Source organism: Trabulsiella odontotermitis, from assembly GCF_030053895.1.
Taxonomy (GTDB): domain Bacteria; phylum Pseudomonadota; class Gammaproteobacteria; order Enterobacterales; family Enterobacteriaceae; genus Trabulsiella; species Trabulsiella odontotermitis_C.
On sequence record NZ_CP125781.1, the window covers coordinates 2694073 to 2751743 of the forward strand.

The following is a 57671-nucleotide window of genomic DNA, read 5'->3' on the forward strand; positions in this document are numbered from 1 at the left end:
GGCACCCATTTCTTCCCATGCGGTGTAGACGTCAATAGCGCCGTCATCAAAGGTGATAACATCTTCTGCACCCGCTTCCAGTGCCGCTTCCATGATGGTGTCTTCGTCGCCGGCTTCGAAAGAGATCACGCCTTTTTTGCTGAACAGGTAAGCCACTGAACCATCCGTGCCGAGGTTGCCGCCACACTTACTGAACGCATGACGCACTTCCGCCACAGTACGATTACGGTTATCAGACAGGCATTCCACCATCACGGCGGTGCCGCCAGGGCCGTAACCTTCATAAATGATGGTTTCCATGTTCGCGTCTTCATCACCGCCGACGCCACGCGCGATGGCGCGGTTCAGAGTGTCGCGCGTCATGTTGTTCGCCAGCGCTTTATCGATTGCCGCGCGCAGACGCGGGTTAGAGCCAGCGTCACCGCCGCCCAAACGCGCTGCTGTTACCAGCTCGCGAATGATTTTGGTAAAGATCTTACCGCGCTTGGCATCCTGTGCCGCTTTGCGGTGTTTGGTGTTGGCCCATTTGCTATGACCTGCCATAAGTTTTCCTCAAAGAGCGTGCCTTCTCAGGCAGCGTTAATTACAAATTCTTCAATCGCCTGCCGGTTGCTCCACGACTTGGTCATGGCGGCGGCGTCTACCGCGTCGACCCAGCGGTAAGCCAGATGCTCGCTAAACACGATTGACCGTTCGTGAGGCAGCGCAAGACAGAACCACGATTCCGTATTGCGCTCAATGCCCGGCGCGTAGCGATGACGTAAATGTGAAAAAATCTCGAACTCCACCGTGCGCTGACAGTCAATTAAGGCCAGTGGCTCGGACGTCACGTCAATGGCGACCTCTTCCTTTACTTCACGCGCGGCGGCCTGCAACGCGGTTTCCCCCTCTTCCAGACTGCCGGTGACCGACTGCCAGAATTCAGGATCGTCGCGCCGCTGTAGCATCAGCACCCGTTTCGTGTCCTGCGCATAGATAACAACCAGAACCGAAACGGGACGCTTGTATGCCATATCAGTTATTCTCTGCCTTTTTAATCACTTCAATGCCCAGTTCGGCCAGCGCCGTCGGGTTGGCAAAGCTCGGTGCTTCGGTCATCAGACAGGCCGCTGCCGTCGTTTTCGGGAAAGCGATAACGTCGCGGATGTTGTCTGTGCCGGTCAGCAGCATAGTCAGACGGTCAAGACCGAATGCCAGACCCGCGTGCGGCGGCGTACCAAACTTGAGCGCGTCCAGCAGGAAGCCAAACTTCTCACGCTGTTCCTGCTCATTGATACCAAGAATACCAAACACGGTCTGCTGCATCTCACCGTTATAAATACGTACGGAACCGCCGCCCACTTCGTAGCCGTTGATGACCATATCGTAAGCGTTCGCCACCGCATCTTCCGGCGCGGCTTTCAACTCGGCGGCGGTCATGTCTTTCGGTGAAGTGAACGGGTGATGCATCGCGGTCAGGCCACCTTCGCCGTCGTCTTCGAACATCGGGAAGTCGATGACCCACAGCGGCGCCCATTTGCTTTCGTCGGTCAGGCCCAGGTCTTTACCCAGTTTCAGACGCAGCGCGCCCAGCGCATCGGCAACCACTTTTTTGTTGTCCGCGCCGAAGAAAATCATATCGCCGTCCTGCGCGCCAGTACGCGCGAGAATGGTTTCCACAATCTCAGCGTTGAGGAATTTCGCCACCGGGCTGTTGATCCCTTCCAGACCTTTCGCGCGCTCGTTGACTTTAATATAAGCCAGACCTTTCGCGCCGTAGATCTTGATGAAATTGCCGTAGTCGTCAATCTGCTTACGGCTTAAGCTGGCCCCGCCCGGTACGCGCAGCGCAGCGACACGGCCTTTGGCATCGTTCGCCGGACCGGCAAACACGGAAAATTCGACATTTTTCAGCAGATCGGCAACATCCACCAGTTCCATCGGGTTACGCAGATCCGGTTTATCAGAACCGTAACGACGCTCAGCTTCAGCAAAGGTCATTACCGGGAAGGCACCCAGATCCACCCCTTTGATTTCCAGCCACAACTGGTGAATCAGCGCTTCCATCACTTCACGCACTTGCGGCGCAGTCATGAAGGAGGTTTCCACATCGATCTGGGTAAATTCTGGCTGACGGTCAGCGCGCAAGTCTTCGTCACGGAAGCATTTTACAATCTGATAGTAGCGGTCAAAACCCGACATCATCAGCAGCTGTTTGAACAACTGAGGCGACTGCGGCAGCGCGTAGAATTTGCCTTTATGGACGCGTGAAGGCACCAGATAGTCGCGGGCGCCTTCCGGCGTCGCTTTGGTCAGCATCGGAGTTTCGATATCAAGGAAACCGTGGTCGTCCATAAAGCGACGTACGAAACTGGTGATTCTGGCGCGGGTTTTCAGGCGTTGCGCCATCTCCGGGCGACGCAGATCCAGATAGCGGTATTTCAGACGCGCTTCTTCGGTGTTGATCTGGTTTGAATCCAGCGGCAGCGGCTCGGAACGGTTGATGATGGTGAGTTCAGTCGCAAACACTTCGACTTCACCGGTCGCCATATCGCGGTTGATGTTTTTCCCGTCACGGGCACGGACGGTACCGGTGATCTGGATGCAGAACTCGTTACGCAGTTCGGACGCTCGCTTAAACACATCTTCGCGATCCGGATCGAAGAACACCTGAACGATACCTTCGCGGTCACGCATGTCGATAAAAACAAGGCTTCCGAGATCACGACGGCGGTTGACCCAACCACATAGCGTCACCTGCTGCCCGACGTGGGACTGACGCAGCTGTCCGCAATATTCTGTACGCATGAGAGTTCCCTTAACTTAGCCGCAGGCCGATTGTCGCCTGCCTCGCAGGCACTACTGTCGCAGCTTTAGCTGAATGTCACAACTGGATGAAAAAAGGGGGCTATTATACTGGAAATTCTGCCGTACGATAAGTGCATCACGCACCAGACGCGCGTTTGCTGTACGCTTGTTGCGCGTTCTCACAAAAATTAACAAAATTTGTTGCGTTGACCGCCCGCCTCTCAGCGTAAGGTGAAGCCTCAAAATTCTGATGCTATGGAGATAACGATGTTGAAACTGAACGCAAAAACCACGGCACTGGTGGTCATTGATCTCCAGGAAGGGATTCTGTCGCACGCGGGTGGGCCACATTCCGCCAGCGAGGTGGTGACGAACGCGGCAATACTCGCGGCGAAATGCCGCCGTCAGGGCTCGCCGGTGGTGCTGGTCCGCGTCGGCTGGTCTGCGGATTACGGCGACGCACTGAAACAACCGGTCGATGCCGCTATGCCTGCAAACGCCTTGCCCGACAACTGGTGGGTTTACCCGCCGGCGCTGGGAAAACAGGACAGTGATATTGAAATCACCAAACACCAGTGGGGCGCGTTTTACGGCACTGATCTGGAACTGCAACTGCGCCGACGCAGCATTGATACGATTATTCTTTGTGGCATCTCAACCAGCGTGGGTGTGGAATCCACCGCGCGCAACGCCTGGGAGCACGGCTTCGCACTGGTCATCGCCGAAGATGCCTGCAGCGCAGCATTGGCGGAACAGCATCAGCATACAATGACCCACATCTTCCCGCGCATTTCCCGCGTGCGCAGTACAGAGGAGATCCTCGCGGCGCTATGATTTACATTGGCCTGCCGCAATGGTCGCACCCGAAATGGGTGCGGCTCGGCATCACCAGTCTGGAAGAGTACGCCCGCCACTTTAACTGCGTGGAGGGCAATACGACCCTGTACGCGCTACCAAAGGCGGAAATCGTTGCGCGCTGGCATGAACAAACCACGGATGATTTTCGCTTCTGCTTTAAATTTCCGGCCACCATCTCCCACCAGGCCTCGCTGCGCCATTGCGACGATCTCACCGCGGAGTTTTTCGAGCGCCTGTCACCACTGGCGGCGCGCGTCGGCCAGTACTGGCTGCAGTTACCCGCAACCTTTGGCCCGACCGATCTCCCTGCCCTGTGGCATTTTCTCGACACGCTGCCAACAATGTTCACTTACGGCGTGGAAGTCCGTCATCCGCTCTTTTTTGCCAAAGGCGAAGCGGAGAAAGAACTGAACCGCGGCCTGATGCAGCGAGGCGTGAACCGGGTGATTTTAGACAGCCGCCCGGTGCACAGTGCCATTCCGCACAGTGAAGCCATTATTGCGGCACAGCGTAAAAAACCGAAAGTGCCCGTGCATGCTATCGTGACGGCGCAAAATCCGCTGGTGCGCTTTATCGGCAGTGATGACATGACGCAAAATCGCGAACTGTTTGCCGTGTGGCTGAAAACCCTGCCGCAGTGGGCGAGCACCACCACACCTTATCTGTTTCTGCATACGCCGGACATCGCCCAGGCGCCAGAACTGGTCGATACGCTGTGGCACGATCTCCGTACAGCGTTGCCCGACGTTGGCGCCGCTCCCGCGATCCCGCAGCAATCTTCGCTATTCTGATATATGATAGTGACAGCCATCTGTGGGTATTAAAAGGAAGTTTGTATGGTAAGCGCGCTGTATGCCGTGTTGGGTGCGTTGCTGTTAATTAAGTTTTCATTTGATGTGGTTCGCCTGCGTTTTCAGTACCGGGTTTCCTATGGTGACGGCGGCTTTAGTGAGCTGCAAAGCGCCATTCGCATTCACGGCAATGCGGTGGAATATATCCCTGTCGGCCTTATTCTGCTGCTGTTTATGGAGATGAACGGTGCTGAAACCTGGATGGTGCACATCTGCGGGCTGTTACTGATCGCCGGACGCCTGATGCATTATTATGGCTATCATCACCGGCTGATCCGCTGGCGTCGCTCCGGTATGAGCGCCACCTGGTGCTCGCTGTTGCTGATGGTGCTGGCAAACCTCTGGTATATGCCGTGGGAGTTGGTTTTCTCCTTACGTTAGCGCACAATACGCCGTTTTTGATTTTTCGGATCACATGTTATGTCCAACCGCGATACGCTTTTTTCTGCGCCGATTGCCAGTCTGGGTGACTGGACCTTCGACGAACGGGTCGCTGAAGTCTTCCCTGATATGATCCAGCGCTCCGTGCCGGGTTATTCCAATATTATCTCGATGATCGGCATGCTGGCCGAGCGCTTCGTGCAGCCGGACACGCAAGTGTATGATCTGGGCTGCTCGCTCGGCGCCGCCACACTGTCGGTGCGCCGTAACATTGCCCATCCTGGCTGCAAAATTATCGCGGTAGATAACTCTCCGGCGATGGTGGAACGCTGCCGTCGCCATATTGACGCATACAAAGCGCCGACCCCAGTGGAGGTGATTGAAGGCGATATTCGCAATATCACCATCGAAAACGCTTCCATGGTGGTACTGAACTTTACGCTGCAGTTTCTGGAGCCTGCTGAACGTCAGGCGCTGCTGAATAATATCTGGCGTGGGCTGAATCCGGGCGGCGCGCTGGTGCTGTCGGAAAAATTCAGTTTTGAAGACCGTACCGTCGGCGAGTTGCTGTTCAACATGCATCATGATTTCAAGCGTGCCAATGGTTACAGCGAGCTGGAAATCAGCCAGAAGCGTAGCATGCTGGAAAACGTCATGTTGACCGACTCCGTGGAAACGCACAAAGCACGGCTGCATAGCGCCGGGTTTGAGCACAGCGAGCTGTGGTTCCAGTGTTTTAACTTTGGCTCACTGGTGGCGCTGAAAGCCGGGGACGCGACATGATCGAGTTTGGCAACTTTTATCAGCGTATCGCCAAAAGCCCGCTGTCCCACTGGCTGGAAACCCTGCCCGCGCAGATTGGCGAGTGGCAGCGCGCATCACTGCACGGTCAATTTAAACAGTGGACTAATGCGGTTGAATTTCTGCCGGAGATGAAACCCTATAAGCTCGATCTGCTGCACAGCGTGACGGCAGAGAGTGAAACGCCGCTCAGCGAAGGTCAGCAGTTGCGCATCGAAAAACTGTTGCAAAACCTGATGCCGTGGCGAAAAGGGCCATTTTCATTATATGGCGTGAATATCGATACCGAATGGCGTTCCGACTGGAAATGGCAGCGCGTCCTGCCGCACCTTTCTGACCTCAGCGGCCGCACTATCCTCGATGTCGGCTGCGGCAGCGGTTATCACCTGTGGCGAATGATTGGCGCGGGCGCGCATCTGGCGGTGGGTATCGACCCCACGCAGTTATTTTTGTGTCAGTTCGAAGCGGTGCGAAAACTGCTCGGTAACGATCAGCGCGCGCACCTGCTGCCGCTGGGTATTGAGCAGCTTCCGGCGCTGAATGCCTTTGATACCGTCTTTTCGATGGGCGTGCTCTACCATCGCCGTTCTCCCCTCGAACACCTCTGGCAGTTGAAAGATCAGTTAGTGAACGAAGGCGAGCTGGTACTGGAAACACTGGTCATCGACGGTGATGAAAACACGGTACTGGTGCCGGGCGAGCGCTATGCCCAGATGCGCAACGTGTATTTTATTCCGTCCGCCCCGGCGCTGAAAAAGTGGCTGGAGAAATGCGGGTTTGTTGATGTTCGTATTGTGGATATGTGCGTGACCACCACCGAAGAACAGCGCAAAACCCCATGGATGACCACCGAATCTCTGGCCGATTTCCTCGACCCGAACGACAGTTCAAAAACCGTCGAAGGTTACCCCGCTCCACTCCGCGCCTTATTGATTGCCAAAAAACCATAAGCGCAGATCCCAACCGTCGGCGGCGATGTCAGTTTGTTCACGGCAAGCGCGCAGGCCCCGGAGCGTACATGAAGTACGTGAGGACGCCGAGCACATCCCGGGGACAAAATGACGAGTGAGCCAGGTTGGATGACGGAGAAAAAAAGGCCCCTGTGTAATTGGCAGGGGCCTGGTACAAGCAAGCATCATATTGGGCGACATGATGCGCGGTAAAAATCGTTTATTCAGTGTCGTAGCGGGCCACAATCGCCTTCATTTCCGCCACGGTTTCGCCATTGACGGCAAAGCGAGAGTATTCATCGGCATTGGGGTCAGTGGACATCGAGAGGCCTGGATTGCGGTAACGCATTACCGATGAAACCCAGTGTCCTGCGGAGCTGTGCACCTCTTTCACGCCTGCGTCCAGAAATAACGCAAGGTTACTCGCCCGCACGCCAGCACCCGCCATAATGATTGGAGCATCATCATGGGCAATTAGTTCCCGAATTAATTTGAGTCCTTTCTCAGCGGACGATTGCTGACCAGAAGTCAGTATGCGCGCCACGCCTAATTCTTTTAGATTTTCAAACGTTTGCTTTGGGTTCGAGCACATATCAAAGGCCCGATGAAAAGTGACTGCCAGTGTTCCCGCTGCCGCCATTATTTGCCGCATACGTGTCATATCGACATTACCGTGTGCATCAAGCACCCCCGTCACCAGACCGGGATAACCCAGTTCGCGTACCGTACGGATATCCGCCAGCATCGCCGCAAATTCGCCGTCGGTATAGCAGAAATCGCCACCACGTGGACGAATAATCGGATGTACCGGGATCGTCACCTTCTGCCGGACCGTTTTCAGTACGCCATAAGAAGGAGTTAACCCACCCTCCTGCGGGGCCGCGCAAAGCTCAACGCGATCAGCTCCCTTTTGTTGCGCCGTGACCGCACATTCCATGCTGTAGCAACAAATCTCCAGCAGCGCCATGGTCGTCTCCTTTTTGCTCATGCTGTGCTCAGAAAGCTCATCATCTTGCCACGCTTGTGGCGGAGGGACATCGTGTTACTTCACATTGTCATTACAACTGCTGTTCACTGGCGATAATCTGTTCAATTGACCACGGATGAAACTTAATGGTGACGTTGCCATCGGTTACAGCAAGCGTCGGGTTAGGCAGACGCTCATGCTCCCCTTTCGGCGAGCTGGTTTTCACCACAATCCCTGGCTGGCTGAGGCCTTCATCGGCAAGCAGCGCCAGCGCGCGGGCATTCAGCGTTGCCGGGTCGCCTGGCAGGACGATTTCGATATGCTCCCATCCTTCGTGCGGATAGCGTTTCTCACCTGGCCACGGCAGTTCCACTACCTCAAAGCGCCAGTGCGCGACACACACCGGCGTCGCCAGTTTAAACAGGCAAATCGGGCGGCCATTAATGATATTTTCCGAAAGCAGCGTCCCGCACTGCTCAAGCCCTGCACGCCAGCGTTCCGCCGTAGCGTTCTGGTGGCAACGCAGAGAAATGTGATCAGCTTCAAGCGGTGCGATATCCAGCCCAAGCCGGGTGGAAAGATCTGTTAACGCCTGAGTGAAACGGGGTAAATCTGCGGAAATATCATGCAGTTCCACAATGCTCTGCCATGCGGTCATTTTCGTCTCTGTCATTGGTCGGGAAAGCGCTAATTTACCAGGTTACGACGGGTGAACCAACCGTTGAATGTCGTGACTGGCAGATGAATGGTTATTCGTTAAACGTGCGGTGAATTTCCGGGCGTGCGGGACCCTGCTCAGTGCTGACGGCACAGGTCAAATGCAGTATACTCCCGCCTTAATTTATCCACACCCCGGCGCAGCCCGTCTCAGGGTTTAGCGCGACAAACGTAAGGTATTCCGGTGAATATTCAGGCTCTTCTCTCAGAAAAAGTTAGTCAGGCCCTGATTGCGGCAGGTGCGCCTGCCGATTGCGAACCGCAGGTTCGTCAGTCAGCAAAAGTACAGTTTGGCGACTACCAGGCCAATGGCGTGATGGCAGTTGCGAAAAAACTGGGCATGGCGCCGCGACAACTGGCAGAGCAGGTACTCACCCATCTCGCCCTCGACGGTATCGCCAGCAAAGTGGAAATTGCAGGCCCGGGTTTCATCAATATTTTTCTTGATCCAGCGTTTCTGGCGACGCACGTCAATGAGGCGCTGAAATCCGATCGTCTCGGCGTGACAAAACCTGAGCCGCAGACCATTGTCATTGACTACTCTGCGCCAAATGTGGCGAAAGAGATGCACGTTGGCCACCTGCGCTCCACCATTATCGGCGATGCGTCCGTGCGTACGCAGGAGTTTCTCGGTCACAAGGTGATTCGTGCGAACCACGTTGGTGACTGGGGTACCCAGTTCGGCATGCTGATCGCGTTCCTCGAAAAACAACAGCAGGAAAACGCCGGTGAGATGGCGCTGTCAGATCTCGAAGAGTTTTACCGTGCCGCAAAAAAACACTATGACGAAGACGAAGCCTTTGCCGAACGCGCGCGCGGTTATGTCGTGAAGCTGCAGGGCGGTGACGAATACTGTCGCGAGATGTGGCGTAAGCTGGTCGACATCACCATGTCACAAAACCAGATCACCTATCAGCGACTGAATGTGACGCTGACCCGTGACGACGTGATGGGTGAAAGCCTGTATAACCCGATGCTGCCGGGCATCGTGGCGGATCTGAAAGCCAAAGGTCTGGCGGTGGAAAGCGAAGGCGCAACCGTGGTCTTCCTTGATGAGTACAAGAACAAGGAAGGTGAACCGATGGGCGTCATCATCCAGAAAAAGGATGGCGGCTACCTCTATACCACCACTGACATCGCCTGCGCCAAATACCGCTATGAAACGCTACATGCCGATCGCGTGCTCTATTACATCGACTCCCGTCAGCACCAGCACCTGATGCAGGCGTGGACCATCGTGCGCAAAGCGGGCTATGTTCCGGAGTCTGTGCCGCTGGAACACCACATGTTCGGTATGATGCTCGGCAAAGACGGCAAGCCGTTCAAAACCCGCGCGGGCGGTACCGTGAAGCTCGCCGATCTGCTGGATGAGGCGCTGGAGCGCGCCCGTCGTCTGGTGGCGGAGAAGAACCCGGACATGCCTGCCGATGAGCTGGAAAAACTGGCCAACGCGGTCGGTATCGGTGCGGTCAAATATGCCGACCTGTCAAAAAACCGTACCACCGATTACATTTTTGACTGGGATAACATGCTGGCGTTTGAAGGTAACACCGCGCCGTATATGCAGTATGCCTACACCCGCGTGCTGTCGGTTTTCCGTAAAGCAGAAATTGAAGAGCGTGCGCTCGTTAACGCCCCGGTGGTGATTAACGAAGATCGTGAAGCGCAACTGGCTGCGCGTCTGTTGCAGTTTGAAGAGACGCTGAATGTGGTAGCGCGCGAAGGCACGCCGCATGTGATGTGTTCTTATCTGTACGATCTGGCGGGTCTGTTCTCAGGTTTCTACGAGCACTGCCCGATCCTCAGCGCCGAAAGTGAAGAGATCCGTAACAGTCGCCTGAAACTGGCGCTGCTGACGGCGAAAACCCTGAAGCTTGGACTGGATACGCTCGGTATCGAAACCGTCGAACGGATGTAAAACATGGGTAGCCCCGGTAAGCGTAGCGCCACCGGGGAAAATGCCTGATGGCGCTTCGCTTATCAGGCCTACAAAACCACAACGATCACATCCGTCAGAAATACTTCCGCAAATACTCCGTCAGACACAAAATCGCCATCGCCTGACCGTACGGCATCGAGGTCAGCGGGATCTGGCGATAAAACTCAAGATCGCTGCCCATCCCGGTGCCAAACGACGTCTGCATCAACTCTCCTTCCGGCGAAATATTACGCACAATGCCGCGTATCGCTTTCTCCGCTACTTCAGCGTATTCCGCCGGGATATAACGCTTGCGCACCGCCTTGAGAATGCCGTAGGCAAATCCAGCGGTGGCGGAGGCTTCGAGGTACGAATCCGGATCGTCAAGCAGCGTATGCCATAACCCGCTGTCGTGCTGGCAGGTTGCCAGCGCCGCAATCTGCGCGTTCAGCACCTGTACCAGATAGCGGCGCACGGCGTTATGCCCCGGCAAATCCACCAGTTCGAGGAAATCCGGGATGACGATGGTCAGCCAGCTGTTGCCCCGCGCCCAGCGTGCACGGGCAAAGTTATGTCTGCCGTCGTAATTCCAGCCGTGAAACCAGAGTCCGCTCTCCCTGTCCATCAGGTTCTGCACATGCAGCAGGAACTGATACACCGCTTCTTCGACGTACGCCGGGCGGTTCAGTAATTTGCCGATCTTCGCCAGCGGCAGGACCGTCATCATCAGCGTGTCATCCCACATCTGCTGATGATTTTCTTCAGCCAGCGTAATGTGCTGCATGCCGCCAGCGTCGGTGCGCGGCATGTCATGCAGTGCCCACTCCGCCCAGCTTTCCAGCCACGGCAGAAATGCCGGATTTCGCGTCTCTTCGTAGCGATAAGCGAGCGTCAGAAACGGCGCCATCGTATTGACGTTTTTAGTGGTCGCGCCTTCGGCAAAGCGGTCAGCAAACCAGTTATCAATAATGTCACGCATCGTGGCATCGCCGGTCTGCTGGTAATACTGCCAGATCCCGTACAGCCCGACACCGTGCGTCCATTCCCAGCCCGCCCAGCCTTTGGTATCAATCACGCGCCCGTCATCCAGCCGCAGTAAAAACGCCCCGGTCTCATCTTTAATGTTGACCAGATTGTGCGTCACCTTCCGGATCAGCGCTTTTAACTCATCGCGGGCGATGAAATGCGTCGGCTGACGCAACAATGGGCTCTGTTTGACAGGCCAGACCTTCATAGTATTTACCTCAGTTATAGGACGTATTCAGTTGGCTTCACCTGCCCGAGCGGCGGTGCAGCAGGTTTTTTGCGGTTCAGATAGCCGATGTTGTTGTTACCCCACAGGCACTCATAAGGCATACCCGCCAGCATTTCGACCGTGGCGCGCGCCTGCGGCGTGGCGCTTTCCGGCATCGCCCGCCCGGACTGGCGCATCTTCGCCGTCTCGTCGCGCAGCACGCTGTGAGTCTGCAGATTGAGTCGGAAACGCAGTGAAACCAGGAAACCGCAGAGCAGCACAACGATAGTGCCGACGCTCAGGATCAGCAGGATGGTGTGGCTCACTTCCGCGGGCTGTGTTTTCTGCCCGCTGACGAAACCAGAAAGTTGCATGATGATCCCCACCAGCATCACGGCGCCTGCCTGCGAGGCTTTGCGGGTCAGCGTCATGATGCCGGCAAAAATCCCTTCACGGCGCTGACCAGTGATCACTTCATCAACATCAGCAATGTAGGTGTAGGTATTCCACGGCACATAGTTGATACCGCCGCGACCCAGCCCGGCTACCGCCGACACCAGCAGCAACAGCGAGTAGATATCGCTCATTCCGGCATACCAGAGCGCCGCGTAGGAGAACGAGCTCAGCCCGAACAGCACCACCACCATCCGGTAAGATGGCGCTGGCCCAAAACGAATACAGAGCGGGATCATGGCGATCACAGCGAGAAACTGGAAGATAGCCATCGTGCCCAGCAGATTCGAGGCGACGGACGCTTCCTGCATCAGAACAAACACCACGTAGTAGGTAAATACCGCGTTGAACACATCCTGCGCGATGTAGCCGCCCAGATACATGCCGAGATGCTGGCGGAAAATACGGATGCGCAGCGTCGAGGAAAGCTCGATGATCAGCCGGTTGAGGCTTTGCGCCAGCGTCAGGTTTTTCTTCTCTTCATCCGCCCGTATCGCGGCTTCGGTCCATTCCTCACGCGGGCGTTCCCAGGTAAAGAACCAGACAAACGTCAGCATCAGCGCGCACAACACGGAAAAGACCAGACTGGCGTAAAAGAACGAGATGGCGTTGTCTTTGCCGAGCAGCGTCAACAGCACACCTGGCAGGAAAGAGGCCAGGATCGCCGACATCTGCGCCATTGAGATCCGCGCGCCAGAGAATTTGGTTTTCTGCTTAAAGTCATCGGTCATTTCCGGCACCAGTGTTTCGTAAGGCACCAGAATCATGGTGTAAACGATGTCAAACAGCAGGTAGGTCAGTAAGTAGTACCAGAACCCCATGTCGCCGACCCACATCAGCGAGTAGCTGAAGACGCAGGGAATACCGAGCAGGATAAAAAACTTACGCCGACCGAAGCGTTTACCGAGCCAGGTTGAACCAAAGTTATCCGTCAGAAAGCCCATCAGCGGGCTGACGACCGCATCCAGCACACGAGCGGTGGCAAAAATGAACGTCGCCTCGATGGGCGAAAGACCGCAAAAGGTGGTGTAAAAATAGAGCAGCCATGCGGCGGTAAGCGCGGTGGTCCCCGCGCCAAGGAAGTCGCCCGAGCCGTAGGCGAGATAATTCGCTAAACCGATTTTTCGTGTTTTCATTGCCGTAACCCTGTCTCTTAGTGGCGATCCTCCGGCCATCCGGCGGTCCTTAGGGGCACTTACACGGCTACAGTAAAAGCATGAGCAGCGGGAAACCTTTCCGATTTTGCCACGGCGCGCGACGAGGTGGCAGAAATGCAAAGAGTGGGATTACGCGCTTCACTGATTTATAAAACAGCGTTTCTTTTGTATCAAAAGAAAGGACCAGAAATGAGATCGCGTCGGCAGATGACTCGGCCGAACGGTGAGAAAAGCGGCGATTAGCGGTAGTTGACGATGACCTGATTGCTGCGCACTTTCAGCGCCGGGATGAGTCGCCCGCCGCCGGGCACTTCCCAGATAAAACGCAACGACTCGCCAGCAAAGATATTGTTAAAACCACGGGTGGTGCCGCTCTGCCCGTCAAGCTCAACACAGCGGGTTTGCGTGCATAGCCGCACCCGCAGTCCGGCCGGCGTAGGGCCGATGAGTTCATAGCGCCAGGCCACGACCGTCATTAACCCTTCCACTGGTGACGATGGCACAAGTACCTTTGACGACGCCGACTGCCCGCGCCAGGTAAGCGTGATACCCGAACTACTGGCCTGCCACGCCCCTTCCCCCGCCGCCTGTACGCACAGCGGGAGCAACAGCAAGGTGAAGAGTTTACGCATTATTTTCCTCCGATGGTGGCGGTCATGCGGATGTTACGGTTGTCGGACAGTTCGAGATTCGACAACACCACCAGTTGCGGCAGGCTGCGGCGCAGGAAGCGTGCCAGCAGAGGACGCAGTGCATGGTTCACCAGCAGTACCGGCGGCGCGCCCAGCATCTCCTGTCGTGTTAAAGCTTCGGACGTCTGTGCCAACAGGCGATCCGCCAGCCCCGGCTCCAGCCCACCGCCACCCTGCAACGCCTGCAGCAGCAGACGTTCCAGCGCGGTATCCAGACCGATGACCTGCACTTCGTCGTTGCCCGGGAACCATTGCTGGGTGATCGCACGGCCCAGCGCGACGCGTACCACGGAGGTCAGCTCATGCGGATCGGTCTGAATGGGTGCATGTTCCGCCAGCGTTTCCAGAATCGAGCGCATATCGCGAATCGGCACTTTTTCATCCAGCAGGTTTTGCAGCACCTTATGCAGCGTGGTCAGTGTGATGACACCCGGCACCAGATCTTCGGTCAGCTTCGGCATCTCCTGCGCCACGCGATCCAGCAACTGTTGCGCCTCCTGACGACCAAACAGTTCGGCAGAGTGCTGGCTTATCAGGTGGTTAAGATGTGTCGCCACCACGGTACTGGATTCCACCACCGTGTAGCCCTGGATTTGCGCCTGTTCTTTCAGCGCGCTTTCAATCCAGATCGCCGCCAGCCCGAACGCCGGATCGACCGTAGGTTCACCCGGTAACGTACCTGCCGCGGTGCCCGGATTAATGGCCAGCCAGCGGCCCGGGTAAGCGTCTCCGCTACCAATCTCCACCCCTTTCATCAGGATGCGATAACGTGCCGGCGGCAGATCCATGTTGTCACGAATGTGCACGACCGGCGGCAGGAACCCCATCTCCTGAGCAAATTTCTTCCTGATGCTGCGAATACGCCCCAACAGTTCTCCGTCCTGCTGAAAATCGACCATCGGGATCAGGCGGTAACCCACTTCCATACCGAGCGTATCTTCCAGCTGGACGTCTTTCCACGACGCTTCAACCGCCTGACCGTTTTCCGGCAGTACGACCGGTTGCGGCTGCGACGGTGCGACCTGTTCGCGGCCACGAAGCCACCAGGCAAGGCCCAGCAGTGCGGCAGTGAACAGCAGGAAGACAAAGTTTGGCATTCCCGGCACCAGGCCGAGCAGACCGAGAACGGCGGCGCTGAGCAGCATGACGCGCGGGTTGTTGAACAACTGTCCCACCATTTGCTCGCCGACATCCTGCTCGGTGCTGACGCGGGTAACGATAACGCCCGCGGCAGTAGAGATGACCAGCGCCGGGATCTGTGCCACGAGACCGTCACCGATGGTCAACAGCGTGTAGGATTCCGCTGCCTTCGCCAGCGGTAGATCATGCTGCAGAACGCCGACCAGCAAGCCACCGAGAACGTTGATCACCATAATCAGGATCCCGGCAATCGCATCGCCGCGCACAAACTTACTCGCACCGTCCATGGAGCCGTAAAAGTCCGCTTCCTGGGTGACGTCTGAACGGCGTTTTTTCGCCTCATCTTCCCCAATCAGACCAGCGTTAAGGTCGGCATCGATCGCCATCTGTTTACCCGGCATCCCGTCAAGGACAAAGCGCGCCCCCACTTCCGCGATACGCCCGGCACCTTTGGTGATAACCATAAAGTTGATGATGACGAGAATAATAAAGACCACGATACCGATGGCGAAGTTACCGCCTACGAGGAAGTGGCCGAAGGCTTCCACCACCCTGCCCGCTGCTGCTGCCCCGGTATGACCGTCCATCAGAATGATACGGGTCGAGGCAACGTTCAGCGACAGGCGCAACAGAGTAGTAAACAGCAGGATGGTCGGGAACGCCGCAAAGTCCAGCGTCCGCTGGGTAAACATCGCCACCAGCAGCACCATGATGGACAGCGCAATGTTGAAGGTAAACAGCAGGTCAAGGACGAACGCTGGCAGCGGCAGCACCATCATTGACAGGATCAGCAGAATCAGCACCGGTCCGGCAAGAACCTGCCATTGCGTCGATTTCAGATTTGCGGGCAGACGCAGCATTGCGACCAGATTAGCCATCAGTTTCCTTCTCATTCAAAAAATCCAGTGCGGCGGGCACCGGCAGGTTTTCAGGTTTTTTCGGCGCGGTTCCGCCAGCCAGACGCCAGCGTTTCAGTTGCCATACCCAGGCCAGTACTTCCGCCACAGCGGCGTACAATTGCCCCGGAATTTGTTGTCCGATTTCCGCATGACGAAACAGCGCACGCGCCAGCGGCGGCGCTTCCAGTACCGGAATACGGTTTTCGCCGCCGATCTCACGGATGCGCAGCGCCACCAGTCCGGCGCCTTTCGCCAGCACTTTCGGCGCACTCATTTTGTTTTCGTCATACTGTAACGCGACCGCGTAATGGGTCGGGTTCGTTACGATGACATCCGCTTTCGGCACATCCGCCATCATTCGGCGTCGTGCTGCGGCGCGCTGCATCTGACGAATGCGACTCTTCACATGCGGGTCGCCTTCGTTCTGTTTAAATTCGTCGCGGATATCCTGGCGGGACATGCGCAACTTTTTCATATGGCTGTAGATCTGCCAGAACACGTCAAATCCCACCATCGGCACTATTCCCAGCGCCACCAGCAGCGTGCACAATCCGACCAGATTCAGCGCATGCCCCATCGCGTTCATAGGGGATTCGCTAACCAGACGCATCATGTCCGGCCAGTTGGTCCAGAGATACAAAGCCGTTACGCTACCAACTAACAACGATTTCAGGATCGCTTTCAGTAGCTCAGCGAACGTCTGCGCAGAAAACATGCGCTTGATGCCCGGCAGCGGGTTTAATTTATCCAGTTTCAGCGAAAGGGATTTAGGGCTGAACACGATGCCGCCAAGCAGCATCGGCGCGATAATAGCCACCACCACTACTCCGACAATCAGCGGCAGCAGCGCAATCATGGCTTGTTTAACCAGCAGAATGATTTGCCCGAGGATGAGATTGGGGTCGTTGACGATACTGTGATCGAAATGCAAACCCGACGACAGCAGCCCCGCCAGACGACGCGCCAGCGACTCGCCACCGATCCAGATGACGCAAACCCCCACCAGCAGAATCAACATCGAGGTCAGTTCGCGGGATCGGGGGATCTGCCCCTCCTCACGGGCCTTGTCCAGCCGTTGGGGTGTGGGGGCCTCTGTTTTGTCCTCGTTATCTTCTGCCACGCCAGCGTTCCGCGCTACTATCCATGTTGCCCATGATGCCAGAGCGAACCCGGGCCAATGGCCGGAAAAGAGGACAGAAACGGGGTTTATGCGTGGTATTGCGATGACAGACACCCTGCCAGGGTGTCTTGATCGTTAATGACCAGAAAACTGATCATTTCTTTTTATATATTCATATTAATTAATAATCCTCAATAATATATTTGGTGCAAATTAAAAACAACTGTCACGCATTATTCATTTTTATCCTCATGTGTACTTTTATTTAGACTTCATTTGTGTATACTCGCCAAAAGTTAACAAACCAAGATTAATTAATAGCTCTTAAATGCAGGAGCGTATTTTATTCCGGAGCACCCAAATGACATTTCTAAAGTACATACCCGCGGCATTAACTATTGCGTTATCAATACCTGTATTTGCCGATGAAATGAATGCTGGCACTGTTCATTTTACAGGTGAAATTATTGAACCAAGTTGTGTCATTGAGGGGAATGATGGAACGGACAATAATGTTCCCCTCGGCACCTATCCAACGACCCTGTTTGCTAATCCGGGCGATGAATCCTCTTATGTCCCTTTTACCATTGAGCTGAAAGACTGCCCGCTGCAAACGACCGGATTGACCAGCATCCAACTCACTTTTGAAGGGCCGACTGTTCCGTCCAGTAATGCTGATTTGCTTACCGTCGGCACCGATGTTGGGATCACGGCGGCGACCAATATTGGTGTTGCTGTCAGCAAGATCAACCAAACCGATACACTCCTGAAGATGGATGGTTCAGAAGGTCAGGTTGCCATTGATCTGCCCACCGTCGCAGGTAACAGCATTCGTCAGCAATTCGTTGCGCGTTACCGTGCTTTTGCCATACCGGTTGATGCCGGCCCGGCTGATGCTGATATGGCGGTGAATATTCTTTATCGCTGACACATATTAATTATTGCTACACAAATTATTTAATAAATTTTAAAACATGATCTGTCTCACCGCGGATCATGTTTTAGTGTTTTAAGGCAAGGAACTATTTATGCATCGAATTTCATTGATGATGTTATTCGTTCTGTTAACACTTCCTTCTATTAATTACAGTATGGCAGCAGGAATACAGATCGGTAAAACACGGGTCATTTATGATGCGCAAAAAAAAGAGGTTGCGCTGCCACTGATAAATAAGGGTTCTGAATTACCGTGGCTAATTCAGTCCTGGGTGGATAGTGGCGACGGTAAGACGCGAGGGCCGTTTATTGTTACCCCACCATTGTTCCGCCTTGATGCCCGGACGGAACAAAGTCTGCGCATCGTCTGGTCTGGCGGCGCGTTGCCGCTAGATCGCGAATCACTTTTTTTCATCAACGTTCGAACCATTCCTGCCAGTGATAAAAATGACGACGATAAAAACGTGCTGCGGTTGATCTATAAAACACGCCTCAAGCTGTTTTATCGCCCCGAAGGGTTGCCCGGCACACCAACAGAAGCCTGTGAACACCTGCAGTTTTCCCTGAACGGCACGATGCTACAAGTGAGCAATCCGTCTGCTTACCACATTGTCTTCGATTCGCTGTACGTCAGTGATCGCTTGCTGCCGAATGCAGATACTGTGGCGCCGAAAAGCACAACGTCGCTGCCCGTACCTGCTGCCATCAGTTCGCGTAACGTCGCCTGGCGATGCATTACCGATTACGGCAACGCGTCAGAAAAATTTCGCGGCCAAATGGATAATGGATAACTCGCACCAATGATTATTCATCCGGTCTCGCCCTTTCACCGTCGTCCATGGCGCGTTTCTGTTGCCCTCTGCGGTGTCATCGCGCTGGCTGCAGAAGACGCACTGGCGCGTGATTTCTATTTCTCCCCGACGGCACTGGAAGGTGGAACCCAGGTAACCGATTTATCCATTTTTTCCAACCCAAACGCGCAGTTACCAGGCAACTACCCCACCACGGTGTTGCTGAATAATCAGCGTCTTGAAATGCGCACGCTTAGCTATCTGAACGGGCTGGATGGCGCGCTGGTCGCACAGATTACCCCCCTCATGCTGCGGCAATGGGGGGTAAAAGTGGATGATTACGCGGAACTGGCGGCGCTGCCGGCTGGTGAACCGTTGCCTGAACCATTGGGGCACTACATTCCTGCCGCCGACAGCCGTTACAACTTCACGACCCAGACGCTGAATCTAAGCCTGCCACAGGCGGCAATCCATGCACTGAGTGCAGGATATGTTGATCCTTCGCGCTGGGATGATGGAGTACCGGTATTGTTCACCGATTACGCCTGGAGTGGACGCGAAAACCACAGCGACGGTGCTGATGATAACAGTCAGTACATTAACTTGCGCAGCGGCGCTAACCTCGGCGGCTGGAAAATACGTAATTATTCTGCCTGGAATCAGACATCAGACGAGCGTCACTGGCAAACCATTGGCAGCTGGCTACAACACGATCTACGTTTTCTGAAAGCCCAGTTTATTGCAGGGCAAAGCAGCACGCGCGGCGATGTGTTCGACAGCATGCAATATGAAGGCGTCAATATCGCCTCTGACGAGGAAATGCTCCCGGTCAGCGAGCGAGGTTTTGCACCGGTGATCCGCGGGACAGCGAACTCCAATGCGGTCGTCACGGTTAAGCAAAACGGCTACATCATTTATCAGAAAAACGTCGCACCAGGGGCGTTCGAAATCAGCGATATTTATGCCTCGACCAACAGCGGCGATTTGCAGGTCAGCGTAAAAGAAGCTGATGGTTCCGAACACTATTTTACTCAGCCATTTTCCAGCGTCGCGTTGATGCAGCGCCCTCATCACTGGCGCTTTGAAACCACGGTCGGACGCTATCGCTCACAAGAAGGCAGCGACGATCGGGAACCGAAATTTATCCAGTCCAGTGCTATTTATGGTCTGAATAATATCGCTACGTTGTATGGTGGTCTGACAGTAGCCGAAAACTACACGTCGCTGGCTTCCGGAATGGGGATCAACCTGGGGCGTTTCGGCGCGCTATCGCTTGATGTCACCGCCGCGCATACCGAGTTAGCACATAACGAAAGCAGCGATGGTCAGTCGTGGCGACTGCTCTACTCCTCCAGTATTGACGCTACAAACACGCACCTGACGCTGGCCAGTTATCGCTATTCAACGCGCGGCTACTATTCATTTGCTGACGCCAACCATGCAAGTGAGGATCAAGATGACTGGCGCGATGATTACAACAAGCGCAACCGTATTCAGTTCAGTATCAGCCAGCCTTTCACTAACGGCAGCGTTTATCTGAACGGCTATCAGCAGAATTACTGGGGAACCTCGCGCAAAGAGCGCAGCCTGTCTGGCGGAATGAGTTATCAGTACGCGGGTATCAGTTACCACCTGACACTCACCCGGGCCGAAACCGACAGCGGCGAAGAAGATCGAATGATCGCCTTTGGCGTCAGCATTCCGCTTAATCGCTGGCTTGCCAATAGCTGGGCGAGCTACTCGATAAGCAACAGCAAAAATGGTGGTACGCAACAAAATCTGGGGCTAAGCGGCACGCTATTGGAAGATCGCAGTCTCAACTATAGCCTTCAACAGAGTCACAGCGACCAGCAGCCGGGCGACAGTAGCAGTCTGTACAGTACCTGGCGATCACCCTTTGGCAACCTCAGCGCCGGGTATTATTCCGCGCAAGGAGGTGATCGGCAGATAAGCTATGGTGCTAGCGGTGCTCTTGTCGTGCATCCACATGGAGTGACACTGTCACAACCACTCGGCGATCAGTTTGCAATAGTGGATACTGATGGGGCGTCAGGTCTGCGGTTTCAGAATCAGTACGGCATTCGTACCGACTGGGCAGGCAATGCCATCATCCCGTCACTGACTGCTTATCAGGAAAACCGTATTGGTATCGACACCACCACGCTGCCGGACGATGTGGACAGCAACAACACAGCGATAACCGTCGTTCCGGCGCGCAATGCCGCTGTACGCGCGCACTTTAACACACAGATTGGCTATCGCGTGCTGATGACGCTGTCCCTCCCTGACGGTCAACCCGTTCCCTTTGGCGCTATCGCCAGCGCCAACGATGCACAAAGCAGCGGCATTGTTGACGAAGGCGGCATGCTTTATATGGCAGGCGTCGCCGAAAATACCATGGTCACCGTCAAGTGGGGCACCGACTCACACAAGCAGTGCCATGCCGACATCCACATTCCCGCCAGTAGCGCCCCTGTGCGCATCAAAATAGTCACGGCGGTTTGCCGTCAGGAAGGACAATGATGATCTCTGTTCCCCGTATCCTTATCGCCATACTCTTCATACTGAGCAATGTTTCAGCTCAGGCGGCCACTATCTTGCGCAACTGTTTTACCGCACCCGGCACTTACCAGGCCACGATCGATCGTGAATTTAGCGCGAGTGAAAATAGTACGGGCAAGACAATTCAACTCGACGGGCATCAGGTCGGTGCAGGTCAATCCATCACCGCCCAGTGCGACTGTCCGGGAACGATGACCGCATCGAGTACCGTAATGGGATTCACCTTTGCTGGTAGCCCACTCTCTGCGGGTAGCCGGGCCGGATATGGTTATCTGACGGAGAATATCGACATCGACATCGATGCCTATACGGATGCCATTCACTCCCCTGATGGCAGCGGGTTATATGCCATCGCTATTGATAGTTACCCCACGACTGTTCCGGTCAGCTCTATGGAGTCGTTAACCTCAAAGGAAAGTAACGAAACCGTCTGCCGATCCGGCACGCAGCCAGTGACAGGTACGCCTTCCAGACAGTTTAAATGGAATATCCTTTCCACTCGGCTGTATATAAAATCACCTATTCTCGGACAGGAGACCATTCCATCCACCCTGGTTGAGCAAAGCTCCGCTTGTCTTTATTTCGGTAACGGCATGTGTACCTCCGGCGATGCCCAGCCGGTGGCTAACATCTGGCTTTCCGGCAGCCTGAGTGCGCCGCTGAGCTGCACTATCAACGCCGGCAGCACCATCGATGTGGATTTCGGCGCGATTGCCAGAAGCAATTTTACTACCGCGGGTGTACCGCCCGTTGGATTTACCCTCAAAGCCGTGGACATTAACTTTCATTGTGATAACGCGGCGGTCAGTAACTATCAGAAAATCAAGCTGACACTGACTGCCGATCAGGGCGTCAGTGATCCCGGCGACGGGCTGATTGCAAAAATGGTGAGTCGCGATGACATCGGCGTGCGGATGTATGACGCGAACAGCAACAGCGTGGGTCTGGACGGCACAGTGGCCTTCCCGATCGTGCTTGATTCGCAGGGGAATGGCTCGATAAAAATGCAGGCCGCACCCGTCGCCACCACCGCGACACCGCCAGCAGCGGGATCGTTCGAAGGCAACGTCACCGTCAAACTGGATTTACGTTAGAAAAACAGATGGCCCTCACGGGCCATCTGCCGGTCAGAAACCGAGACTGTCGAGCAGGTCGTCGACCTGATCCTGGCTTGCCACCACACCGGCTTTTGAGGTATCCATTTGCGGGCCGTTAAGCAGGCTTTCGCTTTCGCGTTTGCTACGTGCAGGCTTCTCAGGCATGTTCTCCAGTAACACCATCAGGAGCTGACGTTCAATTTCCTGAATCACGTCCATCATGCGCTTAATTACCTGCCCGGTCAGGTCCTGGAAATCCTGCGCCATCATGATTTCCAGCAACTGGGCGTTAGTAAAACTGGTATGTTGCGGGACATCCGCCAGGTACTTGCGCGTGTCGGTAACCAGTTCACGTGCATCTGCCAGCTCAATCGGATTTTCGAACCATTCATCCCAGCGTCCGGAAAGCGCTTTAGCGTCCTTTTCCATCTGGTTCTGATGAGGCTGCGAAAGCTCAACGCAGTTCAGTGCGCGTTCCGCCGCCTGAGCGGTCATCTGGACAACGTAGTCCAGACGGTCGCGGGCATCCGGGATCGCCTCTGCGGCTTCAGCAATGGCCTGATCCAGCCCCAGTTCGCGCAGGCTATCGCGCAACATGCGGGTCAGACTCCCGATGCGCGCGATAATATCCGCAGCGGAATGTTCTTCTCCTGGTTTAATCGCGGGTTTCGTCATCGTCATCGTCTCGTCCTCACATGCCGAGTTTCTCGAAGATTTTGTTGAGCTTTTCTTCCAGGGTCGCTGCGGTAAACGGCTTCACAACATAGCCACTGGCGCCGGCCTGGGCTGCGGCGATGATGTTTTCTTTCTTCGCTTCCGCAGTCACCATCAGCACCGGCATGTTCGCCATTCCGCCGTCGGCACGAATGGTTTTCAGCAGGTCGAGGCCATCCATGTTCGGCATGTTCCAGTCAGAGATGACAAAATCAAAACCACCTGCCTGCAGTTTGTTCAGGGCGTCAACGCCGTCTTCTGCTTCTTCAACGTTGTTGAAACCCAGCTCTTTCAGCAGGTTGCGCACGATCCGACGCATGGTGGAAAAGTCATCCACAACCAGAAACCTAAGCTCTTTATCCGCCATAAAACTCCACTCCTCTTAAATACGTATTGCCTGTCCGGCACTGATTTTCGCCAGCATCTGCTGGCTTACCTGGCTAAGATCGACCACTTCGCTAACGCCACCCATGTTGATAGCTTCGCGCGGCATGCCGAACACCACACAACTTGCTTCATTTTGCGCAATCGTCCAGGCGCCAGCCTGGTGCATTGCTGACATGCCAGCAGCGCCATCGTTGCCCATCCCGGTAAGGATCACCCCCACCGCGTTGCGCCCCGCGTGTTTCGCCACTGAATGAAACAGCACATCGACCGCCGGACGATGCCGGTTCACCGGCGGTCCGTCGTGAATTTTGATTTGATAGTTCGCCCCGCTACGCGCCAGCTCCATGTGCTTGTCGCCCGGTGCAATGTACGCATGACCAGGCAGAACACGCTCGCCGTCTTCCGCCTCTTTGACAGTTATCTGACATAGCTTATTGAGCCGTTCCGCAAACGAGCGGGTAAACCCTGGCGGCATATGCTGTGTTATCAGGATCGCCGGGCTGGTCAGTGGCATCGGTTGCAGGACGTGGCGAATCGCCTCGGTGCCCCCGGTTGATGCGCCAATCGCAATCAGCTTTTCCGAACTCAACAACGGCCCCGCTTTTAACGTGGCAGGCGCGGCCATCGATTTATGGGTGATTACCTGCGCCCGCGACGCCGCACGCACTTTCTCAGCAATCATCTCGCTGTAAGCCAGCATCCCTTCGCGAATGCCGAGCTGCGGTTTGGTCACGAAATCAATCGCGCCCAGCTCCAGCGCCCGCAACGTGACTTCCGATCCTTTACCGGTCAGTGACGAGACCATCACCACCGGCATCGGTCGCAAGCGCATCAGTTTTTCAAGGAAGTCCAGACCGTCCATGCGCGGCATTTCGACATCCAGTGTCAAAACATCCGGGTTAAATTTTTTGATTAAATCCCGGGCAACCAGCGGGTCTGGTGCCGTCGCAACCATTTCCATGTCACTGTGGCTATTGACAATTTCCGTCATGATCTGGCGCATCAGCGCGGAATCATCAACAGACAACACCCTGATTTTACTCATGCTCTATCCTTACTCAGCGCGTAAACCGTCTGCCCACGCAGGCTAAACTCGCGCACGAGGTGGCTGAAATTCTCCGAGTGCCCGGCAAACAGCAGGCCGTCGGGCTTAAGTAATGGGACAAAACGGCGGAGGATCTCCTGCTGCGTCGTTTTATCGAAATAAATCATCACGTTGCGACAAAAAATCGCATCGAATGGTCCCGGTACGTTGTAGTTCCTGGAGAGCAGATTCAGCGTGGCAAAATCCACGTAGTTCGCCAGTTCCTGTCGTACCCGTACCAGCCCGGAATGCGGGCCGGTTCCGCGCATGAAATAGTTCTGTAGTTGCTGTTGTGACAGCGTCTTCAGCTCCTCATGGCGGTAAATACCACTTTGCGCCTTTTGCAGCACTTCGGTGTCGATATCGCTGGCAAACACCCGCCAGCGCCCCGGGGCAGTCCCCAGGGTGTCAGCGAGCGTTATGGCAATGGAATACGGCTCTTCACCGGTTGATGCCGCCGCGCTCCAGACGCGATACTCTCCCCCGCGATGACGGCGAGCATGCTCCGCCAGCGCCGGAAAGTGGTGCGCCTCACGAAAGAACGACGTCAGGTTAGTGGTTAACGAATTAATAAACGCCTGCCACTCCGCATTATCCGGGTGCGATTCGAGCATGCTCAGATAGTGGCCGAAGTCATCCAGCCCGAGCGCACGCAAGCGCCGCACCAGGCGGTTGTAAACCATATCGCGCTTGTGATCAGCCAGCACGATACCTGCGCGCTGGTAGATCAGTTGGCATATCCGGCGAAACTGCGCGTCGGACAGCGCCAGGCGCTGTGTCATCTGCATAAGTAACGACGATTGCCCTGCGGGCAGAGATGATGTCATAGCGCCTTCTTAATCCCATTCAGGAAACAACAGGTACAGCCTCAGCCATAACGTCTTGCTGAGTCACTTTCCTTTCTTCAATCTCAAACACTGACACCAGTGAGGTAAGGTGATCGGCCTGACTTGCCAGTTGTTCTGTTGCTGCCGCCCCCTCTTCCACCAGTGAGGCGTTTTGCTGCGTCACCTGATCCATCTGGCTGACAGCCTGCGCCACCTGCTCAATGCCACGGCGTTGTTCATCAGACGCCGAGGCGATTTCTCCCATAATGTCATTCACCTGAGTGACAGAACGCACAATCTCCTGCATTGTGCTGGCGGCCATATCCACCCGTTCAGATCCTTCCTGCACGCGTGATACTGACTCCTCAATCAGCGTTTTAATCTCTTTTGCTGCCTGAGCGCTTCGGCTGGCCAGGTTGCGCACTTCCCCGGCAACGACCGCGAAACCGCGCCCCTGCTCCCCGGCACGCGCGGCTTCCACCGCCGCGTTCAACGCCAGGATATTGGTCTGGAAAGCAATACCGTCAATGACGTTGATAATGTCGCCAATTTTGCGTGAACTGTTGGCGATATCCTGCATTGTCTCTGCCACATGCGACGTCTGTTGACCACCGCGCTTCGCGGTATCTGCCGCGCTGCTGGCAAGCGTCGACGCCTGACGGGCGTTATCGGCGTTCTGCCCGACAGTCGCTGTCAATTGCTCCATACTGGCCGCCGTTTCCGCCAGCGATGCTGCCTGCTGTTCAGTACGTGATGACAAGTCGTTGTTGCCCGCGGCGATTTCCGAAATACCGGTATGCATCGCGTAGCTGCCTTCACGCACCTGGCTGACCGTATCGCGCAACGCACCCTGCATCGCTTTCAGCCCGGCAAAAATCGCCGAAATCTCGTTTTTGCCATACACCGCGATCGGCCGCGCCAGGTTACCTTTGGCGATGCTTTCAAAGTGGCTGCTGATAATGGTCAACGGGACGACAATCATCCTGCGCGCCCACCACAGCGAGGCAGTCGTCACCAACGCCGCCAGCACCACCACCAGAATGAAGCCCATAGCGGAACGGTGATAATTGGTTTCCCCTTCACGTCCGGCTTTCTCCACAAACAGATTGATGTGGTTCTGCCAGGCATTAAAGTTGGCATCAAACGCGGCCTGCGATTTATCCACTGGCGCGGTCATAAAATCAGAGAGTTGGTTGTTCTCAAGCCAGGTGACCTGATGCTGAAGATCGTCCTGCCACTGACGGTAGGTGGCTTGCGACCCTGCCATCAGTTTCTGGCCTTCCGCGTTCATCGCCGGAACCGCGACAAAGGCTTTTAACAATCCGTCAGACTCCTGCAGGGCAGCATGGGCGCTGGCGATCAGCGCCTTGATGTCATCCTGCGGGTAGCTCAGCGCCGTCAGCGTTCCGGCTTTATTCAGCGCCGAACTGGCCTGAAGCAGCACTGAACGCATTTGCGCCAGCTGAGTGCGCTGAGTATTGCTGTGCGCAACCTGTTGTAAACCGTGAAATCCGTCACGAAACGCCCAGAAAGACAGTCCGTTGCTCCCCACCTGTAACAAACCGCAAATAATCAAAATCAAAAACAGCGTGGTCGAGATACGAATTCGATTGAACATCCCCACTCCCGATTAACGGCAATGTGCCGCGAAGAAATTAAAAGGTTTCCCAGTTTTCGTCGCCACCCGCCGAAGCGGTGCGTTGACGCAAAATTACCGGTGCTGCATCCGGCTGCACCGTTCTGCCGACGGTTTTCTGACTTTTTTCATTGATACGGAAGGCGGAGACAGCCTGTGTTAAGCGGCTGGCCTGCTCTTCCAGTGCCGCTGCGGCAGCAGCGGATTCCTGCACCAGCGAGGCGTTCTGCTGAGTGACTCTGTCCATTTCCGACACTGCCAGCGCCACCTGATCGATACCGCGGCTCTGCTCATCAGATGCCGATGAAATTTCGCCCATGATGTCGGTGACGCGGGTGACGGCGTTGACAACTTCGCGCATGGTTTCGCCCGCGCTTTCCACCAGCACCGAGCCGGTGTCGACGCGCGACACGGAGTCGTCGATCAACGCTTTAATTTCTTTTGCCGCCTGCGCGCTGCGGCTGGCCAGGTTACGCACTTCACCTGCCACCACGGCAAAGCCGCGACCCTGCTCGCCCGCACGAGCCGCTTCGACGGCGGCGTTCAGCGCGAGGATGTTCGTCTGGAAGGCAATGCCGTCGATAACGCTGGTAATGTCGGAGATTTTCTGTGAACTGGCAGCGATGTCGTGCATAGTGGTGACCACGCCGTCCACCACTTTGCCACCACGCTCGGCGGTATCCGACGCGCTTTTCGCCAGATGCGAGGCCTGACGGGCGTTATCGGCGTTCTGTTTCACCGTCGCGGTCAGTTGTTCCATGCTGGCGGCGGTCTCTTCCAGCGCGGAGGCCTGCTGCTCGGTACGGGACGAGAGATCGCTGTTACCTGTCGCGATTTCACTGGTGCCGGTGTAAATGGCGTCCGTCCCTTCGCGAACGCGGGTGACGGTATCAATCAGCGAATGCTGCATGTGGTTGACGGTGCCGGCCAGTTCGGCAATTTCGTTGCGTCCGGCAATCGCCAGCGACGAGGTCAGGTTACCTTCGGCGATTTGCCGCAGATGGTTCATCACTTTCGCCAGCGGGAGCAACAGGATGTGACGCACCCCAAGCCAGACCGCCCCCAGCACCAGGACCACCACCACGGCAATGATCGCCATCTGCCACTGCGCAAAACGATAATCCTTCCCGCTGGTGGTAAACGCCTGCTGATAAAGCGCTTCACTCTGCGCCGCGTACTGGCTCATTGCCTCGCCCAGCGCGTTTTGCATGCCCTGAGTCGGCTGCGCGAAATAGGCATCCATCTTGCCGTTATCGAGGAAGCTGATCAGCTCCGTCAGACCAGCGAAATATTTCTGATAGCTGTCATCCACGCGCTGCGTGACGTCCGCCATCGACGATTCCGGGGTAGCCTGTTTGAAGACGGCATAATGCTTCGCCGCCTCTGCCAGGGTCAGTTTGGCGTTTTTCAGCAGGTCGGTTTTGGCGCTGCTCTGCTGATTCGCGGCATCCATCATCATACGGGCAGATGAACGGCTCAGGTTGATACGGGTTTGCAGCATCAGCTCCCAGGTTTTGCTGAGCTCAGTTTGCTGGGTACGCAGTTCGTTAGAAAGCACGAAACTCTGCTGATTTTGCTGCAGGGAAGAAAATAAAAAGCCACCAGATAGCAACTGAAGAAGTGCGAAGACGACCAGCACCAACATCAGCAACGTGACAACGCGGATACGGTTCAACATACAACACCTTCTTAATTATTCATTTACAGGGTTATCGGCATTTGCAGGGAGAACTTTAAAGGGGAGAGGAAGGAAAATTGCGCTTTGGTACGGTCAGAAAGCGACGTCCACCACCAGCGTATCGCTGTAGGTCCCGGCGGCGGGGGTATTCTGGCCGCTCTGGACCTGCGCCGTGTAGTTGTAGGTGCGCAGAAGGCCGTCACTACTGAGCGATGAGGACGTGACGCTTGACCAGCGTTCGCTGCCGGAACCACCCCAGCGAGTGCCGTCGCTGCCTTTGTAAAGGTCGTAACTCAGGCGGTTGCTGCCGCTTGTCATGTTTCTGACATTGCCGATGGCATTCTGACCGTTGTTGATGCCAACGGTATAACTGCTGCCTTTGGTACAGGTGATGGAAATGGTCTGCGACAGCGTGGGGAAATTCTTTACCAGTGGTGCGCTGCCGAAATTGACATCCGGGGCGGTGATGGTGATGCAGTCGTTAGTGACGGTCAGATCAATCTGTGTGCTGACGGTGGCATTACCGGTTTGTGGCGTCAGGCACAGCCCGGCAACGCCGACCGCACAGACGTTATAAGCAATATTAAAGGTCATCGAGGTGTGGTAGGGCCCGGCAGTGACACTCTGTCCCCCCACGGTACGAAACCAGATCGGGATAGTATATTGCTTTGAGTTCAACAGGCCGAGCAGCGTGCTGCCGTTCCAGGTATAGCTCTGCGCGATCGTGGTTTCGGTACTGCCGTTGCAGGTTGATTGGGTACACAGGCGCACCGGTACCGCATCAGTAATCGTCGTGTTATCGGTGCGTTTCAGCGTCGCGTGGTTATTCGCGCTGTTGCCTCCGGCGGTGTAGTTCAGGGTGATACTGTCGCTGGTGAGCAGGTTCAGGATCGTCTCGCAACTGACCACCAGATTCGCCGTCACCTGCTGTTCTGTGCTGTTGACGGTAAAGGATGACTGGCTACCGAAAGAGGCGTTACCCACCGCTACCGTACAGACCGCTTTCAATGACGGGCTTATCACCAGTAGCAGGAGGATCAGCCAGTCTTTTCTCATCATCAGTGCGCCGCCTTACAGACCAGGGGTCCGTAGGTATGCAGCTTATGATCAGGATTGGCCGGCAGCGTAAATGTCGCATGACAGGTTTTTCCTTCCGGTGTGGTCACCCGCATTTCGTTGTGCTCGCTGAGATTTTCCAGCCACGTGATACCCTCATAGCCTACCACGGAGACCGGTCGCGACGCCCGCCAGACCTGGCTTGACAGCGGCAGCGGCTTGCCCTGTTCATCATGCAGAATGACGCTGGCAACACGCTCCTGTTCCATTGGAAATTCAAGCAGATAGCCGCTGTTACGCCGTAACGCCACCCGTTTTTCCGTGGCTTTCAGCTGCGTATCGGCGGGCAAATCGAGGGTATCGATGCTGTAGTTCCCCGGATACCAGGCCGACACGCCGCTGATCAGCAGATACCCGTTGTCGTTGGTTTTCCCCACTGGCTGATTTTCATAATTGACCGGCACCTGTGAATGCCCGTCAGTGCTGACCACCACGAATGCATCATTGATTTTGTTGGCTGCAAAAAACTGGTCATCCATCATCACCAGCGATCCCATCGCCTCGCCCCACCAGGTCATCATGTTCTGCTCGCCGTAGCCGCCGCCCTGCAGTTCGACGTGATTATTTCGCCAGCCGAGCGTTGCCTGCTGATAGTTGTCGGCCGGTGCCTGGCGCGCCCACGCCATGTTCCAGCTAAAGCCGCCATCGGTGGGCATGGAATGGCTGTAGTTAATACGCTGTGTGCTTCCCGCATCCGGCGTGTTTTCCGTGCTGATGGCCATGCCATCGTTGTCGCCCAGCGGGATCTGCAACGACATTGCCACAGTCCAGCCATTTTTTTGCATGTCACGGCTGGCGGCCAGGTAGATGCTGCTTCCCCGCCAGAGATTGCGACTCCATGACAAATTGAGTAGCTCGGTTTTCTGGCTGTCGAAGCTGCGTACGCCAATCCACGCCGCCCCCAGATTGCCGTAATCCCCCATATTCAACGCCAGTGAATATTGATCAGTACGCTGGCTGAGGCTGGCAATGGGCTCATTGTTGGCGTCGACCATTGTCGGCTGGTCGTAGAGCGCGAGGTTACCGAAGCCGCGATCACGCCGGGTATGTTGCGTCGCGATGCTGAACGCCGCCGTACTGTACTGGTATCCCCAGTTCAGTTGCCCGCCGTTGTTACCCTGCATCTGGCTGCGGCTGTACGCCGTATTAACGATGCCAAAGCGCCCCAGTTTCACCAGACCGCCTGCGCCACCAAGCGCCAGTGATCCCGCGCCTTCGCCATGCGTCTCCAGGGTCAGATAATCGTTGATCCCGTAGCGGTATGAGGCGCTACCCACCACCGGGCCGTAATCGAAATTTTCGATGCCGTAGTTTTGCCGCAGCGCGCCGAAGGTAAAAGCGCCGTCGCTGATACCGGGTTTAAGCATTTCGCTGGCAACGTAAAACGGCAGTGTGGTGCTGACCTGACGTCCCAGTGCATCAGTGGTCACCAGCACGGCATTCCCCGCGCCGTTGATATAAGGCAGATTGGTCAGCGTAAACGGACCAGGCTGTAACTGCGTCGAGCCGGAACGGTAACCGTCAATAAACAGATCGACGGAGGTCGGCACCGCCGCTTCGCCGGAAAAGTCCGGCATCGGCCAGGTGACCAGATCGGGACGCAGCGAGAAGTCGCGGCCGAAATAGATCCCGCCGACGCGCACGCTGTTACTCCAGTTCAGCGCATCCGAGATCACATCGCCCGCGCTCCAGGTCGTGGCATTGTCATCATTGCTGCCGCTGAGGGTCGTGTCGTAGCGGATGTACCCGCCCGGTAATTGCGTGTCGCCACTGAGTTTCTGACGGGTGTTGCCGGTAGAGGAAAAGGTCAGGATGTCGTCAAAAAATCGCAACTCGTGCCACAGAGACGCCTGCCCGGCACCATGCTCTGTCTGGCTGGCGTAGAAATCATAATTCACTAAGGCACCACGACCGTTCATCGGCTGAATACGCTTGTTGCGTTCATTGAAGGCGATCGGGTGAACGGCCAGCCAGTCACGGGGCACGGCGATCAATAATCGCTGCCCGCTACCGTCATATTGCACCGTTACGTCCTCAAGACGGGACAGATCAACCTCCCCTGGCGGCAAATGTTCTGTCGGAATGCCTGCGCGTTGCAGATCGGCGCTGGAAACGATAAACGCCTCACCACGACGGGTCACCGGCACGACCAGGCCGGTGTCGTAGTAGTTGATCACTAACGAGAGTTGATACACCGCTGTCTGCGCTGACTGCCGGGCATCCGGCGGCGGTGGCAGTACATCGTCTTTCTGTTCCGCCCGACTCATCTCCGCTCCGGTGAATAGCATCAGCATAACCAGCGGCGTTAATCGCCCGGTGCTGAATGCCATTTCGCATCCCGCGCGTTGATAGTGGCGGTCATTTCATTCGGGTGAGTGATCCCGGCGACCAGCGGCCAGCGTCGGCTTTCTCCGGGCAAGACGTAACCGAGCAATCCTTGCGCCACGGTCTGTGTTCTGCCCGACTGATGCAGGAGGACGTTGCTCAACCGCAGATGAACAGCATCGCGGTTGCTGATTTCCAGCATCGGTTTTCCGGCCTCCTGCACCACGCGCCAGCGCAGTTTTTGTGTATCCACCAGTGCGTGATGCTCGCCTTTTGCAAACGTTTTGATCCCCTCACCGTAAACGAACAGCGGGATCGAATAGCGCATTTGCAGCCGTAATCCCATCTGCGGTTTGCTGGTGTCATTTGGCTCCGGGATCTCATCAACGATAATACGGTAGGCTTTTTCAACACCGGCAGGCGCAGGAGCCTGTTTAATCAGCCGGATCAATTGCTTATCATCCTGCGCAACGTTGAGAATGGGCGGGCTGGCGACCACCTCCTGTTGTGACTCATAGCGCTCATATCCGTTTTCCTGGCGCCAGCGCACGATGCGCACCTGCATAGTCGCCGTCGCAGTGCCCTGATTTTCAATCCACAACTCGGTGGCATTACGTTCGGCGGACAACCACGGGTCAATCGGCCAGATCAGGATCGTAGCCGCGGCCTGGCTTTTACCCGTAACCAACAGACCAGCAACAAGCAGTAACGTCGCCCCCGCTGCCGGTGGGATCGCAAACTGACGCATTGTTTTTCTCCCTGAATTACCATGACAACGTCACAGTGAGTTGATCGCTATAGTTCCCTGCCGGACTGAATCCGGTCAGTTGTGCGGTGCCGTATATCGGCAGCGCAATGTTGTTACTGTTGCTGTAGGCGATGGAGACCGCCTGATTGACCCCAATTTCCGTGGCGGGCGTCAGCGCGCTGTTGCTGTACAGTCGGTAAGGCACTTTATCGGTGCCGCCGGTCCGTTGCATCCGTCGTACCGAGCTGTAATTCTGCCCGCCATCAATGCTCATACTCAGCGCCACGCCCGGCGTACAGGCCAGCGACAGCGACGCGTTTGGCGCAAACTGCGCGTTGACGCTGCCGCTCTGCACGCCGCTGTAACTGCCAAAGTTCAGCGTGCCGAGCACCCCGCCACTGCCGGTAATGATCGAACAGCCTGGCGTAATGGTGGCGCTGACTTTGAACGACTGGGTGGTGATTGCCGCTACGTCGTTAGCCCCTGCCAGCGCCAGAAAAAGGCACAGGCAGGCCCCGGCTCCCGCTGGGAAGCCTGTTTTTTCTGTTCCCATTGCCTTCGATTAGTAAGTCACGCTGATGTTGATCGTGTCGGTGTAGGTGCCCGGAACCACCGTGACGCTGTTGCCGCCGCCCTGAATACGACCGTAGAGGGTGTAGTTATCCACCCCTGCTGTGGTGGAAGCGACAGGGATCGACGCGTTATTAGCGACGACATTGTTATAGCCGCTGTCACTGTAAATGCTGTAGGCCACGCCCTGACTGGTATTCGTGGTATTGACCAGATATCTCGCGGGCGTACCTGGCGTGCCAACGACGGTGCCGGGCGCGCTGCTGTTGGTATTACCGGTAACTTGCACGGTATAACTGGAGGTCGTGCACTGAATGGTGAAACTGTTACCGCCGCTGGCGCCGGTCAGCTGTGTCGTGAGGGTGGAAAATGTTGCCGGATGGGTACCAAAATCGAGTGAACCAAAGTTGATGCCGTTCTGGCTCGGTGAACCGTTGATCAGGCAACCGTTGGTGAGCGTAAGTGTTGCTCCTACCGTCCCGCTGCTGGTGACTGCCTGGGCACCTGCCCCCCACAGCACGAGCACACTTCCTGTTGCGATGAGAAGCGCTATTTTTTTCATGTGAGTCTCCAGTAAACCCAGACCTGACCGTGCTTTTATTGGCATCTCAGGCTGTTAGCTACGCCACCCAGTGGCCCGTTACTGGAAATTTAGTTGAGGGTTGGTTAATCAACCAGTGTCAGAAAGAAAGTCCTGACCTCTTATACACTTACAAAATATTAACTTTTAAAACAATGAGTTAAATTAAAAAATAACTGAACGACGACAGCGTTCAGAAGGATATATTCCCTTTATTGTGATATACATCACATTATACGTCTTCACGGATATTAGTGTTACTAATCAATTATTAAGAGCTGGTACACCCATACAGCAAAAAGCCCCCGATGTCGGGGGCTTTGTTCAGGAAAAACGGCGTATCAGGCAACGTGTGCTGCCGCGTTATCCAGCAGCGACATCTCTTCGCTGTTCAGCAGTTTTTCGATGTTCACCAGAATCAACATACGATCGCCCAGCGCGCCAAGGCCCGTCAGGTATTCAGTGGAGAGGGTGACGGCAAATTCCGGCGCCGGACGAATTTGCTCAGAGGCCAGCGACAGCACGTCAGAGACGCCATCGACCACGATACCCACCACACGCTGGCTGAGGTTGAGAACGATCACCACCGTGTTTTCGTCATACTCCACTTCCTGCTGGCTGAACTTCACGCGCAGATCGACGATTGGCACGATCACGCCGCGCAGGTTGGTGACGCCTTTGATAAACGTCGGCGTGTTCGCAATACGCGTGACTTGATCGTAACCACGGATCTCCTGCACTTTCAGGATATCAATGCCGTACTCTTCATCACCCAGTGTGAAGACCAGGAACTCCTGGCCTGTTGGCTCACCCGCCAGTTTTGCTACAGTGCTCATACCGGTCATGTTATTACCTTTTTCTCAATCAGGCGGCGGTGTTCGCCACGCGTTGTTCACGATTTATCCCTTGCAGCGCAGAAACATCAACAATCAGCGCTACGCTGCCATCGCCGAGAATAGTGGCCGCAGAAATACCCGGCACTTTGCGATAGTTGCTTTCGAGGTTTTTCACCACCACCTGGTGCTGGCCGATCAGTTGATCCACCAGCAGCGCATAACGGCGACCAGCGCTTTGCAGGATCACCACAATCCCCTGCGTCGGTTCGGTGTTGGCGCCCTCGACATCGAAGATTTTCCACAGTTCGACCAGCGGCAGATACTCGCCGCGCACTTCCAGTACGCGTTCGCCGCCCGCCAGCGGATGCAGATCGTCTTCACGCGGCTGCAGGGATTCCATTACCGCATTCAGCGGCAGAATAAAGACTTCGCCACTGACTTTGACCGACATTCCGTCGAGGATGGCGAGCGTCAACGGCAGTAAAATACGAATGGTGGTACCGGCACCCTGTTTGGACTGAATTTCGACGTGGCCGCCCATTTCCTGGATGTTACGTTTCACCACGTCCATCCCCACGCCACGGCCCGAAACATCGGTCACCTGCTCGGCTGTCGAGAAGCCCGGCGCAAAAATAAGCATGCCGACTTCTTCATCGGTCATGTTGTCGTGCACCGCCATGCCCTGGGAAATCGCTTTCGCCAGAATACGTTCGCGGTTCAGCCCGGCGCCATCGTCGGTCACTTCGATACAAATATTGCCCCCCTGATGCTCAGCGGAGAGGACCAGGTTGCCGACCGCCGATTTCCCGGCAGCGACGCGCGCTTCCGGCAGTTCGATACCGTGGTCAAGGCTGTTACGCACCAGATGCGTTAACGGGTCGATGATGCGTTCGATCAGGCTCTTGTCTAGTTCGGTTGAGCTGCCCATCTGGGTCAGTTCCACCTGTTTGCCGAGTTTGCCCGCCAGGTCGCGCACCAGACGCGGGAAGCGGCTGAAGACGTATTCCATCGGCATCATACGAATTGACATCACCGATTCCTGCAGATCACGGGCGTTGCGCTGCAACTGTCCCATGCTGGTGATCAGATCACCATGCTGCACCGGGTCAAGCTCGTTGGAGCGCTGCGCCAGCATTGACTGGGTGATCACCAGTTCACCCACCAGGTTGATCAGCTGATCCACTTTTTCCACCGCCACGCGGATACTGGTCGATTCGCTGGCGCGAGCGGCAGGTTTTTCACGACTCGCATGGGCAGGTGTAGTCTCTTTAGCGACCGGTTTCAGCGCCGGTACCGCTGGCGTGCCGGGTTCAACGGCGGCAACCGCTGTGGCAGCACTTTCGTCAGCCGCGACGACAGCGACCTCGGTGGTGACCGTTTCAAAGGCAATCTGGTCAGCTTCGATGACGAAGCACAGCACCGCAACGACATCGTCCTGATCGACGCTGCCGTCAAGCGTTGCCGACAGCGAGTCGTCGGTTTTTTCTACCTGGCTGAGCTGCGCCAGGTTGCTCAGTTCTTCCTGAAGCATGTCTGGTTCGCCGGGTTTCAGCCGCGACAGCACGATACGTGTTTTGCCTGCCGGACCGCCTGCCACGGGCGCAACCTCTTCGGTTTCCACAACGGACAGTTTTGCCCCGTTTGCCGCGACGGGGGCACTTTCACCTTTCGCCTCCAGCGCCAGCTGACGTAACGCAGTACAAATGTATTCGAAGCTGGCAGCATCAGGTTCTGATGAGCTTTTATAGGCGTCGAGTTGTTCCTGCATAATATCTTTGGTTTCCAAAAACAGGTTGATAATGTCGGTGTTGAGCTGCATCTCACCACGCCGCGCGTCATCAAGCAGGTTTTCCATCAGGTGCGTGGTCTCCTGCAGAATAGTGAACCCGAAAGTCCCTGCGCCCCCCTTGATGGAGTGGGCGGCGCGGAAAATGGCGTTCATCTGCTCGGCATCAGGTGCTTCAGGAACTAAATCCAGCAGGTGCTGCTCCATATCAGCCAACAATTCGTCGGCTTCATCAAAAAACGTCTGATAAAAATCGCTGATATCCATACTCACGGTATCACCTCTGATCGGGTTGTGGCGATGTGGGACTGGCCGCCGACGGCACCGCCGCTGGCTGCTGTAAAACACTTAATGGTTCATTCTGGCTCTCCGCATTTTCATGCAGAATCGCCTCTTCGGCCTGGTGGTTCAGCACCAGCAGGCTGATACGACGGTTAATGGCGTCATCGCCGCCTCGATCGTTAAGGCGCATGGTGTTAGCCATTCCCACCACGCGTAACACTTTGCCATCATCCAGACCGCCCGCGACCAGTTCGCGACGTGAGGCGTTCGCGCGGTCGGCAGAGAGTTCCCAGTTACTGTAACCGCGTTCGCCCGTAGCATACTGGTAGTCATCGGTATGGCCAGACAGACTGATTTTGTTAGGGATTTCATTCAGCACCGGCGCGATTTTCCGCAAAATGTCGCGCATGTACGGTTCCACTTCCGCCCGTCCGGTTTCAAACATCGGTCGGTTCTGGCTGTCGATAATCTGGATCCGCAGCCCTTCCTGCACCAGATCGATTTTCAGGTGCGGACGCAGCGCCCTGAGTTTCGGGTCTGACTCAATCAGCTGATCGAGTTCACCACGAATTTTCTGCAGACGACTCTGCTCCATGCGTTTTTTTAGATCGTCAATGTTCGGCTGTTTGGTCACTTCGCCCTTCTGCTGGGTAAAGTCATCGCCGCCACCCGGGATCGGGCTTTCGCTGTTGGAGACCCGCTGCCCGCCGGTGATCGCGGTTGCCAGCGGTGTGCGGAAATATTCGGCTATCTGAATCAACTCTTTCGGACTGGAGATGGAAATCAGCCACATCACGAGGAAGAACGCCATCATCGCCGTCATAAAATCGGCATAAGCGATTTTCCATGAGCCATGGACATGATGATGTCCTTTGTGCTTACGCCGTCTGACGACGACGATGGGATGCGTCTGATTTTTCATGCGTCCTCGGTCGTAGTCTGCGTTTGAGCGGCGTTAGGATTGCGCACGGCACGTACATGTTCTTCCAGTTCGATAAATGACGGACGCTCGCTGGAGTAAAGCGTTTTACGGCCAAACTCAACGGCGATCGGCGGCGCGTAGCCGTTCAGGTTCGACAGCAGCGTGATTTTGACGCACTGCATCATTTTGGTGGTTTCCGCACTCTTCTGGCGCAACACGCTGGCAAGCGGCGAGATAAACCCGTAAGCGAGCAGAATACCGAGGAAGGTCCCGACCATCGCGTGGGCAATCAACGAGCCCAGTTCCGCCGCCGGACGGTCAGCGGACGCCAGCGCGTGAACCACCCCCATCACGGCGGCGACGATACCAAACGCCGGCAGCGAATCACCGACCAGCGCCAGGCTATTGGCCGGCACTTCCGCTTCGCTCTCGTGCGTTTCGATCTCTTCGTCCATCAACGCTTCGATTTCAAAGGTATTCATGTTGCCGCTGATGATGAGGCGCAGATAATCGACGATGAAATCAAGCATGATGTTGTCGGCGAGAATGCGCGGGTAACTGGTGAAAATCTCGCTCTCACGCGGATTTTCGATATCACGTTCCAGCGAGAACATCCCCTGCTGGCGCGATTTGGCCATCAGCCGGTACAGCAGCGCCAGCAAATCCATGTACATGCTTTTGGTGTACTTTGAACGGCGAAACAGCAGCGGCAGCGCTTTCATCGTGCCCCTGATCGCTTTGCCATTGTTGCCGACGATAAACGCACCAATACCCGCGCCGGCGATAATAACCAGCTCGGCAGGTTGATAGAGTGCCCCAAGGTGCCCGCCGGTCATGACAAAACCGCCGAAAACTGTACCGATAACCACCAGGTATCCTAATAAGATAAGCACGACATCATCCTTCCACTGTTGACTAAGGCGAGGAGGAGCAGATAAGCGTTTCCGTCTTCGTTAGGGCAAAAAAAAGCAGCGGTAATCGCTTACCGCTGCTGGAGTGTTTGTCCACACCGATTCGGTTAAACAGCCTGACCTATCTGTTCATCCAGCAGTTGTGAGGTAATATCGGCAGCGTCGCTGGAAAGTTTACGTCTTTTTACGGCTCGCGACGGGGGCTGGCACAGACTGCACACGAAGCTTCCCACCGGTTGATGCGCGTGAGTAATAAAATTTCCACCGCAGCAGTTGCAATGTGACAATTCGAGCATCCCGCTCTCCACAAAACGCACCAGCGTCCAGGCGCGGGTTAACGCCAGTAACGGCCCCGTTTCCTGCTGTGGACATTGTTCCAGATAGAGTCGATAGGCTTTGATGACGGCATCCACACCGCTGCACAGACCTGTTTTCAGTAAATACTGCCAGGCATTACAAAACATCGAAGAGTGAATGTTTTGTTCCCAGGTCATAAACCAGTCAGTGGAAAATGGAAGCATCCCTTTTGGTGGAGGACTACCGCGCAATTCTTTGTACAGTTTGATGAGACGACCACGGCTCAGCTGTGTCTCACTTTCCAGCATCTGTAAGCGAGCACCCAGCGTAATCAGTTCCATTGCTAACTGAATATCGCGGGCTTCCTGAACAATGCTTTTTTCGCTCATCATCAGGCCCTTTTTTTCTTAGCAGAATCTTCTGCCTGACCGGTTTCTTTCAGTAAGCGGGTAGAGAGGAGGATTCCGGTATGGATCTGTTGAAGGTCGTCAACACGTGATTCTTGTGTCAGCCGTGTGATGGTCTGGTGACTATCGAAGCGGAACTGGCACACCAGTTGGTTCGTTTCCGCCAGTTTTACCATTTGCGGAAGGGTGAGCTCCCCGAGCGTTGTCGCCATCTCTTCGTTAATGCCGAGACGGAACATCGCAGAGGCTTTATCCTGACTAATCAAACGCTGTGCAAGTAGCAAATATGACAAGTTGATGTCATAAACATGTTTTAGCAACTCGGATGTATGCATTTTTCCCATCCCGAATAACCAACCATTATTTTATGCGGTGTGACCGCACCCCGTGATGTCGCCGGTAAAAACCCGGTAAAAAAATAGAAACGGCCAAAATGCATAGTTGTCTTAGGCGATGGCTTGCCTGACTGTTATGTCTCTTTCTTCAGGGAAAGATAACGCGTCAATTTTAAACATTTCTTACAAATAACTAAGATTTTTCCTAATTCGACGCAACTGTACTCGTGAGTTCTTACACATACAATGTGGCCTTGCTGAAAATTTGAAATTTTTGTGATCTACATCACATAATCAGGCTCAATATTAGCAGTAAATCCATCAGAATGCGTTGTCAATTGTTGAAAATTTAGGCATTCCTTACACTTTTCTATTACTAAACTGTGAATAAGCATTTTCTAACACATACTTAAGCCATAATTTGGTTTGAAAAACTGCCGGACCGTGAGATGGCGGTCATCTTGTCATATGAATAGCAAATAAATGCATAATAATCATCATAAAAACATAATGTTATCCTTTTAGAATTATAAAATTATTCCGATAGGTAATTATATTATTTTTGTTAGTTAACCCTGGTTACACGTTAAAAATGGATTATTAAAGCTACTGGTTTTTGTTAAGTTGATCCTTTTTCTTAACAAGGTGAACATTTACTTTATTCCTGACATAAGAATAATTAATGAATATTCAGAAGACGCTCACACTTCTGTATTAGCCAGCGCTTGCACGGGCTGCCGAAACGGAGTAAAGAGGGAAAAAGGGGTAGTTTTGCGTATCACAAGGAGGCCCGATGCCGTACTCGCACCTTTTAGTCGCCGTCGCCCCGACGCCAGAAAGCCGTATTCTTGTGGACAAGGCGGTGTCCATCGCCCGTCCTGTGCAGGCCAAAATCAGCCTGATCACATTTACCGCTGACCCGGAAATGTACAATCAGCTTGCGGCACCGATGATGGAAAATCTGCGTGAGCTGATGCAGGAAGAAACCAAGGAATTTCTGGCTGAATTGATTCAGCACATGGATTATCCGGTCGAAGAAACGGTTATCGCCTCCGGGGAATTAGGCGAACACGTCAGGCATTTTTGCCAGAAGAAAAAAGTTGATCTGGTACTCTGCGGTAATCACAACAAGAGCTTTTTCTCCCGCGCGACCTGTTCGGCGAAAACCGTGGTGGGCAACAGTGGCGTCGATGTGCTGTTGATCTCGCTGGAAAAAGCGCAGGCGAAATGATGCGCGCCACCAGGGCGCGCAAGGTGAGATTGTCGTCAGGCCAGTTTCGGAAACGTCGCCACTTTGTCGCGCAGGCGGCTCTCTTCACTGCGCGGCGTGATCTGCTTTAGGTCGCTAATAAAGCGTTCCTGCCAGTGGTCAATGTCATTTTCTCTGATCACCGCCTCCATTTCGGCATGACGGGCGATACGCTCAGCAAGCGGCATTGATAATGCCCTGTCGAGCGCGGCCGCGACGTCATCGCGATCGTATGGATTAACAATCAGCGCCGAGGTCAGTTCGTTGGCCGCACCGGCAAATTGCGACAGCACCAGCACACCAGGGTTAGCCGGGTCCTGTGCCGCCACAAATTCTTTCGCCACCAGATTCATGCCGTCTCGCAGCGGCGTCACCAGACCAACGTCAGAGTAGCGGAACACCTTCATTAACAACTTGCGATCGAAGTGCTGATTCAGGTAATACAGCGGCGTCCAGCCAAGCTGCCCGTACTGACCGTTAATACGCCCGGCGGCCGTTTCCAGTTGATGACGAATATCCTGGTAGGCTTGCACGTCGCCGCGTGAGGTGGGCGCAATCTGCGTATAGCGGATCTTACCGTGATGTTGCGGATACTTCTCCAGCAGCGTCTCGTAAGCCAGAAAACGTTCAGGCAGCCCTTTTGAGTAATCCAGACGTTCGACGGAGAAGATGTTTTTGAGCCCTTTCAGCTCAGCCTTCAGCTGCGCCAGCTTCGGCGGCAGCGGACCGCTTGCCTGGCGGGCAATCTCCTTCGGCTCGATGCCAATCGGATAGACCTCAGTGCTGAACGCTTTCCCCCATGCTCTGTGCGAGTGGTCTTCATGCGTCGTCAGACGCGTCTGCACTTTTATACACTCAAGAAAAGCCAGGCGGTCGTTTTCGGTCTGGAAACCGAGCAGGTCGTAATCACAAAGCTGCTCCAGCAGTTCGGCGTGGGGCGGCAGCGCGTTAAAGATTTCCGGTGTCGGGAACGGGATATGTAAAAAGAAACCGATACGGTTGTTCACACCACGCTTTCGCAACTCGCTGGCGAAAGGCAACAGATGATAATCGTGGATCCACAGAATGTCGTCCGGCTCAATCAGCGGCAACAGTTTATCGGCAATCAGCGAATTGACCCGCTGATACCCTTCCCAGGCGTCACGCTGAAAATCGACCAGATCCAGACGATAGTGAAACGCGGGCCACAGCACGGCGTTGGAGAACTGGTTGTAATAAAGATCGTGACTCTCCTCGCTAAGATTGAATGACGCCCAGGTAATGTTACCGCGTGTCACCTTTTTTAGCGGCGCGTCTTCATCGCCCGTTTCGCCACTCCAGCCAAACCATAATCCCCCGGTAGATTTCAGGGCACCAAGCACGCCGACCGCAAGGCCACCGGCGCTGCCTTTTTTATCGTCTGGCGACGCGACACGATTAGATACTACGACTAAGCGACTCATAGCCATCCCTCCTGTCAGTTAGCGTATGTTGCTGGGTATCCACCACGGTTTTCAGCCATTGATGAACGTGCGGGACACTCGCCAGGCGACATTTCGCCAGCGTCTCCCCCTCGCCCACTTTCACTGAAACTCCCCCCAGTTTATTCACCACATCAAAACCGCTCTCATCGGTCAGGTCATCGCCAACAAACACCGGCTGACGACCGATAAAGGGCGCTTCCTGTAAAAAGGCCGCAATGGCCGCACCTTTATTAACGCCTTTGGGTTTAATCTCCACCACGCATTTCCCCGGCTGTAACGCCAGTTGCGGGTGGCGCGCCACAATGTCCTGCGCCAGGTCGATAATCGCCGCCTCGTGTTGCGGGGCGCGGCGGTAGTGCAGTGCGAATGCCATCCCCTTGCTTTCAAGTTCGCTGCCCTGCAGCGACGCCAGCGCCTGCCTGAGGGTTTCCTCAAGCGTGCTGACCAGCGAGGCTGGAAGGGTCAGAATATGCCGCTGATCATTGATATCACGGCGTTCCGCCCCGTGAACACCGGCAAGCGGGAAACGCCAGGGTTCGACGAGCGCGTCCAGCTCGTCCATTGAGCGCCCTGAAATCAATGCTACGGCACCATTTTGCTGTTCAGCAAGCTGATGCAGCGAAAGGCGAACGTCGGTGGGAATAGCAACCTGGTCAGGATGGGGTTTAATCTCTGCAAGCGTTCCATCAAGGTCAAAGAAAAATGCCAGATTTCCAGTCAGATCAGGCGGTACTGTGAGCAGTTTATCCACCCTTTGTCCTCCTTTTTTACAGCCAACGGCTTCTTGTTAATAAAAAGTTAGCAGTATAAGTATAGACAGTGTGACCACCCTCGCCATTTTCAAATGAAAACGCCAGTGGAATTACCCACTGGCGAGACGGAAGAAGTACACTTAAAGGTTAGGGGCAAAAACTACGCCGTACGCTTCGCTTTTTGTTTGTAACGGTCGAAGATCACCGCCGCCAGCAGTATCAGACCGCGCACTACATACTGCGAGAATGGCGAGATGTTCAGCAGGTTCATCGCGTTCTCTACTGTCCCCAGAATCAGAACCCCGGCGACCACATACGAGATTTTCCCAATCCCGCCTTTCAGAGAAACGCCACCCAATACACAGGCCGAGATAACGATCAGCTCATAACCAATTGAGGTCATTGGCTGGCCGCTGGTCATACGCGACGCGAGAATGATACCCGCCGCCGCCGACACCAGCCCGGAGAGCACAAAGATGATGATCTTGGTGCGCACCACCGGCACCCCGGCAAGTCGCGCCGCTTCTTCATTACCACCAATCGCCAGCGTATTGCGGCCAAAGGTGGTTTTGTTGAGCAGCAGACCAAAGATCACCAGACATACGACCGTCAGCCAGATGGGTGCCGGCAAACCGAACCAGTTGGCATAGCCCAGGGTAAAGAAACGCTCATCCTCAATACCCACCGCTTTCCCATCGGAAATAATATAGGCCAGACCGCGGACAATTTGCATGGTAGCAAGTGTGGTGATCAGGGCGTTGATTTTCAGTCGGGCGATGACAAAACCATTGACCAGGCCGCTCAGCACACCGAGCATCAGCCCGGCAAAAACGCCAATCCACAGGCTCTCGGTCATATTAATCACCACCGCCGTGGTGACCCCGGCACAGGCAATCACCGAAGCGACGGACAGGTCGAAATCACCGGAGGCGAGGCAAAACAGCATGCCGCACGCTACCATGCCGGACATGGAGATCGCCAGTCCCAACCCTTTCATATTAATGAACGTGGCGAAGTTAGGCACAAAAATCGCACAGGCGATAAACAGGGCGGCGAACACCACCAGCATGCCGTACTGATCCCAGATGCGGCCAAAGCTGAACGACTTCTGGGTTGCGCCGGATGTAGTAACAGATGACATCATAGACTCCTCTCAGGCGACCGCCTGGCTGACTTTAGGCATCGCAAGGCTTAACGCCTGCTGTTCATTGGCGTTTTCATGCAGTAACTCACCGGCGATTTCACCCTCGCGCATCACAACGATACGGTCGGCGACGCCAATCACTTCCGGCAGATCGCTTGAGGCAAAGAGCACCGCCACGCCGGACGCCGCCAGCGCATAGATAACGTTATAGATTTCGTGTTTGGCCCCGACGTCAATGCCGCGGGTCGGCTCGTCGAGCAAAATGACTTTCATCTCTTCGGAGAGCCAGCGGCCAAGAATCGCCTTCTGCTGGTTCCCACCGGAAAGGTTCATGATCAGCTGTTCCGCGCCTGGCGTTTTGATATTCAGCGACTGAATATGGTGCTCGGCGTTCTGCACTTCCCAGCGATTGTTGATCACGCAGCCGCCAAGAATGTGTTTGCGTCTGGCGCTGATATTAATGTTGTCACGCACGGAGTGAACGGGGATGATCCCTTCCGCTTTGCGATCTTCCGGGCAGAGCATCATGCCAGCACTGATGGCCTGTGCCGGTTTGGTGATATTGACGGGTTCTCCGTCGATCCACACCTGCCCGCCGGTAATGCGCGTACCGCCAAACAGCCCTTTCATCAGTTCGCTGCGCCCTGCGCCGACCAGGCCAAACAGCCCGACGATTTCGCCGCTACGTACGGAAAGGGAAATCGGTGTGCGTACGCCCGGCGCCTGCACCTGCTCCAGCCGCAGTCGCTCTGCGCCATATTCACGCGGCTGCCAGCCATAGATGTCGCCAATGTCGCGCCCGACCATCGCCTGCACCAGCACCTCGTGGTTGACCTGCTGCATGTCGGTAAACGTGCGCACAAAGCGGCCATCCTTAAAGACAGTGACGGCGTCGCTGAGGGCAAAAATCTCTTCCATACGGTGGGAGACATACAGGATAACGCGACCCTCGTTACGCAGTTCGCGGATGACGCGGAACAGGTTGTCGATTTCGCGTGCCGATAACGAACTGGTCGGTTCGTCAAAGGCGATAATTTTGGCGTTACGCGCCAACGCTTTGGCAATTTCCACCATCTGCCACTGGCCGATGGAGAGATACTTCAGCGGCGTTTCCGGGTCGATATCGAGCCCAAGGTGCTCCAGTTGCAGACGCGATTCGTAATTCAGCAGGGAGCGATTCACAATCCCGCCTTTATGCGGCAACTGCCCGAGGTAGATGTTTTCCGCCACGGTCATTTCAGGCACCAGATGCAGTTCCTGATAAATAATGGCCACCCCGGCGTTCAGCGCGGCGGTCGTATCAGCAAACGCCATCTCCTGACCGCGGATCCGCAGAGTGCCGGCCGTCGGCGAATAGTTGCCGCTGAGGATTTTAAGCAGTGTGGATTTTCCGGCGCCATTTTCCCCCATCAGCGCGTGAACCTGTCCGGGATAGCAGTCGAAACTGATATCCGACAGCGCTTTCACACCAGGGAATGTTTTGGTGATGCCGTGGAATGAGAGATACGGTGTTGACTGTTGCATAACGACTCCGCCAGTAAGTTCAGCACGCGTCCTGCTGCCCCGCGTTTACGCCGGGGCAGCAGGTGTGCGTTTTACAGCCCTTTCTTCGCCAGCGCTTCTTTGAAATTGTCACGCGTGATCAGCACAACGTCGGTCACAGCGGTAAATTTCGGCGGTTCTGCGCCTTTGGTTACCCAGTTGTAAAGCAGCTCACTGGTTTTATAGCCATGCACGTCCGGGCTTGGCAGCAGCGAACCGTAGAAACCGGTGGCCTGCGCTTTTGACAGCTCGTTCACCGCATCCACGCCGTTAATGCCGATGCCGATGACGTCGTTGGCTTTAAAGCCCTGCCCTTCGGTGGCGCGCACGCCGCCCAGCACGGTGTTGTCGTTCATACCGACCACCAGCCAGTGTTTAACTTCCGGGTGCTGAACCAACAGGGAGTTACCGGCATCGAATGCGCCGGGGATATCGTTAGATTTGGTAGGCACTTTGTAGATTTGCGCTGCCGGGAAACCTGCCGCTTTCAGTGCATCCATAGAGCCAGTGGTACGGCGACGCGCGGTATCCAGCTCATCAGCGGTGATGGCCATGACGCCTGTTTGTTTGACATCCCAGCCGCGTTTTTGCATTTCTTTATACAGCTCTTGTCCCTGGCGGGCACCGATTTCACTGGCCGCCATCATCACCAGCGGGACGTTTTCCATCGGTTTGCCTTTCGCGTTAACGAACTGGTCATCGACGGTAATCACTTTCATATCATAGCTGCGCGCCTTCGCCACGATGGCTGGCCCCAGTTTCGGGTCAGGCGTACAGATAACAAACCCTTTCGCGCCGCTGGCGGCAAGGCTGTCGATCGCATTCAGCGTTTTCTCACCGTCAGGCACGGCGATTTTAATCACATCAAATCCTAAATCTTTACCGGCTTTATCGGCAAAACGCCATTCGGTCTGGAACCAGGGTTCTTCTGGCTGTTTAACTAAAAAACCCAGTTTCATATTCTCTGCGATAGCCGATTGTGACATAACCGCAGCGAGACCGATCGCCGCCAGTGCTTTAGTAAATTTGTGCATGGTAAACTCCAGCTTTAGTGCTCTTTTATGTAGGGAAAAATCTGCTTTCTGAATTTATTCGGACATAAAACAACGCATTAGCATCGATCACAGCAACAATGCCCATGTGAGTTTATTAATAGCGGGAAATTAATTATCCATAAGAGAGCGCCATCACACCGCAGAATTACAGTAATTGAGTGCATAGATTTAGCGAGAAATGACATAATTTTTAACGTATTCATCATACAATAACATTATGCCACGACAGAATTATCCATGTGACCAGCCAACTTATCCTCATCGGCCTGCCGCGCGGCATCTGCGGGAATTCGTTGTGTCAGTCATAAGGAATTTTTCTGAAAGATTTTTGCGAAGCGGCGAATTGATCGCTGGGGCAACATAGAATTAACGAAAACCTTCGATCAGATTTTCTTTTATTTTACCGGTAACAATCATTATTTTGTCATATTATCCGGACGTGATTTTACAGATAATATCTTTGTATTATATATCAACAACATACAAAATATATTTTGTAGAATATGTCTTAAAAACGATTAATTACGCATTCCTGTAACGAAACGTAAATAGCCAGGGTTAAGTGTTTTCTTATTCGATATTTCGCGCTATTATCATTTCCGCCGATATAAAATTAATTCTGTATCGTCACTTCTCAACATTATTATGTTTATTATTTATGGTGCACCCACGCTGTTTTTCAGTTGCCGTGCGCGTGGTTTCTACATGTAATTTAGGATATTAGTATGACTGTCAACGGAATGGCGCAAAAGCTGAATGCTCAGATGAACCTTGAATTCTATGCCTCTAACCTGTGCCTGCGTTTTAGTGAATGGTGCAGCGAGCATCGTCTGAACGGCACCGCCATTTTCCTGCGTAATCAGGCACAGATAAACGTGACTAAAATGATGCGCATGTTTGATTTTATGAAAACATCCGGGGCATGGCCGGTAATTAAAGCTGTAGATACTTCCGACGCCACCTGTTCCACGCTGGAAGATCTGTTTCTGAAATCCGTCGAAGAACATCAGCAGCGCAGCAATACACTTTCCGCGCTGGCAGCAGAAGCGAAGGCCATACAGGACGGCACAATCCTGAGCTTCCTTCACTTGCTGGAAAAAGAACAGCAGCAGGATGGCCTGTTATTGCAAACGATTCTGGAAGAGGTTCGTAGTGCGAAACAGGCGGGTCTTTGCCCGGAACAGACCGACCAGCATGTGCTGAACGTCGTTAAATTCCAGAAACAGTAATTCCCTCGCGATAATTCCTCTTCTGAACCGTTAAGTCTGGTGTCCTGCCAGGGCAGGACGCCGGATTAATGGGCTTCGCCCTGCGGGGTAAATTTCAGCTCAATCAGCGCAATCGCTTTCTGAATAGCACGACGCGTGACCGGGTCCACGCCCGCCTGGTGGCTGGAAAAATCAATCGACTTCAGCTGTGTCGCCATCTTGTCGCGGACTTCAACCGGCGCAATCACGTCAATGACATCCAGAATTTGCTTAATCACCAACTGGCAGGCGACGACGTCTGAAACCAGTTCATCATTAGCGGAAAGTTGTTGTGACATTTTTTACTCCTTCTTTGCGGAGCGCCATAGTACCCTAAAACGCGGTTGACGCGGGGCATAAAACTATCAATAAAAAAATGTAGTGGGACACCAACATTGAGCAGCGAAGGCAAACCAACGTTACGTAACACGCTTTCCACACCGGGATCCAGAGGAGTTTCACCTGCCGCATTACTGGTTGCGGGGGCCTTTTTTATGGAATTTCTCGATGGCACCGTCATCGCGACCGCCCTGCCCGATATGGCGAAAACCTTCGCCGTACAGGCGGTGGATCTTAATATCGGCATCAGCGCCTATCTGATCACTCTCGCGGTACTGATCCCGGCGAGCGGATGGATCGCCGACCGTTTCGGCGCGCGCAAGGTCTTCAGCCTCGCGCTGGCGATTTTCACCCTTGCCTCGGTCTTTTGCGGGCTCGCCACCAGCGTCGACAGTTTCGTTGCCATGCGTATTTTGCAGGGCATCGGCGGCGCGCTGATGGTGCCGGTCGGGCGACTCGCGGTGCTGCGCACCACGCCGAAACATCAGCTAATCACCGCCATCGCCACCCTCACCTGGCCCGCGCTGGTCGCGCCCATCATCGGCCCGGCGCTCGGCGGGTTCATCACCAGCTACGCCAGCTGGCGCTGGATCTTCTTTATTAATGTTCCCCTGGGCCTGGTGGCGATTGCGCTGGCGTTGCGCATTATTCCTGATATTCGCGAAAACGAACGGCGCCCTTTCGATCTGCCCGGTTTTTTGTCAACAGCGCTGGCGATGGTCTGTCTGGTGTATGCGATGGAGATGCTGGGATCGACGACATCACAGACCCTGCAAACAGGCGCGCTGTTGCTGACCGGCGCGCTGGCGTTTGCCTTCACGCTGCGTCATTTCCGCCGCGCGTCCTGGCCGATGATCCGTCTGGATTCGCTGAAAATCGCCACCTTTCGCATCACTTTGTATGGTGGTTCGCTGTTCCGCGCGTCGATCAGCGCCGTGCCGTTTCTGCTGCCGCTATTGTTCCAGGTCGGCTTTGGGATGGATCCGTTCCACGCCGGGCTGCTGGTGCTGGCGGTGTTCGTTGGCAATCTGACCATCAAACCCGCTACGACGCCGCTGATCCGTTGGCTCGGGTTTCGCAAACTGCTGCTGATCAACGGGTCACTGAACGTATTAGCGTTGCTGGCCTGCGCCCTGCTTTCGCCACAAACACCTGTCTGGCTGACGCTGCTCATTCTCTACCTGGGTGGCGTGTTCCGCTCTATCCAGTTTACCGGTATCAGTACACTGGCATTCGCCGATGTTGCGCCGCCGCAAATGAGCTACGCCAATACGCTGTTCAGCACCGCAACGCAGCTGGCCATTGGGCTTGGGATCACGCTGGGGGCGATAGGCATTAGACTGGGGGAAAAAATGAGCGTCTGGCTGGATCTGGCGACATTACCCGGTATCAGCTTCCGGCTGGCCTTTGTGTTTATCGCCCTGATTTGCCTGGCCGGTATGATTGATACGCTACAGCTTACCCGCGATGCCGGCAGCGCCGTCTCGCGAAAAAATCAATAAAAAACCCGGCGGCATAGCGCTCACCGGGTTGCGTTACTGCACAAATTACGCCAGTCTTTCGCGCACAAACGCTTCGATGGCTTTGTCCTGGCAGTTATCAAAGAAACACTGCTGGAAGCGCGGGCCGCTGATCGCTGTTTTCACCAGTTCAGGATCGATAGCGCGTAGCGTATCCAGATAATTCTCTTTCACTACCGCCGCTTTCACCTGATTCAGGATCCCGGCATTGCGCACCTGCGGTTCTTTGCGCTCCGGCGGATAGCCTTCGCCATTGCGTCCGGTGAACGCTTTCTCAAAGATAAAGCGCACATTCAGTTCCGCACCCCAGCCAAAGCCTTTGGCGAACGGCAGCGACAGCGCGTTACCGTTGTTGATCTGCGCAAACAGGAACGCATCCGCCGGATCGATGCAATAACCGCATACCACGCCCGGGTGGATGTTCAGCGACATCAGCGCCCCCTGCCCGGTTCCACAGCCCGTCACCACGAAATCCACCGCTTTTGAATTCAGTAAAATGCTGGCCATGATGCCGAGGTGGATATAGGTCAGGTGATGATCCTGCTCATCGCTCATGCCCACGTTATACACCGGAAACCCTTTTTCACCGGCAACGGTATTCAGTTCTTTCAGGATGATGGCGTTCTTGCTCGCCTGGCTGTTTTCCATCATCAGTGCAATCTTCATGTCTTCACTCCTGATTACGGCGGGGAAACCCGCGGTGAATAAGCACACTGGCTCTCACCTTACTATTCCATAAACTCATTTTCAAATTTAATGAAAAATTGTTTTATAAATCAGACGAAATAACGACGAAAAGTTAATAAAAAGATCTATCCGCGATGGGAACGGTTCGTTAGACTGATGAATACTGCACGCTTTATTAGGATCGCTTCTGTGAATCGTCGCTGGCGCCAGTTACTGAAAAGGTCACTTCACGCATTCCAGGTTATTCTCTTCCTGTTTTGCGCAACTCCACTGTTTGCCGCACCAAAGCCGGTGCCGGTCTGGCTATATGACGACGAAAACTTCGAGTTCTGGCGCGATGCCAATGGACATTATCAGGGTTTTTACCAGGATCTGTTTCACGCCATTAATGAGAAATATGGTTATAACTTTCAGCTTCACCCAATCGATGGTGAAGAGATTAATCGCCTCTTTAATGAAAACCACTATGGTCTCTATGCCGGTGTATTACGCACCGAAGAACGCGCGACCAGCAAAATCCTCTCCATGCGGTTATTTGATAATGAAGTGGTGGCCGCCAGCCTGATCCGCAGTGCCGATACGCCGGATGATTTAGACCATGCGCGGATTGCGTTTCGTCGCAATGACGCCACCTTCGACCAGGTCAGAAAACGCTATCCCGAACTGAAGTTTCGCGACGTGTTGCTTGTCGATGCCAGCCAGATGGGTTTCGATCTGCTGCGCGACGGCAAGGCCGATTACTATATTAACGATGACTCTGAAATGGATGACACGCAGCACTATTATGCCATTTCCCGTCCGTTCCCCGATCTCCGCATTCCGGTGACCATCGGCTTCAGTCCCGAATTAGCAAACACTCGCAGCAATATCAATCAGTTAATCAACGAATGGCAACAAAACGGCAAACTGCTTCAACTGGAAGAGAACAGCCGCCGCAATTACCTCGTGAGCCGCATCCAGCTGACGCCGCAGGAAAGCGCGTGGATCAAACACAACACGCTTGATGTCTGGCTACCAAAAAACGAAAACTTCGCGCCGCTGATCTGGCAGGACCGTAACGGCTATCACGGCACGACGATAGATATGATCAACGACATGCAGGAGCTGCTGCATATCAAAGTGAATGTGCATTACGTGGACAACTACGTGGCACGCATGCGGCAGGAGAACTGGCCGGTACGGCTGGTTGATATCCTGAATGACCAAAATCCGCTGCACACCAGCGGCATTATCGGCCCGTTACAGTCCTGGCATAACGCCTGGTATACCCGCATTGATGAACCGTTCATTCGCGACGAAGAGCAGATCCGTTTTCAGCGCGTCGGGGTATTGAAAGATTCCTACGCCAGCCTTTATCTGCGGCAACGCTTCGGCAACGACATTACGCTGGTCCCCGTCGATTCCGTTGATCATCTGTTCGATGCCATTGATAACCATCGCGTCGACTACATTCTTGGCGATCTCAGTTCGCTGGAGCTGGCCCTGCGCGGCAATGAGCTGTTTCGCGGCGTGCTCAAAGTCGCCGGGCTGACGCACTCTGACGAACAAATCGGCGCCTGGGTCGCGCCGGGTCATCCGCTACATTCGCTGTTAACCGAGGTTCATCGTATCTCCAGCCTGCGCGCGCAACTGGAACGGCATCGCGAACCACCGGCGACGCTGGACATCAGCAAAAACACACTCAAAGTCATTAGTGTCATCCTGCTGATCACCGCCCTGTTCAGTCTGTTCCTGGTGCTGCTGTTGCGGCGGCAAATCAGAAAAAACCATCTGGTCAACCGCAGCATTGTGGAAGCGATGGAAAAAGTGAACCGCGCGCATGATGACGAAACCGGCAGTCACATTCAGCGCGTGTCAGCTTATTGCGGCCTGCTGGCGCGGGAGCTGAAGCTGCCGCATCGCACAGCGAGAGATATCGAACGGTTTGCCTCGCTGCATGATGTCGGCAAGATCGCCGTGCCAGAGCGCATTCTGCGTAAAGAGGGACCGCTCACGGAAGAAGAGTTCAGCGAAATGAAGCTTCATACGCTGAAAGGCTGGCGAATTATTCAGGGGCTTGGCCTCGGCACCATTGCCGAAAACATCATTCACTACCACCATGAAAAATGGGACGGCAGCGGCTACCCGGAAGGCCTGAAAGGCACGGAGATCCCCATTGAAGCACGTATTCTGGCGCTGGCGGATGTCTATGACGCGCTGCGGCAAAAGCGTGTTTATAAACCCGGCTTCAGCCACGAACAGGCCTGCGAGGTGATCTTCTCCGGCTCCGGAAAGCATTTTGACCCGCAGTTGATTGCGCTCTTTCGCCAGTTGCACCCTAAATTTCGCGAGATCTTCGACGCGCGCGCTGATTAACGCCGCCGTTGCGATAACTAAGCACCGATTCATCGGTTATTCTGCGGATTGCCGCCGCATCAGACGGTTAGGATAAGAAGATTTCCGTGCTTTCAGAGCGATACCATGAATAAATTCCTCCTTGCCGCCGCTGTTATATCGTTATCCGCCTGCACTATCTCGCGCCAGGCGGAGGTCAGTAATGTGGACGCGAACAGCGGCGTCGTTCGCCTCTCCTACGGACAAACCCTGCTGCAGTCCGCACGGACCGATGATTATGTGGCAAACGGGATGGCGACAAAACAGTGTCAACAACTCGGCTATGCCACTGCTGTCAGCTACGGCCAGCCGATTGTCACCTGCACCACCACCAGCGGCTCGCTGTGCCTTAACAACAGCGTGACGATTCAATATCAGTGCCGCGGTATCGCGATAACCCAGCCGAAATATAACGGCTACTGGTAATAAAAATGGCCGACAACAGATTGTCGGCTTTTATTTTTAAAACAGAATCATTCTTATTTTCTTTTTATTATTTAGTGGCAATGCGTGTTATTCCCATTCGCATTTTTAATAATTGCCTTTCTTATTTTACCTTTTGCAAATAATTAGATAACAATTTATAGTGAGCCGCACAATTATCTGAACAGTTTGTTTTTGCGGAGAAATACGATGCTGAAATCTGAAATGATTGAACAACTCAATGAGCAGATGAACCTCGAGCTCTATTCTTCCCTGCTTTACCAGCAGATGAGTGCCTGGTGCAGCTACCACAGCTTTGAAGGTGCCGCCGCGTTCCTGCGCCGCCACGCGCAGGAAGAGATGACGCACATGCAGCGCCTGTTTGATTACCTGACGGATACCGGCAGCCTGCCGCGTATTAATACCATCCAGAGCCCGTTTGAAGAATATTCATCACTGGCGGAACTGTTCCGTAAAACCTACGAGCACGAGCAGCTCATCACACAGAAAATTAACGAACTGGCGCACGCGGCTATGACCCATCAGGATTACCCGACCTTTAATTTCCTGCAGTGGTATGTTGCTGAGCAACACGAAGAAGAAAAACTGTTTAAATCGGTTATCGACAAATTGTCGCTGGTTGGTCAAAGCGGCGAAGGACTTTATTTCATCGACAAAGAACTGTCGACGCTTGATACGCAAAACTAAGTCTGATGGCGGCAGTTTTTGACTGCCGCCTGCCTGCCCTGCCCGTGTCCTTCCTGTAAACATATCGGTACATACACTGTAATTCAGATTTGAAGAAGCGGTAGATTTCCCCTACGCTGCGCGGCATATTTTGTTGTTATGACGTTCTGTAGCAGAGGAAAGCGTGAAGAACCGCATTCTGGGTAGTATTTTAATCGTTGCGGGCACCACGATTGGCGCAGGGATGCTGGCGATGCCGCTGGCGTCAGCAGGCGTTGGCTTTGGTGTCACTCTGGGGTTACTGGTGTGTTTATGGGCGCTGATGTGTTACACCGCCCTGCTGCTGCTGGAAGTCTATCAACATGTTCCTGCCGATACCGGACTGGGTTCGCTGGCGCTGCGCTATCTCGGGCGTTATGGCCAGTGGGTCACTGGCTTCAGCATGCTGTTTTTAATGTATGCGTTAACCGCTGCGTACATTAGCGGCGCCGGTGAGCTGCTGGCGTCCAGCCTGAGCCAGTGGTTGTCAGTGTCCATGACGCCTGCCGCCGGCGTGCTGCTGTTTACGCTCGTTGGCGGCTGCATTATCTGCGTTGGCACCTCGCTGGTCGATTTCTTTAACCGTTTCCTGTTCAGCGCCAAAATCATCTTTCTGATCATTATGCTGGTGCTGCTGCTACCGCACATTCATCAGATTAACCTGTTGACGCTACCCGTTGAGCAAGGGCTGGCGCTGTCCGCCATCCCGGTTATTTTTACCTCGTTTGGCTTTCACGGCAGCGTGCCGAGCATTGTCAGTTATCTCAACGGTGACGTGCGTAAACTGCGCCGCGTGTTCATCATCGGCAGTTTTATTCCGTTGGTCGCTTATATCTTCTGGCAGCTCGCAACACTCGGCAGCATCGATTCACCGGTATTTAACGCCTTACTGGCGACGAACGGTGGTCTGAATGGGTTATTGCAGGCAATCCGCGAAGTGGTGGCGTCTCCCCATGTGGAGCTTGCCGTGCATCTGTTTGCCGACCTGGCGCTGGCAACGTCTTTCCTTGGCGTGGCGCTTGGGCTGTTTGATTATCTGGCCGATCTGTTCCAGCGTCAGAACACTGTGCGCGGGCGTATGCAAACCGGCGCGATTACGTTTCTGCCGCCGCTGGCCTTTGCACTGTTCTACCCGCGCGGATTCGTGATGGCGCTCGGCTATGCCGGCGTGGCGCTGGCGATCCTGGCGCTGGTGATCCCGTCGCTGCTGGTGATGCGCAGCCGTCGGCGTCACCCGGAGGCGGCTTATCGTGTGGCAGGCGGCAACCTCGTGCTGTGGCTGGTGTTCACCTGTGGGATAGCGGTGATTGCGGTGCAATTTTGCATCGCCACCGGATTGCTTCCGGCCGTGGGATAATGAAAACGGCCTTTCGGCCGTTTTTTTTATTGCTGACAACAGTTTTTATACTTTTTACCGCTGCCGCACGGACAGGGATCGTTACGCCCGATTTTCGCCTCGTTGCGCACGGGCTGCTTAACAACTGCCGCTTTCGGGTGCGCCGTCCAGTAATCGAAAAGCGACAGCGCCGCCGGTGCGATTTTCTCAATACTGTCGATAAATTCTTCTGCCGTGAAATTATCCAGACGCGCGAAATGCTCTTCTTTCCCGTGCAGGGCAATGGCATCCAGCGCCTGCTGTTCAGCCTCCGGCAAACCAGACCAGTCCGCCAGCGCTGTACCGCGCATGTAGCCAAAGCACCACTCTTCGACAATCGTCAGGATCTGCCCTTCTTCTTCGCGAGTACCAAACAGCGGTTCGAACTGATCCGGGTATTCACCAAGACGTTCGGCGATATCACTCATATGTTGCAGCGTGAGATTGATAAAACGGTCGCGTTCACGCTCATCCTTCCAGCGCGGAACCGCCTCTGCCCCGCCCCATACCGCCAGCAACCAGTCGGCAGGTTCAATCTCATTCGGTGCCGAAAGAATGGCGGTCAGCATGCCGTCCAGTTCAGACACATCAAGAACGGATTTCTCGCTGCCGTGTGTCGCCAGCGTGTCGTCGAGCCACTCGAGTTCGCTTTCGTTCAGGGGGCCGGTTTTCATTATGGGATACTCTTCAAAAAATTGGGGTGGGCCATTTTAATCAAAACCGGTAGAAATTTCTCTTTCTCCGGGGGATATTGTTATGACACCCTGAACAGGAGACGCTTATGTATTATACGTTCGGCAATACCACCATCCATTTCTACCGGTATCAGAGTACGATGTATGTCGCCCACTGGGATGGTGGCAATGTGAGCAGTGAGAACTTCAGGCAGTTCATCGAACAGATAACGCAAAAGACGGGTATTGACGCAAAAGAGATTGATATCGCCGCACGCGACTACTTCAATAATGTCGATTAGCGCTTACAAATAAAAACCGGGAAAACATGTTCCCCGGTTTTGTTTTTACGTGAGCCTGTCACATCATCAGAACGAGGCTTTAATACCGATCATCGCCGAGGTATCACTGTAGCCTTTGTCACCGATCTGCTGACCGACGTTACCCCACAGGGCGACGTTCTTCGTCAACTGACCTTCAACACCGGCCTTCAGTTCACCGATATTGCGGGCACCTGCCAGCGCTACCTGCTCGCCGTTCAGCGACACACCAAAGTCTTTGCTGTTGTGGATCCAGTTGGCTTCCACGAACGGCTGGAAGGTGCGGCCTTTACCGTCATCCAGTTGGTTGTGGCCGTGACCGTACAGACGCACGCCGACGCGGGTCTGAATGTTGCCGTCGCCGTTGCCTTCCACGCGGGTGCCGTTGGCTTCTTTGTGCGGATCCGCTTTCACACCCATCCAGGTGACCTGGGCTTTCGGCTGGATGTACAGCGAATTGCGTTCGCTGATATCGGCCAGTTTCCAGGTGTAGCCCGATTCAACAGAAGCGGTGAAGCCATCAGAATCATACGCTTCAGACTCAACACCATGACCGGAAACGGTATTGTCGAACCAGTTGTACTGCGCCCAGCTGTCAACGTATGCGCCTTCCAGCGTGTCGTTATCCTGCAGCCAGGTGCCGTAGACACCGACGCTGTAACCGCTGATGCTGCCATCAGCACGGTTGCCGTTACGGTGGTTGACCGCGCGGCTCTTCTGGTTGGCATAACCGGCCATCACACCGAGGTGATAACGGTCAGCATTGTCCGAACTCCACTGCGCAATATCGCCGCCCAGCTGCATCACATAGCGGTTGCTCTGCATGTTCAGCTGACCGCTGCTGTCTTTCTGACGGGTATGCCCGCCAACGTTACGCAACCACATGCTGGTGACGGCGGTTTCGCCGGTCAGCGCGTCAACGTAATGCGTTTCACCCAGACGGTCATGCAGACGGGTGGTAAACAGGTTGTTGGCTGCCGCGAGGTTCATCGCATACAGACCGGCTTCCGGACGCACGGCGTGCTCTTTC

The 57671-nt window shown here is 54.7% G+C and carries 54 protein-coding genes (2 of these 54 only partly in view); 18 read left to right on the forward strand and 36 right to left on the reverse strand.

Annotated features, from left to right (window positions below):
* The 3 genes in view from QMG90_RS12925 to aspS are tightly spaced (at most 26 nt apart) and all read right to left on the reverse strand, a layout consistent with a single transcriptional unit that may run on beyond the window.
* Positions 1 to 543: the 5' portion of a YebC/PmpR family DNA-binding transcriptional regulator gene (locus QMG90_RS12925; protein WP_054180659.1), read on the reverse strand. Its footprint begins 198 nt before the window's first position; the window shows 543 of its 741 coding nt (coding positions 1–543); its start codon is at positions 541 to 543; the stop codon falls past the left edge of the window.
* Between the two features lie 26 nt (positions 544 to 569).
* Positions 570 to 1013 carry a dihydroneopterin triphosphate diphosphatase gene (gene nudB / locus QMG90_RS12930; RefSeq protein ID WP_283280048.1) on the reverse strand — a complete coding sequence of 148 codons (444 nt, stop codon included), beginning with the start codon at positions 1011 to 1013 and terminating at the stop codon, positions 570 to 572.
* 1 nt (position 1014) lies between these two features.
* Positions 1015 to 2787, reverse strand: coding sequence for an aspartate--tRNA ligase (gene aspS / locus QMG90_RS12935; protein WP_283280049.1), 1773 nt, complete (start codon positions 2785 to 2787; stop codon positions 1015 to 1017).
* A 267-nt stretch (positions 2788 to 3054) separates the two neighbouring features.
* Here aspS and QMG90_RS12940 point away from each other — a divergent pair, with 267 nt between their 5' ends.
* From QMG90_RS12940 to cmoB, 5 genes are read left to right on the forward strand one after another with little or no spacing between them, the layout of a single operon-like run.
* Complete coding sequence (locus QMG90_RS12940; RefSeq protein ID WP_283280051.1) at positions 3055 to 3621, forward strand: hydrolase; 567 nt, start codon at positions 3055 to 3057, stop codon at positions 3619 to 3621.
* Positions 3618 to 4436 carry a DUF72 domain-containing protein gene (locus QMG90_RS12945; protein ID WP_283280053.1) on the forward strand — a complete coding sequence of 273 codons (819 nt, stop codon included), beginning with the start codon at positions 3618 to 3620 and terminating at the stop codon, positions 4434 to 4436. The genes QMG90_RS12940 and QMG90_RS12945 overlap by 4 nt, the downstream gene beginning before the upstream one ends.
* A 45-nt stretch (positions 4437 to 4481) precedes the next feature.
* Positions 4482 to 4877 carry an MAPEG family protein gene (locus QMG90_RS12950; RefSeq protein ID WP_283280055.1) on the forward strand — a complete coding sequence of 132 codons (396 nt, stop codon included), beginning with the start codon at positions 4482 to 4484 and terminating at the stop codon, positions 4875 to 4877.
* A 39-nt stretch (positions 4878 to 4916) separates the two neighbouring features.
* Positions 4917 to 5660, forward strand: coding sequence for a carboxy-S-adenosyl-L-methionine synthase CmoA (cmoA, locus tag QMG90_RS12955; protein ID WP_283280056.1), 744 nt, complete (start codon positions 4917 to 4919; stop codon positions 5658 to 5660).
* Entirely contained in the window at positions 5657 to 6628 is a 972-nt protein-coding gene (gene cmoB, locus QMG90_RS12960; RefSeq protein WP_283280058.1) for a tRNA 5-methoxyuridine(34)/uridine 5-oxyacetic acid(34) synthase CmoB, read from the forward strand. Before cmoA ends, cmoB begins: the two co-directional genes overlap by 4 nt.
* Before the next feature lie 220 nt (positions 6629 to 6848).
* On the opposite strand, the gene cutC is transcribed toward cmoB, so the two are convergent.
* Together cutC and QMG90_RS12970 are read right to left on the reverse strand one after the other, a co-directional pair.
* Positions 6849 to 7595 (reverse strand): copper homeostasis protein CutC, encoded by a 747-nt coding sequence (gene cutC, locus QMG90_RS12965; RefSeq protein WP_283280059.1) that lies wholly within the window; start codon positions 7593 to 7595, stop codon positions 6849 to 6851.
* Positions 7596 to 7686: 91 nt separating this feature from the next.
* The gene (locus tag QMG90_RS12970; RefSeq protein ID WP_283280061.1) at positions 7687 to 8253 is read right to left on the reverse strand and encodes a VOC family protein; all 567 of its coding nucleotides are present in this window, start codon (positions 8251 to 8253) and stop codon (positions 7687 to 7689) included.
* Positions 8254 to 8496: 243 nt separating this feature from the next.
* On the opposite strand from QMG90_RS12970, the gene argS reads away from it, so the two are divergent.
* On the forward strand, positions 8497 to 10230 hold the full coding sequence (argS, locus tag QMG90_RS12975) for an arginine--tRNA ligase (protein WP_283280062.1): 1734 nt from the start codon (positions 8497 to 8499) through the stop codon (positions 10228 to 10230).
* A 94-nt stretch (positions 10231 to 10324) separates the two neighbouring features.
* Here argS and bglB read toward each other — a convergent pair whose 3' ends face one another.
* From bglB to flhB, 5 genes are all read right to left on the reverse strand, one after another.
* On the reverse strand, positions 10325 to 11464 hold the full coding sequence (gene bglB / locus QMG90_RS12980; protein WP_283280063.1) for a beta-galactosidase BglB: 1140 nt from the start codon (positions 11462 to 11464) through the stop codon (positions 10325 to 10327).
* A gap of 14 nt (positions 11465 to 11478) precedes the next feature.
* Complete coding sequence (locus tag QMG90_RS12985; RefSeq protein WP_283280064.1) at positions 11479 to 13053, reverse strand: MFS transporter; 1575 nt, start codon at positions 13051 to 13053, stop codon at positions 11479 to 11481.
* 260 nt (positions 13054 to 13313) lie between these two features.
* On the reverse strand, positions 13314 to 13706 hold the full coding sequence (gene flhE, locus QMG90_RS12990) for a flagellar protein FlhE (RefSeq protein ID WP_283280066.1): 393 nt from the start codon (positions 13704 to 13706) through the stop codon (positions 13314 to 13316).
* Entirely contained in the window at positions 13706 to 15784 is a 2079-nt protein-coding gene (gene flhA / locus QMG90_RS12995) for a flagellar biosynthesis protein FlhA (protein WP_283280067.1), read from the reverse strand. The genes flhE and flhA overlap by 1 nt, the downstream gene beginning before the upstream one ends.
* Entirely contained in the window at positions 15777 to 16925 is a 1149-nt protein-coding gene (gene flhB, locus QMG90_RS13000) for a flagellar biosynthesis protein FlhB (protein WP_283280068.1), read from the reverse strand. The genes flhA and flhB overlap by 8 nt, the downstream gene beginning before the upstream one ends.
* 361 nt (positions 16926 to 17286) lie before the next feature.
* On the opposite strand from flhB, the gene QMG90_RS13005 reads away from it, so the two are divergent.
* The 4 genes from QMG90_RS13005 to QMG90_RS13020 all read left to right on the forward strand — a co-directional run bounded on the left by QMG90_RS13005 (position 17287) and on the right by QMG90_RS13020 (position 22308).
* Positions 17287 to 17853 carry a fimbrial protein gene (locus QMG90_RS13005; protein ID WP_283280069.1) on the forward strand — a complete coding sequence of 189 codons (567 nt, stop codon included), beginning with the start codon at positions 17287 to 17289 and terminating at the stop codon, positions 17851 to 17853.
* A 100-nt stretch (positions 17854 to 17953) separates the two neighbouring features.
* Positions 17954 to 18652 (forward strand): fimbrial biogenesis chaperone, encoded by a 699-nt coding sequence (locus QMG90_RS13010; RefSeq protein WP_283280070.1) that lies wholly within the window; start codon positions 17954 to 17956, stop codon positions 18650 to 18652.
* Between the two features lie 9 nt (positions 18653 to 18661).
* Complete coding sequence (locus tag QMG90_RS13015) at positions 18662 to 21175, forward strand: fimbria/pilus outer membrane usher protein (RefSeq protein WP_283280071.1); 2514 nt, start codon at positions 18662 to 18664, stop codon at positions 21173 to 21175.
* The gene (locus QMG90_RS13020; RefSeq protein WP_283280073.1) at positions 21172 to 22308 is read left to right on the forward strand and encodes a fimbrial protein; all 1137 of its coding nucleotides are present in this window, start codon (positions 21172 to 21174) and stop codon (positions 22306 to 22308) included. The genes QMG90_RS13015 and QMG90_RS13020 overlap by 4 nt, the downstream gene beginning before the upstream one ends.
* 33 nt (positions 22309 to 22341) lie before the next feature.
* Here the strand turns inward: QMG90_RS13020 and cheZ are convergent, their stop codons facing one another.
* The 17 genes from cheZ to flhD form a co-directional block, all read right to left on the reverse strand.
* Complete coding sequence (cheZ, locus tag QMG90_RS13025) at positions 22342 to 22986, reverse strand: protein phosphatase CheZ (protein WP_283283957.1); 645 nt, start codon at positions 22984 to 22986, stop codon at positions 22342 to 22344.
* 16 nt (positions 22987 to 23002) lie between these two features.
* Positions 23003 to 23392 carry a chemotaxis response regulator CheY gene (gene cheY / locus QMG90_RS13030; RefSeq protein WP_049849642.1) on the reverse strand — a complete coding sequence of 130 codons (390 nt, stop codon included), beginning with the start codon at positions 23390 to 23392 and terminating at the stop codon, positions 23003 to 23005.
* Positions 23393 to 23407: 15 nt separating this feature from the next.
* Entirely contained in the window at positions 23408 to 24457 is a 1050-nt protein-coding gene (locus tag QMG90_RS13035) for a protein-glutamate methylesterase/protein-glutamine glutaminase (RefSeq protein ID WP_038153392.1), read from the reverse strand.
* Positions 24454 to 25323, reverse strand: a complete 870-nt coding sequence (cheR, locus tag QMG90_RS13040; protein ID WP_283280075.1) for a protein-glutamate O-methyltransferase CheR — start codon at positions 25321 to 25323, stop codon at positions 24454 to 24456. Before cheR ends, QMG90_RS13035 begins: the two co-directional genes overlap by 4 nt.
* A gap of 19 nt (positions 25324 to 25342) precedes the next feature.
* A complete protein-coding gene (gene tap / locus QMG90_RS13045; protein WP_283280076.1) occupies positions 25343 to 26941 on the reverse strand; it encodes a methyl-accepting chemotaxis protein IV in 1599 nt (532 codons plus the stop codon).
* A 37-nt stretch (positions 26942 to 26978) separates the two neighbouring features.
* Positions 26979 to 28637, reverse strand: coding sequence for a methyl-accepting chemotaxis protein II (gene tar, locus QMG90_RS13050; RefSeq protein WP_283280077.1), 1659 nt, complete (start codon positions 28635 to 28637; stop codon positions 26979 to 26981).
* 93 nt (positions 28638 to 28730) lie between these two features.
* Entirely contained in the window at positions 28731 to 29693 is a 963-nt protein-coding gene (locus QMG90_RS13055) for a Csu type fimbrial protein (protein WP_283283958.1), read from the reverse strand.
* Positions 29694 to 29695: 2 nt separating this feature from the next.
* Entirely contained in the window at positions 29696 to 32083 is a 2388-nt protein-coding gene (locus QMG90_RS13060; RefSeq protein ID WP_283280078.1) for a fimbria/pilus outer membrane usher protein, read from the reverse strand.
* The gene (locus QMG90_RS13065; RefSeq protein ID WP_283280079.1) at positions 32059 to 32826 is read right to left on the reverse strand and encodes a fimbrial biogenesis chaperone; all 768 of its coding nucleotides are present in this window, start codon (positions 32824 to 32826) and stop codon (positions 32059 to 32061) included. The genes QMG90_RS13060 and QMG90_RS13065 overlap by 25 nt, the downstream gene beginning before the upstream one ends.
* 16 nt (positions 32827 to 32842) lie before the next feature.
* On the reverse strand, positions 32843 to 33379 hold the full coding sequence (locus tag QMG90_RS13070) for a Csu type fimbrial protein (protein ID WP_283280080.1): 537 nt from the start codon (positions 33377 to 33379) through the stop codon (positions 32843 to 32845).
* A gap of 9 nt (positions 33380 to 33388) precedes the next feature.
* On the reverse strand, positions 33389 to 33958 hold the full coding sequence (locus QMG90_RS13075; RefSeq protein WP_283280081.1) for a spore coat protein U domain-containing protein: 570 nt from the start codon (positions 33956 to 33958) through the stop codon (positions 33389 to 33391).
* Positions 33959 to 34317: 359 nt separating this feature from the next.
* Entirely contained in the window at positions 34318 to 34821 is a 504-nt protein-coding gene (cheW, locus tag QMG90_RS13080; protein WP_283280082.1) for a chemotaxis protein CheW, read from the reverse strand.
* 19 nt (positions 34822 to 34840) lie between these two features.
* Positions 34841 to 36871: a chemotaxis protein CheA gene (gene cheA / locus QMG90_RS13085; protein WP_283280083.1), complete on the reverse strand. Its 2031-nt coding sequence runs from the start codon at positions 36869 to 36871 to the stop codon at positions 34841 to 34843.
* Between the two features lie 4 nt (positions 36872 to 36875).
* Positions 36876 to 37802: a flagellar motor protein MotB gene (gene motB / locus QMG90_RS13090; RefSeq protein ID WP_283280084.1), complete on the reverse strand. Its 927-nt coding sequence runs from the start codon at positions 37800 to 37802 to the stop codon at positions 36876 to 36878.
* A complete protein-coding gene (motA, locus tag QMG90_RS13095; RefSeq protein ID WP_283280085.1) occupies positions 37799 to 38695 on the reverse strand; it encodes a flagellar motor stator protein MotA in 897 nt (298 codons plus the stop codon). Before motA ends, motB begins: the two co-directional genes overlap by 4 nt.
* A gap of 125 nt (positions 38696 to 38820) precedes the next feature.
* The gene (gene flhC, locus QMG90_RS13100; RefSeq protein ID WP_192901444.1) at positions 38821 to 39405 is read right to left on the reverse strand and encodes a flagellar transcriptional regulator FlhC; all 585 of its coding nucleotides are present in this window, start codon (positions 39403 to 39405) and stop codon (positions 38821 to 38823) included.
* Entirely contained in the window at positions 39402 to 39752 is a 351-nt protein-coding gene (flhD, locus tag QMG90_RS13105) for a flagellar transcriptional regulator FlhD (RefSeq protein ID WP_038153372.1), read from the reverse strand. Before flhD ends, flhC begins: the two co-directional genes overlap by 4 nt.
* 793 nt (positions 39753 to 40545) lie before the next feature.
* Here flhD and uspC point away from each other — a divergent pair.
* Positions 40546 to 40983 carry a universal stress protein UspC gene (gene uspC, locus QMG90_RS13110; protein WP_283280088.1) on the forward strand — a complete coding sequence of 146 codons (438 nt, stop codon included), beginning with the start codon at positions 40546 to 40548 and terminating at the stop codon, positions 40981 to 40983.
* A 35-nt stretch (positions 40984 to 41018) separates the two neighbouring features.
* Here uspC and otsA read toward each other — a convergent pair whose 3' ends face one another.
* The 5 genes from otsA to QMG90_RS13135 all read right to left on the reverse strand — a co-directional run bounded on the left by otsA (position 41019) and on the right by QMG90_RS13135 (position 46936).
* Positions 41019 to 42443, reverse strand: a complete 1425-nt coding sequence (gene otsA / locus QMG90_RS13115; RefSeq protein WP_283280090.1) for an alpha,alpha-trehalose-phosphate synthase — start codon at positions 42441 to 42443, stop codon at positions 41019 to 41021.
* Entirely contained in the window at positions 42418 to 43215 is a 798-nt protein-coding gene (otsB, locus tag QMG90_RS13120) for a trehalose-phosphatase (RefSeq protein ID WP_283280092.1), read from the reverse strand. The genes otsA and otsB overlap by 26 nt, the downstream gene beginning before the upstream one ends.
* A 161-nt stretch (positions 43216 to 43376) precedes the next feature.
* Positions 43377 to 44357, reverse strand: coding sequence for an arabinose ABC transporter permease AraH (gene araH / locus QMG90_RS13125; protein WP_283283959.1), 981 nt, complete (start codon positions 44355 to 44357; stop codon positions 43377 to 43379).
* A 12-nt stretch (positions 44358 to 44369) separates the two neighbouring features.
* Positions 44370 to 45884: an L-arabinose ABC transporter ATP-binding protein AraG gene (gene araG, locus QMG90_RS13130; protein WP_283280094.1), complete on the reverse strand. Its 1515-nt coding sequence runs from the start codon at positions 45882 to 45884 to the stop codon at positions 44370 to 44372.
* 71 nt (positions 45885 to 45955) lie between these two features.
* A complete protein-coding gene (locus QMG90_RS13135) occupies positions 45956 to 46936 on the reverse strand; it encodes an arabinose ABC transporter substrate-binding protein (RefSeq protein ID WP_283280095.1) in 981 nt (326 codons plus the stop codon).
* Positions 46937 to 47682: 746 nt separating this feature from the next.
* On the opposite strand from QMG90_RS13135, the gene QMG90_RS13140 reads away from it, so the two are divergent.
* Positions 47683 to 48186 carry a non-heme ferritin-like protein gene (locus QMG90_RS13140; RefSeq protein WP_283280096.1) on the forward strand — a complete coding sequence of 168 codons (504 nt, stop codon included), beginning with the start codon at positions 47683 to 47685 and terminating at the stop codon, positions 48184 to 48186.
* 65 nt (positions 48187 to 48251) lie between these two features.
* Here the strand turns inward: QMG90_RS13140 and QMG90_RS13145 are convergent, their stop codons facing one another.
* Complete coding sequence (locus tag QMG90_RS13145; protein WP_283280097.1) at positions 48252 to 48503, reverse strand: DUF2766 family protein; 252 nt, start codon at positions 48501 to 48503, stop codon at positions 48252 to 48254.
* Between the two features lie 174 nt (positions 48504 to 48677).
* Here QMG90_RS13145 and QMG90_RS13150 point away from each other — a divergent pair, with 174 nt between their 5' ends.
* A complete protein-coding gene (locus QMG90_RS13150) occupies positions 48678 to 50045 on the forward strand; it encodes an MFS transporter (RefSeq protein ID WP_283283960.1) in 1368 nt (455 codons plus the stop codon).
* A 45-nt stretch (positions 50046 to 50090) separates the two neighbouring features.
* Here the strand turns inward: QMG90_RS13150 and QMG90_RS13155 are convergent, their stop codons facing one another.
* Entirely contained in the window at positions 50091 to 50729 is a 639-nt protein-coding gene (locus QMG90_RS13155; RefSeq protein ID WP_283280098.1) for an RpiB/LacA/LacB family sugar-phosphate isomerase, read from the reverse strand.
* 210 nt (positions 50730 to 50939) lie between these two features.
* On the opposite strand from QMG90_RS13155, the gene QMG90_RS13160 reads away from it, so the two are divergent.
* The 4 genes from QMG90_RS13160 to tyrP all read left to right on the forward strand — a co-directional run bounded on the left by QMG90_RS13160 (position 50940) and on the right by tyrP (position 55629).
* Complete coding sequence (locus QMG90_RS13160) at positions 50940 to 53105, forward strand: HD domain-containing phosphohydrolase (RefSeq protein ID WP_283280099.1); 2166 nt, start codon at positions 50940 to 50942, stop codon at positions 53103 to 53105.
* A gap of 105 nt (positions 53106 to 53210) precedes the next feature.
* Entirely contained in the window at positions 53211 to 53549 is a 339-nt protein-coding gene (yecR, locus tag QMG90_RS13165) for a YecR family lipoprotein (protein ID WP_283280100.1), read from the forward strand.
* A 207-nt stretch (positions 53550 to 53756) separates the two neighbouring features.
* Complete coding sequence (gene ftnA, locus QMG90_RS13170) at positions 53757 to 54254, forward strand: non-heme ferritin (protein ID WP_283280101.1); 498 nt, start codon at positions 53757 to 53759, stop codon at positions 54252 to 54254.
* Positions 54255 to 54417: 163 nt separating this feature from the next.
* Positions 54418 to 55629 carry a tyrosine transporter TyrP gene (gene tyrP / locus QMG90_RS13175; protein ID WP_283280102.1) on the forward strand — a complete coding sequence of 404 codons (1212 nt, stop codon included), beginning with the start codon at positions 54418 to 54420 and terminating at the stop codon, positions 55627 to 55629.
* 26 nt (positions 55630 to 55655) lie between these two features.
* Here tyrP and QMG90_RS13180 read toward each other — a convergent pair whose 3' ends face one another.
* Entirely contained in the window at positions 55656 to 56321 is a 666-nt protein-coding gene (locus QMG90_RS13180) for a YecA/YgfB family protein (protein ID WP_283280103.1), read from the reverse strand.
* Positions 56322 to 56428: 107 nt separating this feature from the next.
* On the opposite strand from QMG90_RS13180, the gene QMG90_RS13185 reads away from it, so the two are divergent.
* Complete coding sequence (locus QMG90_RS13185) at positions 56429 to 56623, forward strand: hypothetical protein (protein WP_283280104.1); 195 nt, start codon at positions 56429 to 56431, stop codon at positions 56621 to 56623.
* Positions 56624 to 56689: 66 nt separating this feature from the next.
* Here the strand turns inward: QMG90_RS13185 and QMG90_RS13190 are convergent, their stop codons facing one another.
* On the reverse strand, positions 56690 to 57671 hold the 3' end of the coding sequence (locus tag QMG90_RS13190; RefSeq protein WP_283280105.1) for an autotransporter outer membrane beta-barrel domain-containing protein. It continues 2051 nt past the right edge of the window; only the last 982 of its 3033 coding nucleotides appear in the window; the start codon falls outside the window, past its right edge; its stop codon occupies positions 56690 to 56692.

What these genes read in the sequence shown, in the direction of transcription:
- nudB (WP_283280048.1), bottom strand. Translation starts at nt 1,013, where the DNA reads ATGGCATACAAGCGTCCCGTTTCGGTTCTGGTTGTTATCTATGCGCAG.
- aspS (WP_283280049.1), bottom strand. Translation starts at nt 2,787, where the DNA reads ATGCGTACAGAATATTGCGGACAGCTGCGTCAGTCCCACGTCGGGCAG.
- QMG90_RS12940 (WP_283280051.1), top strand. Translation starts at nt 3,055, where the DNA reads ATGTTGAAACTGAACGCAAAAACCACGGCACTGGTGGTCATTGATCTC.
- QMG90_RS12945 (WP_283280053.1), top strand. Translation starts at nt 3,618, where the DNA reads ATGATTTACATTGGCCTGCCGCAATGGTCGCACCCGAAATGGGTGCGG.
- QMG90_RS12950 (WP_283280055.1), top strand. Translation starts at nt 4,482, where the DNA reads ATGGTAAGCGCGCTGTATGCCGTGTTGGGTGCGTTGCTGTTAATTAAG.
- cmoA (WP_283280056.1), top strand. Translation starts at nt 4,917, where the DNA reads ATGTCCAACCGCGATACGCTTTTTTCTGCGCCGATTGCCAGTCTGGGT.
- cmoB (WP_283280058.1), top strand. Translation starts at nt 5,657, where the DNA reads ATGATCGAGTTTGGCAACTTTTATCAGCGTATCGCCAAAAGCCCGCTG.
- cutC (WP_283280059.1), bottom strand. Translation starts at nt 7,595, where the DNA reads ATGGCGCTGCTGGAGATTTGTTGCTACAGCATGGAATGTGCGGTCACG.
- QMG90_RS12970 (WP_283280061.1), bottom strand. Translation starts at nt 8,253, where the DNA reads ATGACCGCATGGCAGAGCATTGTGGAACTGCATGATATTTCCGCAGAT.
- bglB (WP_283280063.1), bottom strand. Translation starts at nt 11,464, where the DNA reads ATGAAGGTCTGGCCTGTCAAACAGAGCCCATTGTTGCGTCAGCCGACG.
- QMG90_RS12985 (WP_283280064.1), bottom strand. Translation starts at nt 13,053, where the DNA reads ATGAAAACACGAAAAATCGGTTTAGCGAATTATCTCGCCTACGGCTCG.
- flhE (WP_283280066.1), bottom strand. Translation starts at nt 13,706, where the DNA reads ATGCGTAAACTCTTCACCTTGCTGTTGCTCCCGCTGTGCGTACAGGCG.
- flhA (WP_283280067.1), bottom strand. Translation starts at nt 15,784, where the DNA reads ATGGCTAATCTGGTCGCAATGCTGCGTCTGCCCGCAAATCTGAAATCG.
- QMG90_RS13005 (WP_283280069.1), top strand. Translation starts at nt 17,287, where the DNA reads ATGACATTTCTAAAGTACATACCCGCGGCATTAACTATTGCGTTATCA.
- QMG90_RS13010 (WP_283280070.1), top strand. Translation starts at nt 17,954, where the DNA reads ATGCATCGAATTTCATTGATGATGTTATTCGTTCTGTTAACACTTCCT.
- QMG90_RS13015 (WP_283280071.1), top strand. Translation starts at nt 18,662, where the DNA reads ATGATTATTCATCCGGTCTCGCCCTTTCACCGTCGTCCATGGCGCGTT.
- QMG90_RS13020 (WP_283280073.1), top strand. Translation starts at nt 21,172, where the DNA reads ATGATGATCTCTGTTCCCCGTATCCTTATCGCCATACTCTTCATACTG.
- cheZ (WP_283283957.1), bottom strand. Translation starts at nt 22,986, where the DNA reads ATGACGAAACCCGCGATTAAACCAGGAGAAGAACATTCCGCTGCGGAT.
- cheY (WP_049849642.1), bottom strand. Translation starts at nt 23,392, where the DNA reads ATGGCGGATAAAGAGCTTAGGTTTCTGGTTGTGGATGACTTTTCCACC.
- QMG90_RS13035 (WP_038153392.1), bottom strand. Translation starts at nt 24,457, where the DNA reads ATGAGTAAAATCAGGGTGTTGTCTGTTGATGATTCCGCGCTGATGCGC.
- cheR (WP_283280075.1), bottom strand. Translation starts at nt 25,323, where the DNA reads ATGACATCATCTCTGCCCGCAGGGCAATCGTCGTTACTTATGCAGATG.
- tap (WP_283280076.1), bottom strand. Translation starts at nt 26,941, where the DNA reads ATGTTCAATCGAATTCGTATCTCGACCACGCTGTTTTTGATTTTGATT.
- tar (WP_283280077.1), bottom strand. Translation starts at nt 28,637, where the DNA reads ATGTTGAACCGTATCCGCGTTGTCACGTTGCTGATGTTGGTGCTGGTC.
- QMG90_RS13055 (WP_283283958.1), bottom strand. Translation starts at nt 29,693, where the DNA reads ATGAGAAAAGACTGGCTGATCCTCCTGCTACTGGTGATAAGCCCGTCA.
- QMG90_RS13060 (WP_283280078.1), bottom strand. Translation starts at nt 32,083, where the DNA reads ATGGCATTCAGCACCGGGCGATTAACGCCGCTGGTTATGCTGATGCTA.
- QMG90_RS13065 (WP_283280079.1), bottom strand. Translation starts at nt 32,826, where the DNA reads ATGCGTCAGTTTGCGATCCCACCGGCAGCGGGGGCGACGTTACTGCTT.
- QMG90_RS13070 (WP_283280080.1), bottom strand. Translation starts at nt 33,379, where the DNA reads ATGGGAACAGAAAAAACAGGCTTCCCAGCGGGAGCCGGGGCCTGCCTG.
- QMG90_RS13075 (WP_283280081.1), bottom strand. Translation starts at nt 33,958, where the DNA reads ATGAAAAAAATAGCGCTTCTCATCGCAACAGGAAGTGTGCTCGTGCTG.
- cheW (WP_283280082.1), bottom strand. Translation starts at nt 34,821, where the DNA reads ATGACCGGTATGAGCACTGTAGCAAAACTGGCGGGTGAGCCAACAGGC.
- motB (WP_283280084.1), bottom strand. Translation starts at nt 37,802, where the DNA reads ATGAAAAATCAGACGCATCCCATCGTCGTCGTCAGACGGCGTAAGCAC.
- flhD (WP_038153372.1), bottom strand. Translation starts at nt 39,752, where the DNA reads ATGCATACATCCGAGTTGCTAAAACATGTTTATGACATCAACTTGTCA.
- uspC (WP_283280088.1), top strand. Translation starts at nt 40,546, where the DNA reads ATGCCGTACTCGCACCTTTTAGTCGCCGTCGCCCCGACGCCAGAAAGC.
- otsA (WP_283280090.1), bottom strand. Translation starts at nt 42,443, where the DNA reads ATGAGTCGCTTAGTCGTAGTATCTAATCGTGTCGCGTCGCCAGACGAT.
- araH (WP_283283959.1), bottom strand. Translation starts at nt 44,357, where the DNA reads ATGTCATCTGTTACTACATCCGGCGCAACCCAGAAGTCGTTCAGCTTT.
- araG (WP_283280094.1), bottom strand. Translation starts at nt 45,884, where the DNA reads ATGCAACAGTCAACACCGTATCTCTCATTCCACGGCATCACCAAAACA.
- QMG90_RS13135 (WP_283280095.1), bottom strand. Translation starts at nt 46,936, where the DNA reads ATGCACAAATTTACTAAAGCACTGGCGGCGATCGGTCTCGCTGCGGTT.
- QMG90_RS13140 (WP_283280096.1), top strand. Translation starts at nt 47,683, where the DNA reads ATGACTGTCAACGGAATGGCGCAAAAGCTGAATGCTCAGATGAACCTT.
- QMG90_RS13145 (WP_283280097.1), bottom strand. Translation starts at nt 48,503, where the DNA reads ATGTCACAACAACTTTCCGCTAATGATGAACTGGTTTCAGACGTCGTC.
- QMG90_RS13155 (WP_283280098.1), bottom strand. Translation starts at nt 50,729, where the DNA reads ATGAAGATTGCACTGATGATGGAAAACAGCCAGGCGAGCAAGAACGCC.
- yecR (WP_283280100.1), top strand. Translation starts at nt 53,211, where the DNA reads ATGAATAAATTCCTCCTTGCCGCCGCTGTTATATCGTTATCCGCCTGC.
- ftnA (WP_283280101.1), top strand. Translation starts at nt 53,757, where the DNA reads ATGCTGAAATCTGAAATGATTGAACAACTCAATGAGCAGATGAACCTC.
- QMG90_RS13180 (WP_283280103.1), bottom strand. Translation starts at nt 56,321, where the DNA reads ATGAAAACCGGCCCCCTGAACGAAAGCGAACTCGAGTGGCTCGACGAC.
- QMG90_RS13185 (WP_283280104.1), top strand. Translation starts at nt 56,429, where the DNA reads ATGTATTATACGTTCGGCAATACCACCATCCATTTCTACCGGTATCAG.